The following is a 57,671-nucleotide window of genomic DNA, read 5'->3' on the forward strand; positions in this document are numbered from 1 at the left end:
CTCATGCCCGGTGAAAACAGCATGAGCGGGTCAGGCCCGGAGGCGGTAGCGCAGCGTGACCACGCAGGGCCCTCGATCATGCCCAATGTCACAGACCCGGTACTCTCCCCGTGTTCCCATATCCGTCGATTTCGAGGATTTGACCAGGTGGAATCCACCGACGAACTGCGCATTGCCGCCGTTGTCCCGTGTCACAACGAAGAGGCGTCGGTCGCCAAGGTCGTCACAGACCTCAAGGCCGCGGTGCCCGGAATTGTCGTCTACGTGTACGACAATCTCAGCACCGATGCCACCGCAGAGAAGGCCCGGGCCGCCGGCGCGATCGTGCGCGCGGAGCGGGCCAAGGGCAAAGGCAATGTGGTGCGCCGCGCTTTCGCCGATATCGAGGCCGATATCTATCTCATGATCGACGGCGACGACACCTACGAGGCGTCCGCGGCGCCGGCGATGATCGAAACCCTGCTGTCGGGCCCGTACGACCATGTCCTCGGCGTACGGAAACAGGACGAGAGTGGATCGGCCTACCGGGCGGGCCACGAAACCGGGAACAAAGTCCTCAATGGTGTGGTGGGCAAGGTTTTCGGCGAGAACGTCGAGGATATGCTCAGCGGCTTCCGGGTCTTCTCCCGGCGCTTCGTGAAAAGCTTCCCCGCGGTCTCGCGCGAATTCGAGATCGAAACCGAACTCACCGTGCACTCACTGCACCTGCGGGTCCCGCAGACCGCGGTGCCGGTGGGTTTCCGGGACCGGCCGGCCGGCAGCGAGAGCAAACTGCGCACCTACCACGACGGTTTCAAGATCCTGGCCCTCATCGTCGGACTGGCCCGGCACGAGCGCCCGGTCGCCTTCTACGGCCTGCTCGGAACCGTCAGCTGGCTCGTCTCGGTGGTGCTCACCGTCCCGATCATCGTCGAGTACTACGACACCCACACCGTCCCCCGCTTCCCGACCCTGTTCCTGGCCTGCACTCTGCTGCTGGTCGGCTTCCTGGCCTGGACCGCCGGTCTGATCCTGGACGGTATCCGCCGTTCCCGGCACGAGGCGGCGCGGCTGATCTATCTCCGCTACGAGGCCCCCGGCGCGGGCAGCGTCCCGGCGCCGGCCGGTGCCGGCCGCAGTGATCGGGTGGCCGGGGACATCCGGTGACCGCCGAGACCGAGACCCGCCCTGCCGGGAGCGAGCAGGCCGCGGGTCGTTCTGTCCTGTCCGGTCCCCGCCGCACCGGCGAGGCCCTGCTGCGCCGGGTGGGCCCGGCGACCGTCGCGTTCACTCTGCTGGCCGGGATCTTCGGTCTCGTGTTCGCGGTGATGAGCCCGCCGTTCTGGGGTCACGACGAAATCACCCAGTTCGGGCGCGCCTATCAGGTGACCCACGGCGGCCTGAACCCCACCCCCATCGACGACGACCGCGGCGTCGCCTACGGCGGTGAGGTACCGGCGGCGATCGAAGCGCTGATGGGTTACGCGCTGGACGACTACACCCACAACCCGGGCGAACCCTATCCCGATGTGGCCGATCCCGCCGCCTACCAGCGGCTCGGCGATGCCCCGGTCACCGATGAACGCAAGATCGTCTGGTTCACCAATACCGCCGCCTACTCCGCGGTTCCCTACGTGCCCAGTGCGATCGGTATCGGATTCGCCGAACTGATCGACGCCGATGCCGGCACCATGGTGCGCCTCACCCGCTTGTCCGGGCTGGCCGCCTACCTGCTCGTGGTCGGCTTCGCGCTGTGGACGCTGCGCGCGCACCGCATCCAGTGGCTGGCCTTCACGGTGGCCGTACTGCCCATCGCGGTGTTCCAGGCCGGAACGGTCACCGCCGACACCCTCACCAACGCGCTGGCCGTCCTGGTGTCGGCGCTCCTGGTGAAGGGCCTGTTTCTCGGGGATCGGCTGGGCCGGATGGAAACCACCGCGGTGCTGGGCACCGCGATCCTGCTGCCACTGTGCAAACCCACCTATGTACTGCTGGCCATGCTGGTGGTGCTGATTCCGGCCCAGCGGATGGGCCTGACCGGTTGGCGCCGGTGGCTCACCTGGGTATGCGCCGCGATCGGCGCGATCGGATTCGCGGTATGGATGAAGATCGCCGCGCCCACCGGCGAGGGCACCGGCCTGATGCGGCCCCCACATCAGTGGTACACCGTGGACACCGGCGAGCAGTTGATCGGCATCCTCACCGATCCGTTCGGCTTCCTGCGGACCTTCTGGGAGAGCATTCTGCGGCGTGACCAGGAGTGGTTCCCCGAATTCTTCGGGGAACTCGGTTTTGCCTATATCAACGTGCCGGCCACCGCGATCGTGGCCTGCCTGCTGGCTTTCGCGGTGAGCGTGGGCATGGCGGAACGCTTCGACCGCCCGGATTTCCGGCGCACGCTGGTGGTCGCGCTGACCATGGCGGCCAGTGTCGCGATGATCTATGTGACCCTCTACATGTCCTTCACCCCGGTCGGCTACTACATCATCGACGGTGTCCAGGGCCGCTACTTCGTTCCGCTGGCGATCGTGTCGTTCGCGGTACTGCTGCGCTGGATGCCCTTCCGCCTCCGCGGACCCGGCGACCGCGAACCCGGCCGCTACGCCGCGGTGACCATCGTCGTCGCGGCGCTCATCGCGCTGATCGCCTCGGTGGCGAAGTACCACATCTACGTCTGGGCCTGACCGGCGCCGGGCGCCCACCGGATACGCCCGGTCCGCGCTACCGCGGGCCGGGCGTTGTCACGATACGGGGATGGTCCGCTCCCCCGCCTCGGCATAGGCACGCTCGGTAGCCGCTTTGACCGGCCGCCACCAGGATTCGTTCGCGCGGTACCAGGCGACGGTGGCCGACAGACCCGCCCGGAAGTCCGCATAGCGTGGTTGCCAGCCGAGTTCTTCACGAAGCGGGCGCGCGTCTATCGCATAACGCTGATCGTGGCCGGCGCGGTCGGTGACATGGTCGAAATCTCCGGGGTCCCGGCCGAATTCGGCGAGGAGCAGCTCCACCACCGTCCGGTTGTCCAGTTCACCGTCGGCCCCGATCAGGTAGGTGCGGCCGATGCGGCCCCGGTCGAGGACATCCCAGACCGCGCGATTGTGGTCTTCCACATGGATCCAGTCGCGGATCTGATGCCCGCCACCGTAGAGCCGGGGGCGCACACCGTCGATCAGATTGGTGATCTGGCGCGGAATGAACTTCTCCACATGCTGGTACGGCCCGTAGTTGTTGGAGCAGTTCGACAGCGTGGCGCGCAGACCGAAGGAGCGCACCCAGGCGCGCACCAGCATATCGCTGGCGGCCTTGGTCGCCGAGTACGGGCTCGACGGGTTGTAGGCGGTCCGGTCCGAGAACGGGGGGTCGTCGGGGCCCAGGTCCCCGTACACCTCGTCGGTGGAGACGTGGTGGTAGCGCACATCGTGGCGGCGCACCGCCTGCAGCAGCGAATAGGTGCCGACGATATTGGTCTGCACAAACGGCCAGGGTTCGGCCAGCGAGTTGTCGTTGTGTGATTCGGCGGCGAAATGGACCACCGCGTCCACCCCGCTCACCAGCTCGTCGACCAGGTCCAGATCGGCGATATCGCCGTGTACGAAGTCGATCCGATCGGCCACCGGGTCGAGCGAGGCCCGGTTGCCCGCGTAGGTGAGCGCGTCCAGCACGGTCACCGTCGTATCCGGCCGTTCGGCGACCGTGTGCTGGACGAAGTTGGCTCCGATGAACCCGGCTCCACCGGTCACGAGTAGACGCACCCGTTCACTCTACGTCCTGGTCACCGGGCCGGGCAGCGCTCGGTCTCACCGCGGTGCCCGAGGTCGGGCTCCCGGCCCGTTCACCGCGCCGAAGAGCGGCCCCGGGAGACGCCGGGAATCGATCAGGAACACGAGATTTTATGAAATTCGAAGAGCGCGAGCCGCTTTCGTCACCCCCATCGACCGGAGACCGCTCCCGGACATATAGCCTTTTTGTCTGGATCCGGCCGGGCCCACCGGGCAGCCGATTCCGTTCGATTGACACGTATCTGTGCCCGCACTCCCATATGAGGTGAATACATACATGCTCGTCAGGAGTTTGACCACGATGTCGACGCTGCTCATCGCCGCGCTCGGTATCGCATCCGGCAGTGCCCACGCCGCGCCCACCGCCCCGCCGGCGCCGGTCGGCTTCACCGCCGAGGTTGTGGACGGACGTTCCGTCGTCACCACCGATTCGGGATCCATGGTGGTCGAGGACGGAACCTTCAAGATCAAGGCCGCGGACGGCACGGTGGTGGCCGGCACGCCGCTGAAATTCCGGCTCGACGATTTCGAGTTGCCGATCGCGGCGGAGATCTCCGGCCACACCGCGACGCTCACCCCGCAACTCGACCCGGACCGGGCGGTGTATCGACCGGTCGCGCTGCCACACCAGGAAACAGCGCCGTGGAAAACGCCCTACGACCGTGAGGTCGCCGCCTTCACTCGGCTCAAGGACACCATCGCCACCGGGGCGGCGGTCGGCACCGTGGTCGGTGGTCTGGGCGGCGCCGGTCTCGGTTGTGTGCTCGGTGGTATCGCGGGAGCGACCGTGGCCGCGGCGACCATCGTCGGGCTCTTCGGCCCGTTCGTGCCGGCCGCGGTGGTCGGCTGCCTCGGCGGCATCGTCGCGGTCGGAGCCCTGGGCACGCTGGCCGGCCAGCTGTTCGTCACCGCCCCGGTGATCATCGGCGCGGTGATCCAGTACGTCACCACCATCAACGAACCGTTCCCGCCCAATGGATCGGGCCCGGCCCAGTAGGCCACCGCGGATCTCCGGCGTCGTGCCCCTCCGCGAAATATTCGCGCAGGGGTACGGCGTTCGGTCCTGTCATGGAGATCGGCGTCAACACCTTCCTGACCGACGAGGGAATCAGCGGTACCGTGCTCGGGCCGGCACTCGAGGAACGCGGTTTCGAATCGCTGTTCCTCGCCGAGCATTCCCATATCCCGGCGAGCCGCCAGTCCCCCTACCCCGGCGGCGGCGAACTCCCGCGGGTCTATTTCCGCACCCTGGACCCGTTCGTCGTGCTCGGTGCGATCGCCGCGGTCACCGACCGGCTCCTGCTCGGGACCGGGGTGACGCTGCTGGTCCAGCGCGATGTCATCCACACCGCGAAGGAGGTCGCCACCCTCGACCAGATCTCCGGCGGCCGAGCGGTCTTCGGTGTGGGTGTCGGCTGGAACCGCGAGGAGATGGCCGACCACGGCACCGATCCGCGCACCCGCGGCGCCCTGCTGGACGAACAACTCGAGGCGATCGTCGCGATCTGGACCCAGGACCTCGCCGAATACCATGGCCGCTTCATCGATTTCGACCCGATCTTCGCCTGGCCCAAACCGCACCGCCGGCCTCATCCGCCCATCTTCATCGGGGGTGGCGAGGCCGCCGCCCGGCGCGCGCTCCGGCACCGTGTGGGCTGGATCCCCAATGGTGTCCCCGACGCCGCCGCGGTACCGGCGCAACTCGCGGAGTTCACCGGCAGCGGGCTGCCGGTCACGGTCACCCCGGCCCCGGCGGACCCGGCGGTATTGGACGCCTATGCCGAAGCCGGCGTGGAGCGGGTGACGCTGAAATTGGAAACGCAGCCGGAAGCCGATTCGCTGCGCGATCTGGACGAACTCGCGAAACTGGTCGAGCGGTACCGGGCCTGAACGATCACGCGGACAACCGGTCGGCGCCCCAGCTGCGGTGGACATAACCCACCACCCGGTCCAGCTCCTCCCGGTCCACCGAGGCCAGCTCGCCGGGCTCCAGCGGATCGAAATGGAAGATGTAGAGGCGCGAGGCGAACTGTTCGAACGGCAGCGATGCCTCCCCGAACCGTTCGCCGTGCCCGGCGGTGCCGACCACCACGCCGTCTCCCCAGTCCTGCCCGCTGTCATTGTTCGGGTTGTAGAAATAGACCCGCATCCGTTCCTGCGGGTCCAGCGCCACCCGCAACACTGTGATCGCATGCCAACCCACGAATCGAGCGGCGCTGTCGGTCACCGCGACCCCGGCCGGCTGGGGGTGGATCAGCGGCTGGTTGCCGTTGTGGAACGGGTGGTAGCTCGCATAGAAATGCCGCAGGAACTCGTCGAGATCGGTCAGGTTGCCGGTCGCCACGTCGACATTGATCCGGAACCCGCGTCCGGACCACCACCCGTGGAATTCCGGATTGATCCAGCGATGCGGATCGCCCTCCCGGTCCGCACAGCGCCGTCCCATCTCCGCGTAGATCCGATCCAGGTGGGGCACGACCAGTAGCGATACCGGGTCCAGGTCCACCGGTAGCTCGGTGGCGACCCCACCGGCGCTATCGCGCGAGGAGATCTTCTCCCCCTCGAAATGCATGACGACCTCGTCGTCGCGCGCGGCCCAGACCAGCGTCTGCAGCAGATAGTCCGGGTCGTTGTAGGCCCACATGGACAGCGCTCGCGCGGACTGGCAGGTCGGATTGTCGCCCTGGCCGATCCCGAGCGGTAACCCCAGTACCGACAACATGCCCGACAGCAATCGGGCCGGCGGGGCCGGGTCCGGTCCGAAAGCCTGCGTCAGGCGCTGCCGGGAATGCGCCGACAGTTGCAGGGCCAGCTGCCGCCACAGGGCGGGGGCGACCGGGGGCTGGTACAGAATGCCGCGTTCCAGCATCAGCGCCAGCCCGTAGATACACTGCGCCGTCTCGACGTGCACGGCCTCGTCGATCAGCCGCCGCACCAGTTCGTGGTAGCAGAGCAGGCATTCACGACCGGTACTGGACAGTCCGAGCGCCTCACCCAGCAGATATTCGCCCTTGCCCAGCAGGAAGCGCACCAGGACGGCGTGGTACGGCGAGACCAGGCCCGTATCGTGCATCGAGCGCGCGAAACCCGCTGTCTCGTACTGCAGCGCGTTGTCGTCCATGGTCTCCAGCCGGGCGCGGTACACCTCGACCCCGGGATCCTCACGGCAGGAGTCGGTGGTGCCGTACAGGCTGCTGATCAGCCGGTCCGCGCCCAGCCCACCGGCACCCAGATCGATATCGGGATTGCTGCGCGCCACCGCGATCTGGGTGATCATCCGTTTCACCGAGTCGACCTGGACCGGGCGCTGCCGCAGGATCCGCCAGATCTCGTCGACCAGGTTCTCGAGGACCTTCTCGTAGCCCACCTCCTCCACCAGATGGCGCAGCAACTCCCGCGATACCTGGGCCATCCGCCCCTGCTGCGTGCGCTCGGCCTCGGACGGAGGGGTGAACAGCAACGACAGGTTGATGGCGAGCACCTGCGACACATGGTGGTGGGCCTGCTCGGCGGAGATCAGCGGATGCGCGTACGCACCCTTGGCGACCTCCAGCAACCGCAGATTGCTCACCGTCTCCAGGACGACGGTGTCCGGATTGGAGCTGCGCAGCGAGCCGCTGCTCAGCGACGGGACGAGAATCTGCGGGCGCGCCCAGTCGGTACCGAGGAACAGGCCGGCGGTATCCAGCCGCACCGCACGCGATCGCACCGCCGCGCAGCCTCCGGGCAGCAGCAGTACTCGGCGCAGCGCGCCGAATACTCGCGACAACTTCACCTGCTTGCCGAAATCACCGGCCTCCGCGAGTGCCTGAACGGCATCGTCCAATCTGGCCAGATGCCTGTCCATGGACTCGCCACCGCTGCTGAGTGGACTCAATCGCCGAACCTCCCCGACGAACCCGTTGCCGACAACGGATCAAATATAGAAATCGAGATCTTCCTGCCTTTTCAACAGGTCCCGGAGAGTGTACGGGTCCTCTCCGAAGAAGTACAGAAGACCCCAATGGTTTCCGAACGCCGTACGTTTCATCACTTTTTCGGTCAGCGGAGCGGTGAGCTCATGTGATTCGAAATATTCGTGCTCTTCGGTCTCCTCCGGGACCGACAACCGGCTGACCACCCGGCGGCGCGGGTAGACCCCGAAGGTACCCGCATGGCCTTTGGCGTCGACCACCTCCTCCGGGAAGAATTCCGTTATCTCCTCTTCTGTCGTCTTGGGGTCGAATGCGAGTACCAGACCGTGATAGGCATTGAATCCGTACGCCCGCTCCAGCAACTCGAACACTTTGAACCCCGGCGGCCGGTAGGCGACCTCGCCGAAATACATCTCGCCGTCACTGGTCACGAAGTACTCGGGATGGACGAAACCGAACTCGATATCGAACGTTTTGATGAGCCGTTCCACCTGACGGGTTATCTCCGGCCGATATTTCTCGAGTTCCGGGGTCGCCGGGACGAAGACAGAGTAGCCGAGGGTCACATATTCCGAAATATTCAGGAACCGGATCTTGCCGTCGTGGATCCATGCCTCGACCGCGAATTCCCAGCCGTCGAGGTGGGACTCCATGAGAACCGGGAATTCGTCGTCGGGGATGGTCTCGATCTCGTCGGGCGTCCGGATGACCCGGTGACCGAGGCAACCGGCCTTGTCGAACGCCTTGATGTGAATGGGGTCGTTCGGGTCGCCGTCGAGTTTCATCAATGTCTGGTTGACCCGTTTCAGAAAACGGATCACGTCATCTCGCTCGTGCGCTTCCTCGAATATCCCCACTCTGATACCGCCGAGCTGCGCGCGTCTTTTCATCAGAGCTTTATCCCGCAACAACATGGCCTGACCGAACAGCCGCGGGTTGTCCATCAGAACCGAATTGATCGCCCCGGCCCACTCGACGGTCTCCTCGAATATCGGGATGGCGACGTCCACGCCCATATCGCGCAGCGTCTCGGCGATCTCCACCGATCGCTCGTTGAGCCTTTCGAAATTCCACGGAATATAGGGTATATCGTGTACCGCGCAATATTCCTCCGCCCATTCCGGGGCGACCACCACATAACGCCTGTCGAAACGGTCTATCGCCTCGACCGCATTGAGACTCCAACCCAAAAGCGCTACATACCCCTTGTCCGGGTTTCGATTTCTCGTGTTCACAACCGGAACCGACAAAGCCTATCCCCTCTCAATCCTATTTCGCACCTATCAGATCTCGAGGGCGCAATATCACGGCCGCACACGGAAGACCGCACCGGCACGGAATTCGGGCGGATACTCGACCGAATCCTTAACAAAAATATCGAGACGGATCTGGATCGGACCCCTGTATCGCCCTCATTTCGGATGAGTACCCACCACAACCCGTTACCAAACGGTGCCGGGGGCTCGCCGGGCCCGCTCACCACGCGGCAGCCGCGCGCTCGCCCGCCGGACCGTCGGGGCCCACGCGACTCGGCGGCGCGGCGAAGTACCGCCGCACGCAGCCGCACTCACCCGGGCTGGCACACTGACCGAACATGCGCGGAATCATTCTGGCGGGCGGCACCGGGTCGCGTTTGCATCCGATCACGCGCGGGGTGAGCAAACAGCTGGTCCCGGTCTACGACAAGCCGATGGTCTACTACCCGCTGTCCACTCTCATGCTGGCCGGGATCCGGGACATACTGGTGATCACCACACCCGAGGACGCCGAATCCTTCAGGCGCCTACTGGGCGACGGCTCCCAATTCGGGATCACGATCGATTACGTGGTGCAGCCGGTGCCCGACGGCCTCGCCCGGGCCTTCGTACTGGGCGCCGACCATATCGGCAGCGAGCCGGCCGCGCTGGTATTGGGCGACAACATCTTCCACGGACCCCGTCTCGGCACCAGCCTGAGCCGGTTCGCCGAAATCGACGGCGGCGCCATCTTCGCCTACCGCGTATCCGATCCGACCGCCTACGGTGTGGTCGAATTCGCCGACGGCAAAGCGATTTCCATCGAGGAGAAACCCGAGCGGCCGCGGTCCAACTATGCCGTCCCGGGACTGTATTTCTACGACAACGACGTGGTGGAGATCGCGCGCGGACTGCGCCCGTCCGGCCGCGGCGAATACGAGATCAGCGATATCAACCGGGCTTATCTGGAGGCGGGCAAGCTCAGTGTCGACGTGCTGGCCCGCGGTACTGCCTGGCTGGACACCGGGACCTTCGACTCACTGTTGGACGCGGCCAACTACGTCCGCACCATCGAGGAGCGGCAGGGCCTGAAGATCGGGGTACCCGAGGAGGTCGCCTGGCGGATGGGCTATATCGACGACGAGCAACTGTGCCTGCTCGCCGATCCACTCACCCGTTCCGGTTACGGTAAGTACCTGCTCGATCTGCTCGAGCACGGACGAAGTTGGTGAGTGGGTAGATGCGGATCAGTGAGATGTCGGTCCCCGGCGCCTGGATTTTCACCCCGAGAATCCACGGCGACGACCGGGGTGCCTTCGCCGAGACCTTCCGGGCCTCGGAGTTCGAGAAGGCCACCGGCCGGTCGTTCGAGCTGCTGCAGGTCAACACCTCGGTTTCGGCCGCCGGCGTACTGCGCGGCATCCACTACACCGACGATCCGCCGGGTCAGGCCAAATATGTGACCTGCGGGCGCGGCGCGTTCCTCGACGTCGTGGTCGATCTGCGGCCCGGCTCCCCCACCTTCGGCCGCTGGGACAGCGTGGTGCTCGACGATCTCGATCGCCGGTCGGTGTTCCTGTCCGAGGGGCTCGGGCACGCGGTGCTGTCACTACAGGACGACTCGGTCCTCACCTATCTGTGCTCACTCGAGTACAGCCCCGAGCACGACCACGATCTGGACGCCTTCGATCCGGATCTGGCCATCGAGTGGCCCGAGACCGGCCGTGACGGGCAGCGGCTCACCTATGTGCGCTCCCCGAAGGATGCCGCGGCGCCCCGGCTGCGGGGCCGCTGAAATACCGGCCGCCGGGCGGCACAGCGACTCCGGTCGGATCCGCGTGCGTGCGGCCGGATCATGCCGCCGTCGAATAATAGTGATCTTCCGTACTGCCGAACTCCGGCGGTATCACGGGGGTGGCGGTGTTATTTGCGCGACCCGCGGCGGAAACGCCAGAATTGCACCGCCCGCACATCTTCGGAGAGCTGGTTCACGGGTTCGGCCACCTCGGAGAGCACCTGAAAAAGATCATCGGCGAGGTCGCTGATGTGCTCCACCCGGGTCGCCAACCGGGAAGCGTTCACCAGGAATTCCAGGAAGAGCCGGACCGCGGCGGCGATCATCAGCGCCAGAGGTAGCGCCAGCAGGGCTGCCACGACCCCGAGCAATGCCGAGATCCGCCAGGCCAGCACGGTGAGCGCCACCGGCACGGCCACCGCGAAAACCAGCCCGAGCAGGTAGACCAGCGGTAGCAGAGTCCTGGTGGCGGGCCGGCGGAACTGCACATCCAGCAGTCCGCGGACCGTGTCGGCGCCGAGATTCCGGACTGTCCGGGCCCGATCCTGCGACCCGGGACGGGATTGCGCCTCCCCGGCGGCGGCCCCGTCGGCGAAGCGTTGCACGGCCTCGGCTCGCCAACTGAGCTTTCGCCGGATTCGCCGACCAGGCGAATCCGCAGTATCGTCCTCCTCCGGCGGTCTCACTCCCGCGCCGGCTGTGGGAGAAACCGTCGCCTCAGGTGCTCCGGCCGCCGCCGGACCGGTTCTCGGGGATTCGTCCGCTGCCTCGCTGGCCATAACGGAATACTTCCCGGATTGCGTGCGCGAAGCCAACCACGACCCCGATGATCGTCCTGTACCAGTGAATATCGACTGCCGCCACAAATGAGAGGAAGCCGACAGTCGAAAAAAATCGCTGGAACGGCGTAACGCCCCGGGCACCCGGCACCGATACGACCCATGAAAGCCGGAGCTTATCTATACCGGGGAATGGAGATGACAGTGCGTACGACGTTTCCGACTTCCGTCTCGGCGGCCGCCAAGTCCGCTGCCGCGCGGGATTACGCCCAGCGTGGCTGGACGGTCGCCGAAACGACCAACGGCCTGTGCCTGATCACCGACGCAGACCTTTCCGCCGTCGAGGTCACCGGGGAGTTGGCCGCGTCGGTCCGCCGGTATCTGCGCGCGAACAACCTGACCGGTCCGGTGATCGAGATTCCGGGCGCCGAGCGCCGGGAGATCCATCTGGTCACCGGGATGCGTAAGGCCGACCGCGCCGTCGCGGCGCTGCGGGCCGCGGGCGCGGTCGTGCACACCGACGGTGACGGCATCCCGCTGCCGCCCACCCACCTCTCGGCCGGTTCGGCCAGCTGGGGCGTGGACCCGGAAGAGGCCCGCTGGATCCCGCCGGTCGTCGCGATCGGCGCCGCCGTCCGCTCCGTACGCGCCCGCCGGCCGCAGCGGCTGGCCAGCGTCGCCTGCGCCTGAGGCACCGCGCGGCCCCGACCACACTAGAAACCCGACAGCAGTGAGCCCCGGAGGTCTCCGACCACCGGGGCTCATCGCTGTGCGTGGAGCACCTAGCGGATACGGAAGATGACCAGGCGCTGGACGACGAAGTTGATCACCGTGGCCGTACCCTGCGCGATCACATAGGCCAGCGGCACGCGCCACCACAGCCCCTCGTCGAAGGCGTGGTAGAAGACCCAGTTGATACCCACCTGCACGCAGAAGGTCAGTGCGTACAGGATCACGACCGCAATGAAACGGGCCCGGCTCGGGGCCGCGTTGAAGGTCCACCGGCGGTTGATCAGATAGGCGGTCGTGGTGCCGGCGATGAAACCGATCGCCTTGGCCGGGTTCACCGGCAGACCCACCACCTCGAGCAACAGCACATAGAGCCCGAAGTCGACCACGGCCGACAGCGCCCCGGTGACGGCGAACCGCACCAACTGGGTCACCAGACCGATCTGCGCGCTCCCGGATCCGGCATCGTCCGGTTCGCTCACGGCGACGACCGGCTCCTCGGCCGAAACGGAAACATCCCCGGTGCCGCCGGGCGTCACCCGGGGGCTCCGGCTCACTGCGTTGCTTTCAGGGCCCACCGACGGAAATGTACTTGTCCGGAGGCACCCGCGGCCCCGCGGGTGCAGTCGACCGTTCGTAGAGCGGCGACCATTGAGCACCAACAGAGTCGTGAACCTACCCGGGTTGACCATGTCCTAGGTCCCCGCGCCGCTCTATCCACTCCGGACAGTCGGCATCCGAGGTCGGGGCCCGCCCCGGTTCCGGAGCGTGTGCGAGTGCGGTCGACCGCCCACGGGACGGCGACCATTGAGCACTTACAGTGCGTCAACCTACCCAGGTCGACCGAGGCGCACGTGCCCGGACACCTCTCCTCTACTTCGAATGGTCACCTCCATGGTCGGGGCCCGCCCCCGGTTCTGGAGCGACGGAGTGAAGGAGCGCAGCGACTGAACGGAGGAGTGAAGAACCGGGGTCACAGGGCCCCGACCCCGCGGCGCCGAAGGCGCCGCAATCCGATACAGCCTGTAGCCTCTATGCCGATGTCCACGAAAGCTCCGACCTCGACTCAGGCGTCCGGTACCGTGACCCCGCCGGCCGGCGATCCAGTTAGCGCCGGTACGGGGTTCACGCTACCGACGCGAACCCGGACGCTCACCGGGTGGGCCCGTACGGCGGCCACCACCGCCGAAGTGCTCTCGACGAGCGACCCCGAACTCATCGCCCGCGCGGTCGCCATGGTCGCCGAGGACAACGACGGCAAACCAGAGCATCTGCGGCGCGGTGTGATCGCCCGCGGGCTCGGCCGCTCCTACGGCGACAACGCGCAGAACGCCGGCGGGCTGGTCATCGATATGACCGCCCTGAACAAGATCCACCGCATCGATCAGGACACCCGGCTGGTGGATGTCGACGGGGGTGTCACGCTCGACCAGTTGATGAAGGCCGCGCTCCCGTTCGGCCTGTGGGTTCCGGTCCTGCCGGGTACCCGGCAGGTCACCGTCGGCGGCGCCATCGGCTCCGATATCCACGGCAAGAACCATCACAGCGCGGGCAGCTTCGGCAACCACGTGCGGTCCATCCAGCTGCTCACCGCCGACGGCGAAGTACAGACCATCGGCCCCAAGAAGAACGCCAAGCTGTTCTGGGCCACCATCGGCGGCTGCGGCCTCACCGGCATCATCCTGCGTGCCACCATCGAGATGACGCCGACCGAGACCGCGTACTTCATCGCCGACGGCGATGTGACCTCCGGCCTCGACGAGACCATCGCGTTCCACAGCGACGGCTCCGAGGACAACTACACCTACAGCTCGGCCTGGTTCGACGCGCTCAGCCCGATGCCCAAGCTGGGCCGGGCGGTGATCTCGCGGGGTTCGCTGGCCAAGCTGGACCAGCTGCCGAAGAAACTGCGCAAGAATCCGCTGGGCTTCACCGGTAAGACGTTCCTCACGTTCCCCGATGTGTTCCCCAACGGTCTGCTCAACAACAAGACGTTCACCCTCGCCACCGAGATCTGGTATCGCAAGGGCGCCACCTACCGGCAGAAGCCACAGGATCTGACCGCTTTCTACCACCCCCTCGATATGCTCGGCGAATGGAACCGGGCCTACGGGTCGCGGGGCTTCCTGCAGTACCAGTTCGTGGTGCCGCCGGAGGCGGTCGAGGAGTTCAAGCAGATCCTCATCGATATCCAGGCGAGCGGCCACTATTCGTTCCTCAATGTGTTCAAGTACTTCGGCGAGGGCAACCAGGCGCCGCTGAGCTTCCCCATGCCGGGCTGGAACGTCTGCCTGGACTTCCCGATCGCGCCCGGTCTCAACGAGTTCGTCACCGAACTGGACCGGCGGGTACTGGAATTCGGTGGACGGCTCTACACCGGTAAGGACTCGCGCACGACCGCCGAGAACTTCCATCAGATGTATCCCCGGATCGACGAGTGGATCAAGGTCCGCCGCAGCGTCGACCCCACAGGCGTTTTCATGTCCGATATGGCGAGAAGGCTGGAGCTTCAGTGATCAACGCGGTAGGCAATCCGCAGTCCATTCTGCTGTTCGGCGGGACCTCGGAAATCGGCCTCGCGATCGTCGCGGAGTACCTGAAGAAGGGACCGGCCCGGGTGATCCTGGCCACCCTGCCGGGGGATCCGCTGCGCGATACCGCGGTGGCACAGACCAAGGCCGCGGGTGCGAGCCAGGTCGATGTGATCGATTTCGACGCGCTGGACACCGACAGCCATCCGAAGGTCGTCGACCAGGCCTTCGCCGACGGGGACGTCGATGTCGCGATCGTCGCGTTCGGGCTACTCGGCCATGCCGAGGAACTGTGGCAGGACCAGCGCAAAGCGGTACAGATCGCGCAGATCAACTACACCGCCGCGGTCTCGGTCGGCGTGTTGACCGGCGAGAAGATGAAGGCCCAGGGCTTCGGCCGGATCATCGCCATGTCCTCGGCGGCCGGTGAGCGGGTGCGCCGCTCCAACTTCGTCTACGGCTCCACCAAGGCCGGGCTGGACGGTTTCTATCTGGGCCTCGGCGAGGCGCTGCGCCCGCACGGTCCGCGGGTTCTGGTGATCCGGCCGGGTCAGGTACGCACCACCACCACGATCGAGCATTGGAAGGCCACCGGCGCCAAAGAGGCACCGTTCACGGTCGACAAGGAAGAGGTCGCCGCGCTGGCGGTGGAGGCCTCGGAGAAGGGTAAGGAGCTCATCTGGGCACCGGGCGCGTTCCGGTACGTGATGATGATCCTGCGCCATATCCCGCGGGCGATCTTCCGCAGGCTTCCCGTCTAGTCCATCCGAGCCGGCCTGCCCGTATGAGCGGGCAGGACCGGTGAGCCGGCGCACCCGGCACGAATATTCGAGGGCCGTCGCGCACCGATCCGATCCGGTGTGCGACGGCCCTCGCCGTATTCGGTACTTCCGGCGGGCCACCCGTGTCCGGTGGCCGCTACCGCTGTCAAACGCGGGTCATTCGCTGGCCCAGCTCGCGGCGCAGCACCTCCTGGGACGGCAGGCGCCCGAGGACGCGCAGCACCGACGGTCGTAGTTCCTTTTGCTCCTCATCGGTGAGCAAGCCGACGAGATCGCGCAGTTCCATATCGTCGAAGGCCGAAGTCATGCGAACCAGCCTACGGGCCGTGTTGGCGTTCGTCATCCGTTCGGCAATTCCCTCACATGGAAATAAACCGATCTGTGAGCCATACCACTTGATAGACGAGTCTCGATGTAGCGCAACCTCGTTCAACTCACTTTGATCGGATCGTCGGTGCTCGCGCCGCCCCGGTTCTCCTCGGTGACAGTCGTTTCGGCCGGTACCGCGTCGGGACGGTACGGGGTGAAACGCTCGAGCGAACCCCAGTCCCGACCCCAGTCCTCAGACAGATAGCTCGCCACCGAATCGGCTTCCAGCAGTAGCTCGGTCCAGCCGAGCGGGCCACCGCCGATATGGTCCTGCCACGCGTTGGAGGCATCGGAACCGACGCGATCGGGCAGGATCCGCCAGCGCGGCACCTCCGCGACGCCGCGGCTGTGGTCGAACGGCCGCTGGCAGCCGAACGCCAGCCCGACATGCCAATCCAGCAGGACCAGGTCGGTATGTCCCACAACCGTGTCCAGTGTGGCCAGGCGCGGCAGCCGCGGCGGCGTGACGGCCAGCCACTGTCGCGCGGTGATGTCGTTGTCGACGGCCACCAGCCGGACCGCGTTCGCCTCCCGGGGCAACTGGTCCAGGGGTACGCGCAGATTGCGCCAGGACGGATTGGGGCCGATATCCAGCGGTGTCACCGACCCGAGCACCGTCATGGTGCCGTCGGCATCGCGCGTGCCGTACTCCACCGTGAGGTCCTGGCCGTAGGTGAGCACGCCATCGGCGTCCACCGATTTGATCCGGCCCGCGGCGGTCAGGGCGAGCACCCGGTAGGCCGGATCGGCCCGCATCTCATCGGTGAGATCCAGGCGGTACCAGCCGGTGGTCAGCTTCGCCTGCTGCTGGTCGCCGGTCCGGTAGCTACCGAGCACCGGGGTGCGCGCGGGGTCCAGGCCGAAGGGCAGCGCCACCGTGGAACCGTTGATACCGGCCTGCACGGACGTACCGCCGCCGGTCCCGGCACCGGTGGTGTCGGTGGTCTTGTTCTCGGTATCGGATTCGACGGAATTCGCACCGCCGGAGGTGGTCTCCTCGGCGTCGGCGGTGAGGTCCTGCGCTACTCCGTCCGGGGTGAATCCGACGGTCCGCGCCTCGGGGTCGGTGGAGATCAGGCCGTTGGCCGGGTCGCCCGCGTAGGGCAGCAGCAGCGAATCGGCGGTGTTCGTCTCCACCAGCACATCGTCGGCCAGTCCGCACGGATCACCGGCCAGCGCGCGGACATTCGATTTGGCGACAGAATAGGCCGGGTACTGCCCGACGGCGGCCTTGGTCAGCGAGGCGATCTCGAAGAGCACCAGCAACGCCGCGGCCACCGTGAGCGGCGCCGAGGCGTATTGGGCCGACCGCGACGGCGGCCCGCTCCGGTAGGGCGCGCGATAGTGCAGCCACAACGCCACCAGCAGCGCGAGCACGGCGAGTCCGAGGAACAGGGTGGACAGGCCCTTGCCGGCGATCAGTGGCGCCTTGTCCCACCACGGCACTCCGTAACTGGACACGTACCACCAGCCGTTGGAGCCGGTGAAGGTGATCGCCAGCAGGAACAGCACGGCGGCGGCGAACAGGGCGCGATTGCGTGGTGCCCGGATACCGTTGGTGCCCACCGCGACAGCGGCCAGCGCGGCCAGCGAACCCGCCAGACCCGCGTAGACGCCGAAATGATGGGTCCATTTGGTGGGTGTGAACATCATCAGCAGCAGCGAGGCGAACACGATGCCCAGAATGCGCACCGACGGGCCGCGCGAGGTTCCGGGGATCCGGCCCTTGCGCAGCACCTGCAGTACGCACACCAGCAGGCAGAGCAGCATGAGCAGGACCCCGAACCGCCGCGCCAGCGAACCGTCCGGCGACAGCATGAGCAGCGAATCCCAGCGGGTGCGCTCGTCGAACCAGGCCACATTCGGTCCGACGGCGGTCCGGACGCGGGTGGCCTCCAGCACCGTGGACAGCGTCTGATCGGCGAAGATCACCACCAGCACCAGGGTTCCGGCGGCCAGGCCCGGTAGGACGAGGCTCGCGTACCGCCACAGCGCCTGCGCCCGGGAAGCGCCGCCGCGGGCGCGCGCGATGATGATCTGGAGTACCGGGCGGGAACCGGCGATCAGCGCGGCGATGCAGATGAGCCCGGTGGGTCCGGCGGCCAGCGAGAAGGCCGCGATGAGTACCGCGACCGCGGCGGGCAGCAGCCGCGCGGTGGCGATGGCGCGTTCGATCGAACACCAGGTGAGCAGCGCACCGGCCGCGATCAGCGGTTCCGGGCGCAGACCGTTGTCGTAGGGCAGCCAAAACGCCAGGAACACCAGGCCCGCGGTCCACAGGGCGATCCGGTTGCCCCGTACCCGCGCGCCCAGCCGGGGCAGCACCTCCCGGCTGATCACCAGCCAGCACACGACCCCGGCCAGCAGCGTGGGCAGCCGCATCCACGGGCTCGACTCCGAGATCCGGGTCATCCAGGCCAGCACCTCGTAGGACCAGCCGAACGGTGCTTCCGGCACCCCGAACCAGCGGTAGTAGTTCGCCAGATAGCCGGCTTTGTCCGAGACGCGGGCCATGTTCAGGATGTATCCGTCGTCGGAGGTATTGGCCCCGATGATGTGCCAGCCGACGAGTACGCCGAGCACCGCGCCGTCGGCGAGCCGGAAGCGCCACCAGTGCGCGGGCAGGAAACGACGGGCCCGGCGGCCATCGGTGGTGTCGAGCAGATGCAGCGCGATCAGGGCGAGCACCGTGCACACCACCGCGCCGGCGATCGCGGCCAGCTTGAGCGGAGTCGGGGACGAGGTGAAGCGGGAGTCGATATCGGCGTGCAACCGGATACCGTCGAGTCGCTCCTGGGGCAGGTCGGTGAACACTCCGACCATTTGCGGGCGGATGTCCCGGTTCACCTCCGCGCGGAACGGTGTTCCGTCGGCCCGGGCGGCACCGGTCAGTTCCGCGGTGGTCACAGCGGCCGACGAAGTGACGGTCAGGGCCTGACAGCCGCCCAGTTCGGCGCGCTCGGCGGACAGCAGCGGCACATCGCGCAGCACAACCGACAATGTGTCGCCGGTCACCGTGACCCGTAGCCCGCGCGCCGACGACTGGCCCGAACCGTCGGGAACCGTCTCCACCACAATGCCCTCGGCGGTGTTCAGCACCGGGCACGGCACGGTGAGGTCCAGCCGCAACGGCTGATAACTCACCAGCGGCGCCTCGACACTGGCCGCGCCGGCCTGCGGCCAGTCCAGGGCGGTACGGTCCTGGCGCACCGGCAGCAGCGGCGCCGCGACAGCCAGCACGAACCCGAGTAGCCCGGATACCAGAGCCAGCAGGCGGATACGGTTCAACGCTCGAGGAGATCGGTCCGGTCGCACGGGGCTCGACTCTAATAGGCGCTGCGCAGCGGAGCTCACCCGCAGACCGCGCGCGGCCGGACGCAGCGGCAACCGGGCGGCCGACGCCGGGCGGTTTCGCTCAGCGGTTCACGACGACCAGGGTGAACGGGCCGATATCGGTCACCGTGAATCGCGGGTCGTCGAACAACGCCACGGGGAACGCGACGGTGTAACGGCGGACGTTCGGATCATTGGGGTACACATCGGCGGCCAGCCGCAGGGTGTACTCGTCACCGCTGCGACGGAACAGGAAGGCGTCCGGCGCGCGCCACGGCGCCGCGGCCAGCGCATCGAGAAGTTCGTCCGGTGTGTCCTTTTCGCTCCACTGCTCGATCGCCGCGGACCGATCCGCGTAATCGGCCAGTGGATTGGCGTAGTGCGAGGTCATGCTCTGGAAACCGAAGTACGGGTAGTAGGCGAGGAAGGTGGTGTCGCCGGTGAGTACCACCGTTTCCGAGGGTTCGCGGCCGGTCTGGGCGCGCAGTGCGTCGTCGATGTTGTGATAGTGCCGGACCGCGGACGGGTCGCGCTGGTCGGCCCGCCGGCCGTCCCCATCGGTATCGGTGTAGGCGGTGGTGATCTCGGGAGCCAGGACATGGGGAATGTCCTGGCAGTAGGCGAGCGCGCCGACTGTCGCCAGCACGATGACCACCCAGCGGAACCGCGCCGGTTCGTTGAGCGCCTGGTATACCGCCCGCGCACCCTCCACGAAACCGAACCCGCCCGCCGCCGCCAGCAGTACCAGCAGCACCGGTTCCAGCCGGAACGACAGCAGCGTGGACCCGGCCGCGGTGGCCAGCATCGACAGCAGCGACCACAGGTACACCGCGATCACGCCGAGACCGAGCGACTGGGCGCGCCGCGAGGAACTCGCGCGCATCACCAGCCAGATGGTTCCGATCAGGCACAGCGCGCCGAGCAGCGAGAAATGCGCCATCGGCAACGGCAGTTCGGATCCGGCCTCGGGCAGATAGTGGAACGCGCCGCCGGACTGCAGTTTCGGCCGATCCAGCATCCGGGCCAGGAAGGGCAGGAAAACCGGTAGCGCGATCAGTGCGGCGATCACACCCATCACGATCAGCCGCAGCAGCGGGGCGCCGATCGCCCGTCCGGCGCTACCGACCGGCGCGTGCGACGCGCCGGTATGCGCCGCGATCCGGCGCGGTGTCCGAGCGGCGTAACGCGCCCGCACATTGAATCCCGCGGCAACCACCGCCATGAGTACGACGGTGAATACGGCGAAGGCGAAATACAGCGTGTAGCAAGCGGCGGCGAATCCCAGGAACAACCCGGTACCCAGTACCGCACCCCAGCCGCCCGCGGTACGGCCGCCGGATTCCGAGTCGCCGCCGCCGGTCTTCGCCGCGCCACCGGTGAGCTCGGCGGGCCGATACAGCGCCCCCCAGGCCATCACCAGGACCGGCGGTAGCAGGATCGCGATCACCGCGCCGTACGCCTCGGGCGCCGCGTAGGTCACGGCGACGGCCGTCACCGCGCTGGTGACCCCCACCGCCCAATCCGCGCGGATCAGCTGGGTCCACAGCACCAGCGACACCACCGCGGCCACCGCGATCGACCCGATCGCGTACGGCTTGAACACCTCCCAGCCGTCCATACCGAGCACATTCGCCACCCGGCCGCCGACCCAGAACCAGCCGGCCGGATAGAACGGCGGCAGATCGGCGTAGGTCATATCGCGCAACGCGGCGCTGTCGGTGAGCCGGGTCAGGTATTCGGTCCGGAACTCCTGGTCCACCGAGATCCCGAACAGGTACAGCTTGGTGGCCGCCAGCGGCATCCCGAGAGTGACCGTGACGAACGCCGAGATACCAGCCCAGGAAAGCGGTTTCGCGAGCCATCGGGAACGCCGCAGTCGCAGCAGGGCGATCGACCCCGCGATGAGCGCCGCGGCCCCCACCTGACCGACAGTGGTCAGCGCCCGCACGACATTGGAGGAGTTGAACGCGGGCCACTGCACCAGGGAGAACGCGACCAGCCCGACGGCGACCACCACCACCGCGACCACCGTCGCGAGCACCGCCTCGCCGACTCCGGCCCCGACCTGACGCACCAACCGCGCGCCGCGACTCGTCGTCATCGGCGTACTTACCTCCGGCTCCCGATCCACCTACTGGGCGTCGGTCAGCCTAGTGCAGGGTCGCCACCCGGCCCGCGTGCACACAGAACGTGCCCCGACGCGGTGAACCGACGGCGTCGAGGGCAATGGGCTCAGCGGCCGGGATCGATCGGACCATCGTGCACATTGAGCTGCTGGAGTTCTACCGAGAGTCGAGCGGCAGTGACGAAGTCCGCGTCGTCGTGCACAATCACCAACCCATGGTGTGCGGCAGTTGCGCAGACCAGCAGATCTACCGCGGACAGGCAGCGGTGGTTCCCCCGCTCGGCGGCGTAGTACTGCAACTTGCCTATCCATTGACCTGCCGACTTCGGAACGGTGACCTCGGGATACAGCTCCTCGTACATACGGCAGAAGGTCGTGTATTCCTTCAGATTGCGCGCCGACTTCAAGAATTCGGCGCGCTGCGGGTAGCAGGACCGGAATTCGCCTTCGGCGGCCGCTGGGAGCCAGCGGTCCACCAGCGCCGGGTTCCTGAGAAACCGCCACATAGCCGAGGAGTCCACAAGATAACCGATCACCCGCCGAAAGCCTTCTTCTCGGCCGCGTGGGCTGCCTCGGCTCCCTCGATATCCCAGTCCCGCGCAAGTTCGAAGTAGCGTTGGAACGCTTCTGCGCGAGACCGGCGCTGGTTGTACTCACGCAGAGCTTCCGCGACCGCTGCCGTCTTGGTCTTGTGGCCACCCAGCTTCTTCGCGGTCTCCAGTTCCTCGTCGTCGATCTCGATGTGGGTTAGCGACACAGCAACCTCCTGTACAAAATACGACGACCGGACACCAGAAATTGTACATTCCGGTGCCCGGTCGTCGCAGTCGTCAGCAGATCAGAAAACCCGCAGCTTGCCCGGATCCCACAACCCGTTGCGGGTCTCGGTACCCGTCGCCAGTTCCGCCGGTACCGCGTCGTAGTACTGGTCGTAGCGTTCCAGCGTGCCCCAGTCCCGGCCCCAGTCGTTCTTCAGGTAGGTCGGGATAGTGGTCGACTTCGCCAGCATCTGGGAGAACCCGAGCGGACCGCCGAACTCCTGGGCCTGCCAGGTGTTCGTGGAGCTCACCGCGAGCGGGCGGTCCGGCAGGATGCGGAACTTCGGTACCTCGGCGACCCCGTTCACGTGCCGGAACGGGCGCTGACACGGGAACTGCAGGCCGACCGCCCAGTCGAGCAGGATCGGCTGCTGCGAACCGAGGTAGTCGTTGGCCGATTCCAGTTTCGGTACCCGCGGCGGGGTGAACGCCAGCCACTGGTCGCCGATGAGGATCGGATCGTTGGCGACTACCCGAACCGCGTCGGCCTCGGGGGCGATCTCGTCCAGCGGCACCCGCAGGTTGCGCCAGGACGGGAAGGGGCCGATATCGCGGGGCAGGTAGGTACCGAGCGGGGTGACCGAACCGTCGGCCTGCCGTTTGCCGTAGTCGACGGTCAGCGACTGGCCGTACTGCATGGCGCCGGTGTCGTCGTAGGACAGGATGCGACCGGCCGCGGTGATCACCACCAGCGGATGGTCGGGCGAGCGTTCGGGCAGTTCGTACCAGCTCGACGAGACGAACGCGGGCTGCTGCACACCCTCCTGGTAGCTGCCCAGGATGGGAGTGGTGGCCGGGTCCAGACCGAAGGGCAGGGCCACAGTACTGCCGTTGACCCCCTGCGCGCCCTGACCGCCGCCGGTGCCGGCGTTCTGCCCCTCGGCGAACGCGGCGCCCACGGATTGACTGGAGGTGTTGCCGGTACCGGGTTTCACCTCGACCGCGTCGGCGGACAGATCGTCGGGGACGCCGTTGGGATCGAAACCGACCGGGTCCACCCCGGCCAGCGGATCGTTCGGGTTGGTGGGCGGGTTCGCCGGATCGATGATCGGGTTCAGCCGCCCGGCGTTCGCGTTCGATTCGACCAGGACATCGTTGGCCAGACCGCAACTCTGCCCGCTCAGCGCGTCGATATTGCCGCGGGCCAGCGAATACCCCGGGTACTGCGAGTAGGCGCCCTTGGCCAGGGAGAGCACCTCGAACAGCACCATGGCCGCGGCCACCAGCGTGAGTGGGATCGCCGCGAACTTGCGGATCCGGCGGCCCCGGGCGGTGCGCGTGGAGTTCGGCGGTTTGGCGTAACCCTCACGCAGCGTGTGCCAGCCGACGAGCAGCAGGGCCGCGGCGAAGAGCACCAGCAGCACGGTGTTGGAGGAGATACCGGCCAGCACCACCCGCTTGTCGAACCAGGGCACCCCGTAACTGGACACGTACCAGTAGCCGTTGATCCCGGAGAACGCCAGGGCAAGCGTGAAGAGCAAACCGGCCAGGAAGATCGCCCGGTTCTTGTGCGCCCGCAGCGCCGAGGCCGATACCGCGACGGCGGTCACCGCGGCCAGCGATCCCGCGATTCCGGCATAGGCGCCGAAATGGTGGGTCCACTTGGTCGGGTTGAACATCATGAAGAAGATCGTGCCGAACACCACACCCATCAACCGCCAGGTCGGTGCCGCGGCGATACCCGGCACCCGGCGCCGGCGCAGCAGCACCAGCATGGTGGTGAACAGGCACAGCAGCATGACCAGGAAGGCGAAGCGGCGCGACAACGACCCATCGACGGTCTCGACGAACAGGTAGTAATACCGCAGGTAGTCCTCGTACCAGGCCAGGTTGGGTCCGGCCAGCTGCCGGACCCGGTTCGCCTCCTGGATACCGGCGAAGGTCTGGTCGCCGTAGACCACGGTGAGCACCAGGAATCCGGCGGCGGCCAGCGGCGCCAGCAGCGCGACCGTGCCGTGTTCCCGGTGCCGCCGTACGACGATGCGGGTGAGGGGGCGGATACCGGCCAGCAGCGCGGCCACACACATCAGGCCGGTCGGCGCGGCGGCGAGCGTGAACGCCGCGACCACCACCGCCACCGCGGCCGGCAGCAACCGCGCGGTCGCGATGGCGCGCTCGATGGAAACCCAGGTGAGCAGTGCGCCGAGGGCGACGATCGGCTCCGACCGCAGACCGTTGTCGTAGGGCAGCCAGAACGCCAGGAAGACCAGCCCGCCGGTCCACAGCGGAACACTGCCGAACCAGGCGCGCCCGCGGGCGCCGCGCAGGCCGTTGCCCAGCCGCGGCACCACCTCGCGACTGATCAGCATCCAGCACAGGATCCCGCAGGCCAGCGCGGGCAGGCGGACCCAGGGGCTGGCCGTGGAGACCTCGGCGAACAGCTGGATCACGTAGTAGTACCAGCCGAACGGCGCCTCGGGTACGCCGTACCAGCGGAAGTAGTTGGCCATATAGCCCGCGTCCGGCGCCACCCGGACCATGCTCAGGATGTACCCGTCGTCGGAGGTGTTGGCGCCGAGGAAGTGCCAGATCAGCAGCGTGCCGATGACACCGCCGTCGGCGAGGGTGGGCTTGAGCCAGTGTGCCGGCAGGAAACGCCGGTGGCCGCGCCTGTCACTGGTGTCCAGTCGCGCCAGTGCCACCAGCGAAAGCACCGTGCACAGCACCGCGGCGACCATCGCGACGAGTTTGATCCAGGTGGGGCTGGAGCTGAACCGGGTGTCGATCGTGGATTCCAGGTTCAGCCCGGCCGGGATACCGCCGGTCATATCGGTGAACACACCGACCAGCTGCGGACGCAGATCACCGACCAGCCGGCCCGCGTTGGGTTCGCCGTTCTCCATGGTGAGCCCGACGAAGGCCGCGCTGGTGGCTTCGATGTCGGAGCGGATGGTGATGGCCGAGCAGTTCGCCATCGCCGCCCGGTCGGCGCTCGCCACGACCGCATTGCGGTCCACCACGTCCACCGAGGTCTCCGAAACCCGGACGAACAATGCCTCCAGCGCCGCGCGGTCGCCCTGCGGGGGTGCGGTGGCCAGCAGCATGCCGCCCTGCGGGGGCAGCTGGTTCACCGCCGCGCACGGGATGGTCGCGGTGAGGTCGATCGGCACCTGCGACATCAGCGGCGCCTGCACATTGGCCAGGCTGTCGTGCTGCGGCCAGCTCAGCGTCGCCGTGGTCTGGGTGACCGGCAGAAAGGGTGTGGCGATCGCGAACAGCGCCCCCAGCACACCGGTGATGATCGCGACGAGACGCGCGATCCGGAAATCCTGCGGCGCGACCTTCGGCTCCGGCTCCGGTGGCGTCTTCGTCAGTACTGCGGTGGCGACTTCTGGCACGCTGGCATGCTACTTGGGCGCGGCGCGCAAGGTCCGGTGGTGCCCCGGCGCGTACCCGATCCGAGTGGAAACACACCCGGCATTCGAGGCATACAAACCACCCGGACGGGGTAAAGACGGGCGGCTGGCACAATCGGCCGGGAAACACCCCCTTAAGCGCGGGGTCGAGCGGCGGTAATGGAAAGGTAGAGGCATGACCAAGGTGAATCTCGAGACGAACTACGGAACCATCGGCCTCCAACTGGACGAGGCGAAGGCGCCGGACACCGTCCGCAACTTCGTCGAATACGTCAAGTCGGGACACTATGACGGCACGATCTTCCATCGCGTTATCCCGGGTTTCATGATCCAGGGCGGTGGTTTCGACGGCCAGATGCAGCAGAAGCCCACGCAGGCGCCGATTCAGAACGAGGCGGCCAACGGCCTGAAGAACAACAAGTACACGGTCGCCATGGCACGTACCAACGATCCGCACTCGGCGACCGCGCAGTTCTTCATCAATGTCGCCGACAACGAGTTCCTCAATCACACCCAGCCGGCGGGCCAGGGCTGGGGCTACGCCGTCTTCGGCGAGGTCACCGAAGGCACCGATGTGGTCGACAAGATCGCGGGTGTGTCCACCTCGTCGCAGGGCATGCACCAGGACGTACCGGTGGAGAACGTGGTCATCGAATCCGCGGCCATCACCGGCTGATCCGAATCGGTTTGTGACGGTTCGGGTTGTTCCCTCGGAACAACCCGAACCGCGAGCGGCTACAGCGGCAGCAGGTGATGTTTGCGCGGGTTGCGGATCACGGTCTTGTCCCGCAACAGATGTAGCGCCCGCCGTAGTTCCAGCCGGGTCTGCGCCGGTTCGATCACCGCGTCGATGAAGCCGCGTTCGGCAGCCACCCACGGCGTGGCCATGGTGGCGTTGTAGAAGTCGATCATCTGCTGCCTTACGGCCGCTTTCTGATCCTCGGGCGCGGCGGCGATCTGCGCGGCCCCGATGAGGCTCACCGCGCTCTCCGCACCCATCACCGCGATCCGGGCGGTGGGCCACGCCAGGTTGATATCGGCGCCCAACTGCTTGGATCCCATCACCGCGTAACCGCCGCCGTAGGATTTGCGGACCACCACGGTCACCTTCGGCACAGTCGCCTCCACGAAGGCGAACAGGAACCGGCCGCCGCGTTTGATCACGCCGACCTTCTCCTGTTCCACGCCGGGCAGGAAGCCCGGGGTGTCGACCACGAAGACCAGCGGGATCTCGTAGGCGTCGCAGAGCCGGACGAAATGCGAGGCCTTGTCCGAGGCCCGGGCGTCGAGGGCGCCCGCATACACCATCGGCTGGTTGGCCACCACGCCGACGCTGCGGCCGTCCACCCGGGCGAACCCGGTGATGATGTTGCGACCGGCCTCGGCACCGTACTCGTGGAAGTGGCCGTCGTCGAAGATCCGCAGCAGCACCTCGTGCATGTCGTAGCCGGCATTATCCGAATCCGGCACGAGCGAGTTCAGTTCCCGGTCCGAATCGGTGATCTCCGGTTCGAGGCCGGGATTCACGATCGGCGGCTTCTCCTGGCAGCTGGTCGGCATATACGACAGGTATTCCCGAACCCATGCGAAGGCCGCCTGCTCGTCCTTGGCGACATGGTGGATATTGCCGTACTGGGCCTGGCTGTGCGCTCCGCCCAGCTCTTCCAGGCTGACGTCTTCGCCGGTGACCTCGCGGATCACCTTGGGACCGGTCACGAACATATAGGCCGCCTCGGTGGCGACCACGACATCGGTGTTGATGGGCGAGTACACCGCGCCACCGGCGCATTTGCCGAGAATGAGCGAAATGGTGGGCACCATCCCCGACAGCAGCTCCTGCCGGGTCGCCAGCTCGGCGTACCAGGCCAGCGAGGACACCGCCTCCTGCACCCGGGCACCACCGGAGTCGTTGATACCGACCAGCGGGCAGCCCACCTTGGCCGCGTACTCCATGACCGCGGCCACCTTGCGGCCGAACATCTCACCGACCGAACCGCCGTACACGGTTTGATCGTGGGAGAACACCGCGACCGGGCGGCCGTCGACCAGGCCGTGGCCGGTGACCACACCGTCGCCGTAGAGCGCGTCCGGATCACCCGGGCGCCGGACCAGAGCACCGATCTCGACGAACGAACCCGGATCGAGCAGCATCTTGATCCGGTCGCGGGCGCTGGGAATCCCCTTGCGCGCCCGCTTCGCGACAGCGGCCTCTCCCGCCGGTTCCTGCGCCAATTCCAACCGTTTACGCAGATCGGCGAGTTTCTCGGCAGTCGTGCTCACTAGCTCCCTTTCCCGGCCGCGCTCGAGGTGATCCGGTCGAGTTTAGCGGTCAGGTCCGCACCGATTCGGCCGATCCTCGGTTCATCGATGATCTGGAGGTGGTCGCCGGGGATGTGCACGATCTCCAGATTGGGCAGGTACTCGTCCCAGCCGCCGTTGGGCCGGCGCTCGGCATAGCGAGGCTCGAGCTCGATCGCGCCGTCGTGATAGCGGTCGGCCAGATAGAGCACCACATCGCCCTCGTAGTGCGTGGGCTGGACCCGCTGCAGTGCGCGGTTCTCGATCCACGAGGTCTTCTGGTGTTCGAGCACTCCGCCCGGGATCTTGGCTCCGGTCATCTTGATCAGATCCGTGATCATCTTGAACTGCTCCTCCTCGGAGGAGTCGGCCAATTCGCGGAGCTGGTCGTCGTCGAGTTCACCGGCGATATTGAAGGTCTTCTTGGCGAAGGCCTGGTAGCGCCGCATCCGTTCCAAACGCTCCTGCGGGCTGTTGTCCTCCGATTCGGCGGGGATGGCGAGGTCGATCAGGCCCACCAGGCGCACATCGGCGCCCTCGGCACGCAGAATCTGCGCGACCGCCATCGCGAGCACCGCGCCGAGCGACCAGCCGTAGAGGACATAGGGGCCTTCGCCCTGCAGTTTGCGCAGTTCGGGCACATACTCCCGGGCCCGTTCCTCGATCGCACCGTCGACCCGCTCGAACCCGTACATCGGCGTCCCCTCGGGCAGCCGCTTCAGCAAGGGCTCGTAGACCAGAGTGTTTCCGCCGGCGGGATGGAAGACGAAGACCGGTATCGCATCGGAGTTCTCGCCCCGTGCCCGGATGGGACGGACGAAGCCGTCGACATCGGCACCGCTGTCCTGCAGGGTGCGGACGACATCGGCGAGCTGTTCGATGGTCTCCGAATCCAGCACGTCGTCGACGGTGACCTCCGCACCGACCCGCTCGGTGAGCCGGGCGGCGAGCTTCTCGGCGGTGTCCTCGTCCAGGATCGGCAGGGTATTGAAGATACCCCCGGCCGATTCACCGGTGATGGTGGCCCAGGCCGCGTAGGTGAGGCGTTCGGCAGCGTCACGTGGCGGAACGTTGTCCTCGTCCGACCCCGCGGCCCCACCGCCGAACAGTGCGGCGCCCGCGGCCGGTTCGGCCTGCGGCGCGGCGGGGGTCGCCGGGGCGGCCGGCTCCGGCTCGGCGGCTGCCGACGTGTCCGCGGCGGCACCCGTCCCCTGGTCCAATGCGGCGACCGGATCTGCCCCGGCCTCCATCGCGGCCTTGGCGGCGTTCACGAAATCGTCGTCCACGCTGAGCGCGCCCGATTCCCCGCTGGCCTGCTGATCGGCCATCGCCTGGACCTGGTCGCGGTGCTCGATCGCATAGCGCAGCACTTTGCCGACCTCGTGCAGGCTGGCGTCACGAACCGCGGACACCTGCAGCTGCGGGATATCGAATTCGTATTCGACGCGGTTCTTGATCCGCATGGCCATCAGGGAGTCCAGCCCGAGCTCCATGAGGGGGATCTCCATCGGCAGATCCTCGACCGCGTAACCCATGGATTCGGCGACGATCAGCGCCAGCCGGTCCTCGACCGTCTGGCCGCTGTCCGGATCCCAGCGGTCGCCGAACCCGGCGGTGTCGACGGTCTCCGCGACCACGGGTTCGGTGAGCGCGGGCGCGGCCGGGCTCGCGGCCGGCTCGGCGGGCACCGGCAGCGCGGCGCCGGAGGTGACCACCGCGTCGAACAGCAGCCGGAACTGCGCACCGTCGCGGGCGTGCACCTGGATGGACGCGCCGCCCGGATGCGGGGTCAGCGTCGTGACCAGTGTGCCGGTCGCGGGCAGCGGTGCATGCGCGATACTCGCGCCCGGATTCACATCCGCGAGTACCTGCGTCGCGGCCGAACGCACCAGCGTGGGCAGATCGTCCACCGATGCGGCCTGGACCTCCCAGACATGCCGACCGTCCGGAAGCGCGACCGACGCACCCGGTACCCGGGTGTTCCCACCGGCCGAGAAACCACTCATCTTGGGCCAGTACGGCTTCCGCAGGAAGGCGGTCCGCGGGATATCGGCGTACGGTCCGGCCGGCATCAGTGAGCCCAGGTCCACGGCATGGCCGTGGACATACAGCTGCGCCAGCGCGGCGATCACACCGGCCGATTCGTCTTCCTTGCGCTTGAGCGTCGGAATCAGCTGCGCGTCGGGGAGCCCGGCGGCGAAGGTGGTGCCCAGCACCTGCATCAGCGCCACCGAGTTCGGCGCCAGCTCCAGGAAGGTGGTGATCCCGGAATCGACCGCGAGTCGTACCGCGTTGGTGAAGTACACGCTGTGCCGCATGTTCTTCACCCAGTAGTCCTCGGTGTGCACCGGGTCGTGGCCGGGCGCGTAGTACTGCTCTTTGTCGACCGTGGAGTACAGGCCGACCTTCGGCTTCGTGGGCTCGATCCCGGCCAGTTCGGCGGCCAGTTCGCCCAGCAGCGGATCCATCTGGGAGGTATGTCCGGCACCCTTGGTCTGCAGGACGCGGGCGAACTTCCCGGCCTCCTCCACCCGGCCCACGATCGCCGAGACCTGATCCACCGGGCCACCGATCACCGTATTGGTCGGCGCGGCGTAGACCGCGACCTCGACATCGGGGAATTCCGGCAGCAGCGCGGCGACCTCGTCGGCGCTCATCTCGACCAGTGCCATATTGCGCACATCGGCGTCGGAGAGCATCTGCTCGCCCTCGCCCATCAACCGCGACCGCGCGCAGATGACGCGGACCGCGTCCTCCAGCGCCAACCCACCACAGATGTAGGCGCCGGCCACCTCACCCATGGAATGCCCGACCACGGCGGCGGGTTCCGCGCCGTGCGCCCGCAGCAGGGCGGCCAGACCGAGCTGGATGGTGAAGATGCCGACCTGGGAGGTGCCCACGTCGTAGTCCTGGCCGTCATCGAGGATCATCTCGCGCACCGAGTACCCGGCCTCGTCCTGCACGAGTTCGTCGACCTCGTCGACGGTGCGCCGGAAGATCGAGTTCTCCTGGTAGAGCTGTTTGCCCATCTTCCGGTGCTGGGCGCCGAACCCGGCCATCACCCACATGGGCCCCTGCGCGGCGGGGGCGTCGGCGGTGAAAACACCGGGACCGGGTTTACCGGCGGCGATCGCCCGCAGTCCGGCCACGGCACCGGCGTGATCGGAGGCCAGCACCACGCCGCGCGAACGCCAGTGACTGCGCCGGGCCAGCGACCGGGCCACGTCAACGAGCGGAGTCCGTTGTCCCGCTTCGGTTTCCAGCCAGTCGGCCAGGTCCGCGGCGGCACGCCGGCGACGCGACGGCAGGTAGGCGGATACGGCCAGGATCACCGGCAGCGGCTCGGCGCGGTCGGCCGACCACTCGGGCTCGGGAGCGGCGTCGGCGGCGACCGCCTCGGCTTCGGCGACCACGTCGGTGCTCGCCACGTCCAGCGCGTCGCTGTCCGTGTCCGGTACGAAGGGCTCGGAGACCTCGACCGGCGCGGCGGGCACGTACTCCTGTACCACCACGTGCGCGTTGGTTCCGCCGAAACCGAAGCCGGAGATACCGACCGTGGCGGTACCGCTGTAGCGCGGGAACGGGGTCGGCTCGTCGACGACCTTCAACCGGGCCTGCTCGAACGGGATGTAGGGGTTCGGGCCCGCGTAGTTGATGGTGGCGGGCAGCACATTGTGCTGGAACGCCAGGAGCACCTTCGCCAGGCTCGCCGCGCCCGCTCCGGATTCCAGATGCCCGAAATTGGTTTTCGCCGAACCCAGCAGCACGGGCGCGTCGGCGGCGCGACCGGCGCCGACCACCTGGCCCAGCGCCTGGGCTTCGAGCGGATCGCCGACCAGGGTGCCGGTGCCGTGGGCCTCGATGTAGTCGACGGTGGAGGGCACGATACCGGCGTCACGGTAGGCGCGGCGCAGTACATCGGCCTGGGCGTCGGGATTCGGCGCGAGAAGCCCGTTGGACCGGCCGTCGCTGTTCACCGCCGAACCCTTGATCACCGCGAGGATGTTGTCGTTGTCGCGTTCGGCGTCGGCGAGCCGTTTGAGCACTACCAGCCCGGCGCCCTCGGAGCGGACCATCCCGTCCGCGTCGGAAGAGAACGCCTTGATCCGGCCGTCCTTGGCCACCGCGCCGATCTTGTCGAAACCGAGCGTGGTCATCGGCATGAGCAGCATGTTCACCCCGCCGGCCAGCGCGACATCGGCGTCACCGGCGCGCAGCGCCTGCACGGCCTGGTGCACCGCGACCAGGGTCGAGGAGCAGGCGGTATCCACCGCGACCGAAGGACCGCGGAAATCGTAGAAGTAGGACACGCGGTTGGCGATGATGCTGCTGGCACTGCCGGTGATCTTGTAGCCCTCCGCCGAAGCCGGGACATTCGGATCGGTCTCACCCAGGCTCATCGCGGCGACCAACTGGAAGTCGGTGGTGGAGGTACCGATATACACACCCACCGATTCACCGCGCAGCTCACTGGCCGGGATTCGAGCGTGCTCGAGCGCCTCCCAGGTGAGTTCCATGATGAGCCGTTGCTGCGGGTCGATCCGCTCGACCTCGACCGGCGACATGGCGAAGAACTCGGCGTCGAATCCGGTGACGACATCCTGGTCCAGATAGCCGCCACGGGTATTGCCCTCGGCGACGGCCTGCGCCAACTGCGGTTCGCTCAGGAACTCCGCCCACCGCCCCTCGGGCAGGTCACGAATGGCGTCACCGCCGTTGATCAGGAATTCCCATGTCGATTCCGGGGTGTCACCCGCGCCGGGCAGCCGGGTCGACAGACCCACGATGGCGATATCGTGCGCATCCCCCGGTGCGTACCCGGCGGTGTAGAACTGGTCGTCGGTGGCCTCGGCGCTGATCTCCGGCGGACCGTTGACGATGACATCGGCCAGCGAGGCGATGGTCGGATGCTGGTAGACCACGGTCGCGTTCAGCACCACGCCGGTGAGTTCCTCGATCTCACCACCCAGCGCCAGCGCGTCCCGGGAAGCCAGCCCGAACTCCTCCATCGGACGGTCCACCGTGATCTTGTCGATCGACTGCCCGGTGGCCTCGGCCACCCAGCGCCGCAACCATTCCCGCAGCTCGGCGACCGAGAGTTCGGTGCCCGGTGTGGTATCGCCGGTCGAGGGCGCGTCGCCGGTCCCGGCGGCGCGATCCTTCTCGGCAGCGGGAAGGTTCTCGGTCGTCTCCGGCGACATGCCCTCGTTATCAGCCATCAGTCCTCAAGCTACCTGTCTGTACGCGGTGCCCGGCAACAGCCTGCGCATCGCTGTGGTGGATGGGCGCTTCGCTTCGCTCACTCGAGGCCGCGACCCGGCTCGGTTGTCGGTCTATTCCTCGGGTGCGTCCGGGAATGCCTGCTGGGTGTAACCGCCCCGCAGAGTGCCCTCGATATACGCGGCCTTGCAGGCACGCCGGGCGATCTTGCCGCTGGACGTACGCGGGATGGAGCCCGCCGGGACCAGCAGCAGGTCCCGCACCGTCACGCCGTGACGCTGGGAGATCGAGGCACGCACCGCGTCGGCGATCGGCAGCGGATCCGCCTTACCGGCGCCCGGACCGCGCTCGGCCACGATCACCAGCTGCTCGGAGGCGTCGTCGGCGTCGAACTTCAGACCCGAGTGGCTTCCCTGTGCGAACACCTCGGCCGGCAACTGGTTGGCCGGTACCGAGAACGCCGCGATGAACCCCGGCCGCAGCGCACTGCTGGCCTCCTGCGCGGAGAACTCCAGGTCCTGCGGGTAATGGTTACGCCCGTCCACGATCACCAGATCCTTGACCCGGCCGGTGATGTAGAGCTCGCCGTCGAAGTACACACCGTAATCGCCGGTACGCATCCAATTCGCGTCGGGCGCGGTGCCCGCGGCATGGCTGCCCTCCGCCAGCGGGGTGACGATCTTGTTATGGAACGTCGCCGCGGTCTCGGCCTCCCGGCCCCAGTACCCGATGCCCATATTGTTGCCGTGCAGCCAGATCTCGCCGACGTGGCCGTCGGGCTGTTCGCGGGCGTCACCGTCGACCGACTCCGGATCGACGATCACCGCCCACTGGGATTTCGCCACATAACCGCAGCTCACCTGTGCGATCGCGTTTTCGGTGCCCGGCTCGACCCGCACCATGCGCCCGGCATTGAGCTCGGTGCGGTCCACATAGGTGACCTTGGCCTCGTCCTCTGCCTTGGTCGCGGAGACGAACAGGGTGGCCTCGGCCATGCCGTAGCAGGGTTTGATGGCCGTTTTCGGCAGCCCGTAGGGCGCGAACGCGTCGTTGAACTTCTTCATCGACGAGGTGGTCACCGGTTCGCTGCCGTTGATCAGGCCGATCACGTTGGACAGATCCAGCGATTCACCGGACTTGGGCAGACCACGCACGGCCGCGTGCTCGAAGGCGAAGTTGGGGGCGGCGGCGAAGGTGCCCGCACCGTCGGAGGCGGCGGCCAGCTCCTTGATCCATCGGTAGGGTCGCCGCACGAACGAGGCCGGCGACATGATGGTGATGAACTTGCCGCCCACGGCCGGCAGGATCACCGTCAGCAGACCCATATCGTGGAACAGCGGCAGCCAGGTGACGCCGCGGGAGTTCCAGTCGAGATTGATGGCGTCGACCATCTGCAGCAGGTTGGTGCCCACGGCACGGTGGGTGATCTCCACACCGGCGGGAGTCCTGGTGGAACCCGAGGTGTACTGCAGGTAGGCGATATCGTCCACCGCGATATCCGGGCGCGCCCAGCTGTCGCCGACACTGTCGGGAATCGCGTCCACGGCGATGATGCGCGGCCGCTGGGCGGCGGGCAGCCCACGGAAGAACTGGCGCACCCCGGCCGCCGCCGAACTGGCGGTGAGAATGGCCGAGGGCTTGCAGTCACCCAGGACGGCGTGCAGCCGGTCGGTATGACCCGGTTCGTCCGGATCGAACAGCGGCACCGCGATCGTGCCCGCATAGATGGCGGCAAAGAATGAGATCACATAGTCGAGTCCCTGCGGCGCGAGGACCGCCACTCGGTCACCGGGCTTGGTGACCTGCTGCAGGCGACCGGCCACCGCGCGCAGCCGGACCCCGAATTGTTGCCACGTCAGCTCGTGTACCTCACCATCGCGCTCGCGCGAGTAGTCGATGTAGCGGTACGCCAAGGTGTTCGCGTCGTTACGGGTGTGCTTCTCGACGTGGTCGACCAGGGTGCGATCATCGGGAATGGTGATATTCCCGTTCTCGTCCAGGTAGTCGTCGAAAGTCTCGTCCATTCCTTCTCCTCCGAGGCGCACGCGGCAACGGCACGATTGCCGTTATTTACTGTGTGGCCCCGACTCGCTTTCGCCGCGGGTGCTCTCCATTCGAGAACCGACCCTGCGGGTTCTGGGTGCGGTCTGCGCGGTGACCGCTATCGGCTAGATGTTCTCAAACCAGAGACATGTTACAGAGACGAGCTTCTCACTCCTCCCGGAGCAAAGGAATCACCGGCGCGAATGCGTCCATCTGGGTGGGGAATATCCCCACGTAGGACATCCCGGTGAGCTGCCGCACACGGCGCATCTGATCGGCGATCTCCTCGAACGTGCCGATCGCCACATACGGCGAGCTCAAGATCTCCTCGACCGACAGCTTCACGTCGACTTCCAGATCGGGATGCAACCCGCGCTCGATGGCCGACAGCGCCATTTCGGCGGTCTTCTCCCGGTCGTCGGTGATGACGATGGCCGTGATCGCCCAGTTCAGCTCGATCTGCTCGAACCGGTCCCCGGCGGCCTCCTTGATCAGGTTCACCTTCTCGATGGTCTTCTCGAGCGTGATGCCCGACAGCAGGCCTTTACCGTTCGACGTGGTGACCGGAACGATGGAAATGATGTCGGCGTGCTTCGCGGCGAGTTTCAGCATCCTGGGACCGCCGCCGCCAGTGCACAGCGGCGGCCGCGGGCCCTGCCGCGGCCGTGGGGTCCCCTTGACACCCCGCACCTGGTAGTACTTGCCTTCGAAAGTGCACTCCTGACCGCGCAACAGCGTGTCGAGAATGGTCAGTGTTTCGTCGAGCTTGGCCAGGCGCACCCCGGGCCGGTCGTAGTCCAGCCCGGCGGCCTCGAACTCGTCGGCCTTCCAGCCGGCGCCGATCCCCACCTCGAGCCGGCCCTTCGACAGCACATCGATGGTGGCCAGATCCTTGGCCAGCACCACGGGATGCCGAAAACCGTTGGCCAGCACGGAGGTACCGAGGCGGATCCGGTCGGTGGCCTGGGTGAGCGCGCCCAATGCCGCGATCGGGCCGATTTGGTCACCGAGATGATCGGGCACCACGAAAGTGTCGTAGCCGTACTCCTCGGCCTGCTGCGCCGTCTGGATGAACTTGCGGGCGCCGCCCTCCTGCTTGTTTCCCTCACCCGCTGCCGCGAAGCGGAACTTACGCAGCGGGGTGCCCAGCGCGCTCAACTCATCCACCGGTGCGGCGGCTTCTGTCATGAACTCATGCTCCTGGATATCGGAAGTCTGCGAACCCCGTGCCGGCGCAGGGCCCGGGATGCGCGATCACCAGCGCACTTTACAGCCTGCCAGGCAGCGGGGAACACGCTGACTGCGGTGAATTGTCACAAGACGTCCGCTACGGCGACGTCTGGGCCGGATACGCGGATCACGAGTGCGGTGGAGACGGCGCGCTGCCGACGAGGCCGACCGCCCAGTCGGCCGCCCACTGGGTGGCGGTTGTGCCGTCCGGGTCGACCACGAAGTTGTGGTAGAGGCTGTGCACCGGGTTGCCCACGGCCTGCGCGAGGGTACCGATACTGCCGAGAATATTGGCCGGACTCAGCGCGTTGCGGGGCGCGTCGCAGATCAGGTCGCCGGGCGCGCAGATCGTGTACACCCGGTCGGCCAATTCGCCGAATCCCTCTTTACGGACACCGGTCATGGTGATTCCCGGAACGGTCAACCCGGCCAGCGCCACTTCCGCGCCTACGCCGGGCGGCGGGGTGCCGACCTGGATCGGCTGACCGTCACCGGTCTCGCCGGACCGCCGCCCATCGGCGATCAAGGTGACCCCGAGCACTCGCTGCGCGGGCACCGGACCGTTGCCCTTGCCGATCTGTTCGGCGATATCACCGACGATCACCGCACCCTGCGAGAACCCGGCCAGCACATAGGTGGTGAGCGGGCACTCCTGGTGGCGCTGGGTCAGGAAATCGAAGGTCCGCCGGCTGCCCTCGGTGCGGCTGGCGTTGTAGGAGGCCTGCCCGTCCGGCGGAATGGCGATCGGATTGGAGAACTGCGCGATGTAGGGGACGGTGTAGACGTCGACCCGGCCCTTGGGGAACTGTTCCCGGACCGGATTGCTCACATTGAGCATGAGCGAGGCCGGGTTGGCCGTCGGGTTGTACGGGTCGTCGGTGCTGCTGGACTCCCAGGTGCCCGGCACCGAGATCATCTGCACATCCGGGCAGCTCGCGGGCTGGCTGGTCGGCTCCTCCGGCCCCGGCTTGGGGCCCGGGCCGGGGCCGGGTTCCCGCAGGCAGCCGGCCAGCAGGTACCAGAGCAGGATCACGATGACGAGCCCGACGACTCCCACCGCGAGCAATGTCAGACAACCCTTGGGCCGGGACCGACGAGACCCGGTACGTCCTCTACTCATCGGCTATCACTGGCAGTAATGCGCTTTGGCGGTGCTGATGTAGATCTGGCCCGCCTGCTCCACCGGCATCTTGGCGGGGTCGAACGACGGATCCGAACCGGCCATCGCGTTCACGAAGGTGGCCATATCGGCATCGGAGGTCCCGGCGGCCACACCCTGGCAGACGTAGTTGCCGATGCTCAGCGCGATATCCGGGGAAGACGGGGTGACACCCTGTTTGGCCAGCTCGTCGACGAAAGTCTGCTCCTTGGCACCGAGATTCCCGGTGTCGGTTTCCTGCGGCGGGACCGGGGCGGGACGCTCCGGCTCCTCGGCCGGAGCCTCGGGTTCGGCCGGCTGCTCGGGCGCGGGCGTTTCACCTTCCGGCGCCGGCGCGGGGGCCTGGCTCTCGCTCGAAGGCACCGGGGCCGCACTCGCGGACGTCGTGCGGGCCGAAGTCGACAGCGTCGGGGTGCCGGTGGCGGTCGAGTCGTCGCTGCCGCAGCCGGCGAGCAATCCGGCGGCCGCCACCGCCGCCACCACTGCCAGCAGTGTGCCTCGGGTCCGATACATACATTCCATCCTGTGTTCCGGCGCACGGATGCGCCCGGGTTCACGGCCGCTCGAGTCAGGGCCGCCGAACCACTGGGTTGACGGTCGGGTGTGCGTCCGGCCCGGCGGGTTACCCCGGGCCGCGACCCCCGAGGGTAGTAGCTGTGTTTTCTGCGCGCTGGCGCGCGGGGGTCGAGGCCCCCTCGGTCTCGCCGTTTCGGCCTCGGGACCCGAGCTTCGCTCATGCGATGTGCGGTCGGCCGTTCGCGGGAGGCGGGCAATTGGGCACCTTCGGCGAAGGGTCGAGGCGGGCCTCAATCCGTGGAGGTGTCGCCCAAACTCGACTCATGGAGGTTGTGTGGGCATCGGGCGTCCATGTCGGCATGCGAGTCCGCTCTGACGGCCGACGGCTGCTGCGCTCTCGACCACGGTGAGGCACCACCGTGGTCGCATCGAGTGACGCGTCTCACTTCCGCGCGGCGATCAACCGTGGACTTCGGCGCGGTTGTCCCGGACGGTGATGAAACCGCGCTGGAAGTTCTGCTGAACCCCACCCGGGATCGGGAATTCGTCGCTGATGGGGAAGCCGAGCCGCCCGTTCTCGTAACCCGCGTCACGCCAGGCGTCCATGATGGGCCCGTCGCGGACCGCCCACGCGCCGGACAGGGGGCTCCAATAGATGGAGCCACCCTCGAAGCGGGTGAACTGGCCGAGGTCTTTCAGCGGGGCCTGGGCGGCGGCCGGGAAGCCGAGCCGGCTGTTCTCGAAGCCGAGTTCGGCGTACTTGGCCAGGATCATCCCCTCGACACGATGTGCACCGGTGGCAGGGCTGAAGTAGAAGGGCCCGCCTTCGAAGGACTGGACCGCGCCATCGCGGTTCGGCGTCTTCACTTCGGGGCCGACGGGGTAGCGCGCGGGGCCGCCCTCGAAACCCTGCCTGCCCCATTCCTCGAGAATCGCTCCGCGCACCATCTGCGCGCCGGTTTCCGGAGTCCAGTAGAGCGAGCCGTGTCGGAACGGCTGGAAACGGCCGCGGCCGTCCGGTAGCGGCTGTTCGGCGCCGGTCGGCAGACCGAGGCCGCCCTGGGGCCCGGCCGCCGCCTGGTAGCCCCCGCCGATCCGGCCCGCCACCGGATACGCGCCGCCGTCCGGGGAGTAGAAGACGCGGCCGTGGCGGAAATCCTGTGCCAGCCCGCCGGGCACCTGGTATTCGCCGGTGAGACAGTCGCCGAGCCAGCCGTTGCCGCCGGCGACCGCGCCGATGGCGCCGGTGACTGCGCATTCCGGCTTCCCGGCGGGCACTCCGAGCGCTCCGGCGGCCTGGGGCCACGACTGCCGCATTTCGAAATCCCAATACGGCCAGGTGTGGGTGCCCGCGGCCCGGTAGTTCACGGTCGCGGGGATTTCCAGCTCGCCGAGTTTGTCCACGAAGTTCTGTGAGGTCAGCAGGGCGAGTGTCTCCAGGCCCATCCCGAACATATTCGTGCTCACCCCCGGAATTTCGCTGCCCTCGTCGTGTTTGCCGGAGACACCGGTCCCGCTGGAGATGTAGAGCGATTTACCTTTCAGCCGGTCTGCGAGCAGCAGTGGATCGTGTTCTTCCCACTGCGGGCTTCCGGGCGGTCCCCACATGGCATCGGAGTCGAAGCCGCCGGCGTCGACCATTGCCAGCCGAATAGCCTGCGGCATACCGAGGCTGGTGGTGGTGAGAAATCCCGAATAGGAGGCGGCATATTCCACGAACTCGGGATTGCGCGCGGCCAGGAACATTGCGGCCGTTCCGCCCATGGACAGTCCGGCGATTCCCCTGGTCGAGGTGGCGCGCCACTGGCTCTCCAGCAGCGGGGGGAGCTCCTTGGTGAGAAAGGTCTCCCATTTGTAGTTCTTGCCGTTGTCCGGTTGCAGCCAGTCGGAGTAGAAACTCGATTGCCCACCGACCGGCAGCACCACGGTCGTGTTCTTGTCCGCGTAGAAATCCACCGCCCCGGCTTCCCTGATCCAGCCGCTCTCGTCGTCGGTGGCGCGCAGGCCGTCGAGCATGTACAGCACCGGGAATTTCGCGTCGGGCTGGGTGTTCCAATCCCGGGCCAGCAGCAACCGCACCTGGATCGGAGCCCCCATGGCGGGCGAATCGACCCAGACGGCCACATCGCGGTCGGTGTGCCAGACCACATTCCGGATCGCGGCAGGGGACGCGGCGGCGGTCGGCTGGGCGAGGGCGGGCACCTGCGCCGCGGCGAAGGGAAGCACCAGCGCGGCGGCCCAGGCCGTCAGCTGCCGCCGGGCGCGTCCACGGGACCGGCCGACCGTCGTCCCCCCGTTTGCGCGTGTCATCCCTGCCACCCACTGTTTGTACCGCCGTGGCGTGCGGATACCCGGTAGGACGCGCGGACAGCAAACCGGTTCACCACCACGACGAGCACCTACGACAACGGCGCCACCTGCTTCGATACGAAGCGGGTGGCGCCGTTGGGTGGATCTATCGGTTCAGCGGCAACCGGATGGCGTACCTTCGATCACCAGCCGTTGGTGGAATCCAGGAACATCTTGCGCGAGGCGAAGAGCTGGCCCTCCCAGTACTTCCAGGAGTGGGTGCCCACGTTCGGGAAGTCGAAGTGGGCGTTGATGCCCAGCGTCTTCAGACGGGCCTGGAAGGCACGGGTGTTCACCAGCGACAGCGCTTCCAGCGCCATGGCGTTACCGGTGTTGAACGCACCGACCGCACCGGCCGGCTTGTCGTACGGGCCGGGCAGGCCGCTGGCCGCCGAGATGTACATGGGCAGGCCACGCAGCTGCGGGGCGAACACGAACGGGTCCATCCGCAGCCACTGCGGGCTCCACGGCGCGGCCATCGAGTCGACGTTGTAGCGGCCCGCGTCCAGCATGGCGATACGGATGGCCTCACGCATACCCGGCGCCGAGATGTTCAGGTAGCCGGAGTAGGCGGCGGCCGAGCGGAACTGGTCGCGGTGGTAGGCGGCCAGGGCCAGGGCGGCGCTACCACCCATGGACAGGCCCGCGATCGCGTTGTTGGTCCGCGAGACGCCGTGGCCCTCGAGGAAGGCGGGGAGTTCCCGGGTCAGGAAGGTCTCCCACTTGTAGGTGAACTTCTGCCCGTTGGTGTTACTGGGCGAGTACCAGTCGGCGTAGAAGCTCGACTGTCCACCGACCGGCATGATCAGGGAGATGTTGTCGTTGCCGAACTGCTGGAGCGCGTTGGTCTCGAACGACCAGGCGTTGCGATCGTCACGGGCGCGCAGGCCGTCGAGCAGGTAGAGCCCGGCGTTGCCGCCGCGCGCCGCCCACTGGACCTGGACCTTGATCGGGCCCATGCTCGAGGGAACCATCAGTTCTTCGAAGGCGCCGCGCTTGACCGGTGCCGCGGGCGAAGCCAGGGCGGTCGGGGCCGCGATACCTGCCGCGACGGGTAGCGCGAGCACTGCCGCACCGATAGCCAGAATCCGGTTACGCCAACCGCGGGGTGCCCGCGAGGACCCGGTACTTCTCTTCGGGCCGGCTGCCCTGCCGAAACGCATGAATTCTGCTCTCTTTCTGCTGTTGTGGCGTTGTCGCTACCGCTGCGCGGACAACACCCCGTTTCTCCTCGGCGGCGCCGGCGGCCGGGTCCCGACCTACCGCGGGGCCGACAGCGCTACAACGATCTGGTCACAGATGTGCTCGGAGGACTTTATTCGACCTCATCGGGCCTAAGCAAGGCCGTGCTGATCCGATGGCCGAAATCCGCCGCGAGAACCGCTGTGATCGCCCCGTGACGATACCTTGCCGGGGCGTTGATGTCTCGGCGGGCCGGGATATTCGGCTGTTATCGAAATCGCGCTCCGACCTGGCTTGTGTAACGGAATACGAACCGAGGACGAATTCCCATCGACAGTAGTGTGCCCGCCCCGGAGGAATCCTCCGGGGCGGGCACACCGCTGCGGGTTCGGAGTCTCTCGCACGAGACCCCGAACTGCCGTTATCCGATATTCGCCGACAAATCGGGAAGCATCCGATACACCTCGGCCTCCCAGTAGGTCCAGGAGTGAATACCGGTCGCCGGGAACGAGTAGGTGACATTGTTCGCGCCGAGCGTCATCATCCGCACCTGGAACGCCCGGGTGTTGGCCAATGCGAGCGCCTCGAGTCCCATACCGGTGATCGTGTTGCCGGTGAACCCGTCGGCGTCCCCGGGCAGCGCGCTGCCGGCGGAGATCCACAACCGGGTGTTGTGGTCGCGAAGCAGTGGCGCGAAGACGAACGGATCCATCCGCAGCCACTGCGGGCCCCAGGGCGGCGCCATGGAATCCACGTTGTAGCCGCCTGCGTCGATCATGGCGGCCCGCAGGGCCTCGCGCATACCGGGCGCGGAGACATTGAGGTAGCCGGAGTAGGACCCGGCGAAGCTGAACTGGTCCGAGTGGTAGGCGGCCAGGGCGAGGGCGCCGCTGCCACCCATCGACAGACCGAATACGCCGTTGCGGTTCGGGTTGAAGCCGAGCCGGTCGCGCAGAGCCCATCGCAGATGCTGGTTGATGAAGGTCTCCCAGGCGTAGCGGTAGCTCTTGCCCGGGCCCTCGGAGATGACGTTCATGGCCCCGGAACCCGAGGACGAACCCGTCGGCGGGAGCCCGAAGAAGGAACTCGGCGCGTTCCAGTCCGCGTAGAAGCTGGACATACCGCCGATCGGCATGACGACGTTGATATTCCAGTCGGTCAGCGCGTTGGCGACATCGGTGTCGTTCTCCCAGCCGCTGTGCGTTTCGGGGGCCCGCATACCGTCGAGGGCGTAGACCACCCGGTTGGTGTTGCCGTCCTTGGCGCGGAAGACCCGCGACCTGATCGGACCCATCTCCGGGGAGTCGACCCAGAAATCGAAACCGGCCGGGTTGGGGGCCGCCTCGACCCGGGGCGCGATATCGGAAAGAGCCACCGCGAGGGGAGCGAGCAGCGCCACCGCCATCCCCATCGCCCAACGCTGTACCCACCGCCGGATACGCACCGATCCGGGCCTGCGCGCACTTCGCATTCGACTAGACCTTTCGCCTGGACAGCCGGACAGCAAGTACCTAGCTACGTTACCGGCCCCATCTCGGATACATAGACCACTGCTCCCATCGGGAGACGGAAGCCGTTATCTGGATACATGTTCCTGGTGCACCAAGCGGCTATACCCGGGTTCATGTTGCACAAATGGTGTCGTAGGTCACACTCTTGTGGGAGGTGGCGCGCGCAATCATCGCCCGACCCGCCGGCAACTCCCCTTGGCAACGATTGCGCAAAGAAGCCGGCCGGGTTGTCCGACGCGCGCCCCGGTCAGCCGATGTTCGCCGACAGATCCGGGATCATCCGGTAGACCTCGGTCGCCCAGTACCGCCAGTTGTGCACGCCGACCGCGGGGAAGTCGTAGGTGGCGTTGTTCGCCCCCAGCGACATCATCCGCACCTGGAACGCTCGCGTGTTGGCCAGCGCCAGCGCCTCCAGACCCATCGCGTTGACCGTGTCGAAGCTCAGCCCGTCGGTGGCGGCCGGGAGTCCGCTGCCGGCCGAAATCCACAGGCGGGTGTTGTGTTGGCGCAACTGCGGCGCGAACACGAACGGATCCATCCGCAGCCACTGCGGGCTCCACGGCGGCGCCATGGCGTCGATATTGAAGCCGCCGGCATCGAGCATGGCCACCCGCAGCGCCTCCCGCATGCCGGGTGCGGACACATTGAGGTATCCGGAATAGGAACCCGCGTAGCGGAACTGATCGGGATGGTAGGCCGCCAGCGCCAGGGCCGCACTGCCACCCATGGACAGCCCGAACACGCCGTTGCCGTGCGGGTTGAAGCCGAGCCGATCGCGCAGCGCCCAGCGCAGGTCGCGGGTCAGGAAGGTCTCCCACTTGTAGGTGGTCGTCCGCCCGACTCCGGCCGCCGAACCCGAGGCCAGGCCCGAACCCGAATCGGCCGCCGAACCGGTGGCACCGCCGGCGCTACCGGAGCTGCCCAGTCCGAAGAAATCGCTCGGGGCGTTCCAGTCCGCGTAGAAACTCGAGCGGCCGCCCACCGGCATGACCACGTTGATATTCCACTTGGTCAGTTCCCGGGCGACATCGGTATCGATCTCCCAGCCGCTCAGATCGTCGCGGGCACGCATCCCGTCCAGGGCGTACACGACCCGGCCGGTGTTGCCGTCGGCGGCGCGGAACACGCGCGACTTGATCGGTCCCATCTCCGAATCGACCCAGAAATCGATACCGCTGGGGTCGAACTGCGCCGATGCCGGAGCCGCGGGACCGGCCACCGAGGCACCGACCGGGAGCAGGGCGGCCAGGGACAGCAGCACCGTGCGCTTCAGCCGACCGCCCCACCGCCGTTCCGGATGTGCGCTCCGGACACCACGGCCGATAACCCCTCGCATGTTTTCCCGCCCTCCGTCGTGCGACCCACGGCCGCGCAGTACGACTACCGCTCCCCGGCCCGGACGAGCCGGGGCCGGACGCCAGCACTTTAACCCGACCGCGGTTCACCCGCCCACCAGGAATGCGAAGATGCGGCGAACAGCCGAACTACTGTCGGGGAAACAGCAGTTCAGCGTACCGGTGGTATCGGATCGACGAGACCACAGCGCTGAATTTCATATTTCGGCACCCGGTCTATGCGGTACGACGCGAAATCCAGAGCGTGCAGCAGATTGTGCTTGAACCGTTCGAATGTCAGCGGGCCCTTGTACGAGAGTTCCAGCGCGTAGGTGTCCGGGCACGACATCGCCACCCGGGCCTGTTTCACCCAGTCCTCGTCCATGTACCAGGGCAGCCAGGGCTTGATGTCCACCATGCCGGTCTCCACGATCACCCAGTCCGCATACAGGCTCTTGTCGTGTCCGATCCGCCCGTCGGTGAGCCGATCGGTGTGCGCGGCCAAGGGGAACGCCAGGCCCATCGGATCGATGACCCGGACATCCAGGGGGACATTCATGCTGGTCATGCCGAGGTTCAGAAAGTAGACCGTATGCCCGTACCCGCCCGGCGGGATGGGCAGCGGCGGCGGGGCGATGTACCACATCATGAACGACGGGGAATTGAGCAGTAGACCGCCGTCGGGGGTGTTCTCGATCGCCTCCACCATGGGGCGCATCCGGGCGTAGTCGAGGTAGTCCTCGGCGCGGATGGGGTGATCGTGACCGGTGTTGAGGACGTAGTAGATCCGCTCGTCCACGATCCCGGACTTGTTGATATGGGTGCCGGTCTTGATCGCCGTGGTACCCGAGGCCAGCAGCGCCCACGCCACCGTGCCCACCACCGCGACGACCAGCACCGCGAAAGTCGGGGCCTCGCGGCGGGACAGCGACCGCAGACCGCCCTCGGGCAGTCGCACCGGAAGCACCGCGACCGGCAGCAGGAACAGGAACAGCTGCGGCAGCAGCATCCGCCCGTGCATGAAATCGCCGCCGACACGCAGCGCGTAGATCGTCAGCAGCACCGCGGCGCCGAGCACCAGCGCCACCACCGCCGTCGGTGAATGCAACCGCTCCCGGAACTGCCGCAGCCGACCGGCCTCCGGGTCCACCACGGTGCCGGTATCCGGGCGCACGTAATGCGCCCGCGCGGCCACCAGGCCCGCGACCAGCAGGACGACAAGCGGTACGTAGAGATAGTACGGACCGGCCAGATCCCACAGGTAGGTGAAACCCTGGCCCCATTTCGCCCCGCCCGCGTCCTTGGCGACCGCGGTGTTGGGGTAGGGCAGGCCGTAGTAGCCCATCCGCCAGACCTGGTAGAGCAGCGGGACCGCGCCGGCGACCGCCACCACCAGGCCTCGCAGCAACCACGGACGCAGCCGCGACCGCGGCATGGGCGCGAAGAAGATCAGCAGCAGGGCCAGGCCGCCCACCACGGTCATCTCGGGCCGGATCAACGGTGCCAGACCGGCCAGGAAGGCCAGGCCCAGCAGCCCGGGCACGGTCGGCTGGTCGGCCTTGCTCCACCGCACCAGCAGCAGCCACAGCAGGGCGATCCAGCAGATGACCAGGCAATTCTCCAGACCGGAGGTCACATAGTCGCGAGCGGGCGGCACGGAGATATAGGCCAGCGCGCCGGCGGGCAGCAGCAGCGTCGACGACGCCGGGCCCCAGAGTTTGCCGGTGCCGAGCATCGCGAACAGCACCGCCAGCAGCGAAAGTGTCAGCGCGACACCGAGCACCACGTATTCCAGCCGACCCTGGGTGAGCCAGCTGAAGAACCAGACGACATAGGTCCAGGCCGTGCTGGTATTGGTCTCGACCCGTTCGCCCGCGTTGAAGACCGGACCGTTGCCGGCCAGCAGGTTGCGCACGGTACGCAACACGATGAGCCCGTCGTCGGCGATCCAGCGCCGCTCCCAGCCGCCGAACGCGAACAGGGCGACGGTCACCAGGATGCCGCCCGCGAACACCGCCCGCGAGACGGGACGACCCGGCGAGCGCCGCCGCTCGGTGGCGGCGCGCTCGTCGGGCTGTTCTGTTTCGGCTACCGCAATCTCGTCAGAAGAGATAGACAGCGACACCTACCGCTCCGATCCAGGCGATGGCGAGCAACTGCAGGACGCGATCGCCGAACGCGATCTCCTCGGGTTCACCGGCTTCACCACCGTCGACGTCCACGGCGTAGCGCAGGATCGCGATGGTGAACGGGATCATCGAGAGGGCGAACCATTCGGTGTCCTTGGCCGCGCCCTGTTCGAAGGCCCACAGACCGTAGAAGACCACCACCGCGGTCGCGGCCAGGCTCCAGATGAACCGTAGGTAGGTCGGGGTGTAGTACTCCAGCGATTTACGGATCTTCGCACCGGTGGACACCGCCAGCTGTAGCTCGGCGTAGCGCTTACCGGCCGCCATGAACAACGACCCGAACGCCATGATCAGCAGGAACCACTGGGACAGCGGGATCCCCGCCGCCACCCCGCCGGCGATCGCACGCAACAGGAAGCCCGAGGACACGATGCAGATGTCCAGGACCGCCTGGTGTTTGAGACCGAAGCAGTAGGCGAGCTGCACCCCGATGTACACGGCCATCGTCACGGCCAACTGCCAGGACGCCAGGAACGACAGCGCCAGCGAACCGAGCAGCAGCACGGCCGACAACGCGAAAGCGAGATTCACCGGGACCACACCGGCGGCGATCGGACGGAACCGCTTGGTGGGATGGGCCCGGTCGGCCTCGACATCCATCGCGTCGTTGGTCAGGTAGACACCGGACGCGGCCATGCAGAAGACGACGAAGGCGATGGCGACATTGGCCAGCACATCGAGATCGGTCACCGAACCCGCCGCCATCGGGGCGGCCAGCACGAGGACGTTCTTCACCCACTGGCGCGGACGAGCTGCCTTGACCAGGCCACCGACCAGCGTTTTGGGAGGCCCTTTGACTTCGGCTTCGGCCAGATCAGCGCCGGTGGGCTCTTCACTCATGGCGGGCAGCGCCTTTTCGTCTTGTGCGGTCACTGTCGAGTCTCTTTTCGGCGGCGAGCAGGGCGGCGGCGGACGCGGCACCGAGCGCGGAACCGGCGAGCACATCGGAGGGGTAATGCACCCCGAGCACGACTCTGGACAGCAACATCGGCGGTACGAGCACCGCAGGCAAGGGTAGCCCGGTCAGTTTTCCGAGCAGCACCGCCGCCGCGGTTGTCGAGGTCGCGTGCGAGGAGGGGAAGCTCAGCTTGCTCGGCGTCGATACGTTGACCTGCACCGATGGCGCGTGCGGGCGGGGCCGGCGGACGATCCGCTTGATCACGATGGAGGCCGCGTGCGCCCCCACGGCGCCGACCGCCACCCCGGCCCACTGCCGACGCCTGGGTTTGTCGACCAGCGCGCCCACCGCGGCGATACCGACCCAGCCGAGTGCGTGCTCGCCGAAATGCGACATACCGCGTGCCGCCGAGATCACCGGTGGGGTCGCGATGGCGCCCTGGACCGCTTCGAGGATCTTGACTTCCGCCGGTGACCGGCCGGTACCCGAATCCTGCAGGCTCGGGTTCATGGCGTTCACCGCTGGCTCTCCTCGCTGCTGTCGATCCCGAAAACCTTCTCCCACGCGGCCGTACCGGTGAGCTCCGCGTGCGCGGCCCGGTAGCGCTGCCGCATCTCCGGCAGGCGCGCGGCGAGTTCCTTGCGCAGCCGCAGCGCCTCCCGGAGCAGGCCGTAGGCCTGGCGGGGATCGCGCTTGCGGTACACCACCCCGCGTCCGTCCGCGGTGGTGACGGTGACCCCGTCGACCTGCGAGAGCAGGAACCAGCGCGCGTCCAGCGTGGGCACGTTCAACTGGGGCCGGTCGTGGTGCTCCTCGTGCGCCGGACGCAGGTTGTGCAGCAGGCCCTTACCGAGCCGCACGATCTTGGCGATCGGGTTGGCGGGCTCACCGACCGCGCCGACCCCGATTCCGCTGGCCAGCGGGAGTTCGGTGGACGAGGGCAGGATCACCGCGTCGGGATACTGTTTGCGCAGTTCGTGTACCGCGCCCAGCGCGCTCGGCAACAGTTCGAACAGGCGTTGCGGACCGGCCAGGAAATCGCGGATCGCCAGATTCTGGATGGCGACCGTCGAATATTCCAGGCAGAGCAGGTGTTTGAGGGTCGCCTTGACCGTGTTTGCGATCATGGCGCGGCCGTTGCCCGATTGGTGCAGCGCGGCGACGACCAGGCGATTGCGCAGATGGAAATACGCCTGCCAGTCGATCGCGTCGTCCTTGTCGCTCCACGCCATATGCCAGACCGCGGCACCGGGCAGAGTGACCGTCGGATAGCCGGCCTCCCGGGCGCGCAATCCGTATTCGGCGTCGTCCCATTTCAGGAACAGCGGCAGCGGCTGGCCGAGTTGTTCGGCCACCTGACGGGGTATGACGCAGGTCCACCAGCCGTTGAAATCCACATCGATACGCCGGTGCAGCAGTTTGGAATTGTCGCGGTCGCGCAGCGGGTATTTGGCGAAATCGTGGTCGTATTCGACATTCGGCGCCGCCGACCACATGAATATATTGCGATCGACGACCTCACCCATCACATGCAGATGGGAACGTTCCTGCAGGTTGAGCATCTGGCCGCCCACCAGCACCGGTGATTTCGCGAAGCGGGCGAAGGCCAGCGCGCGCAGGATCGAATCCGGTTCGATCTCGATATCGTCGTCCATGTAGACGATGAATTCGGCGCTGGTGGTTTTCAACGCCTCGTACATCACCCGGCTGTATCCGCCCGACCCGCCGAGATTCGGCTGATCGTGAATGGCGAGCCGGTCGCCGAGGACGGCGGCGGCTTCGTCGAATCCGGGCTCGTCGACGACTTTGCGGGTGCCCTGGTCGGGGATGATCACCGCGTCGATCTGCGCCAGCACCAGCGGATCGGCGCCGAGCGCCTTCAGTGTGGTGACCGCGTCGGTGGGGCGGTTGAAGGTCGGCATACCGACCGCGATCCGGCCCTGGCCCGGCGCCTCGACCGGCGCGTACCAGCCTCCGGACACCAGGGTGACCGCGGTGTCGGTGGTGATGTCGAACCAGAGCCAGCCGCCGTCCTCGAACGGGCCAAAATCGGCCTCCATCTCGACCGACACCGTCTCCGCGCCGGAGGCCACCGCGAACTCACGGCCCTGGACGTGGATACGGGAACCGTCGGCCTTGGAGCGGTACAGGTCGACGCGGCCGTGCCCCGCCAGCTCCAGCCGCAGCACCACCGAGTCGAGCATGCTCCAGCGCCGCCAGTAGCTGGCCGGCAGCGCGTTGAAGTAGGTGCAGAACGACACCTCGGACTCCGCACCGATCGACAGCGAGGTCCGGGTGGTGGCGTGGGCGCGCCGCGCGTTGGTCGCCGACTCCTCCAGGTAGAGGGTGCGCACATCGAGCGGTTCGCCCGGCCGGGGCAGGATCACCCGTTGCAGCAGCGATTTCGCTCGGGTCGCGGACGCGCTGGGCGCCAATGATGCAGAGGTCATACGTCGTTGTTCTCCTCGGCCAGCGGCGCACCCGTCTCCAGGTGCGGGCGCAGCACATTGTCGAACATGTTCAGCGCACTCGCGATGGCCATGTGCATGTCCAGGTACTGATAGGTACCGAGGCGGCCACCGAACAGGACCGACGCGTTCGCGGTCTCCTTCTTGGCCAGCTCGCGATACGCGGTCAGTTTGGCCCGGTCCTCGGGGGTGTTGATCGGATAGTACGGTTCGTCGCCGGTCTTGGCGAAACGCGAGTACTCGCGCATGATGACCGTCTTGTCCGTCGGGTAGTCCCGCTCCGGATGGAAATGCCGCGGCTCGATGATCCGGGTGTAGGGCGCATCCGCGTCGTTGTAGTTCATCACCGACGTGCCCTGGAAGTCGCCGGTGGGCAGCACCTCGGTCTCGAAGTCGATGGTGCGCCAGCCCAGCTCGCCCTCGGTGTAGTCGAAGTAGCGGTCCAGCGGGCCGGTGTAGACCACCGGAGCGTCCGGGTTCTGCGCGCGCAGCTCGTCACGGACGTCGAACCAATCGGTGTCCACCCGGACCTCGATCAACTCGCTCGCGGCCATGTTCTCCAGCCACTTCGTGTACCCCTCTTTGGGCAGGCCCTCGTAGGTGTCGTTGAAGTAGCGGTTGTCGAAGGTGTAGCGGACCGGGAGCCGGGTGATATTGCCGGCGGGCAGTTCCTTGGGGTCGGTCTGCCACTGTTTGGCGGTGTAGTCGCGGACGAACGCCTCGTACAGCGGACGGCCGATCAGCGAAATGGCCTTTTCCTCGAGGTTCTGCGCGTCGGAGGTCTCGATCTCGGCGGCCTGCTCGGCGATCAGCGCGCGCGCCTCCTCCGGGGTGAAATACCGGCCGAAGAATTGTGACACCAGGCCCAGCCCCATCGGGAACTGGTACGCCTGACCTTTGTGCAGGGCGAAAACGCGGTGCTGATAGCCGGTGAACTCGGTGAACTGCGTGACATAGTCCCAGACCCGTTTGTTCGAGGTGTGGAACAGATGCGCGCCATATTTGTGGATCTCGATACCGGTTTCCGGTTCGGGTTCCGAATAGGCATTACCGCCGATATGCGGGCGGCGATCCAGCACGAGGACTCTCTTGCCCAGTAAGTTCGCGCTGCGCTCGGCGACGGTCAGCCCGAAGAAGCCGGAGCCGACGACGATCAAGTCGAACTGTGCGGTGTTATCTGAGTTACCCGGAGACGATGCGGCGGTCACGGGAGCCCAGCGTATCGGAAGCGCTTCCCGGCGCCAGTCGGAGTCGGGAGGTCAGGGGTATTGCCAGGTGAGCGGCTCTCCGCACCGTTTGCCGGGGGAAACGAGAGCCGGGGCCGGCGCGGTCCGGCCCCGGCGCGGGGAAAGTGCGTTCTACCGGCACTGTCAGCGGTAGCCGTACGGGGCGACCCCGTAGGCACCGACCGCAACGGGCGCGCGGGCGGCCTCGATCCACCGCTTGGTGGGGGCGATGGCGGCCAGTACCAGGGTGAGGATCGCGAAGAGTGGAGCGCCGAGCACGCTGATACCGCCGCCGACAGCGACCACACCGACCACGACGACGGTCAGCACGATCGAGAGCACACAACCGAGGATGACCATCACCCGCCCGGTATTGCTGCGACGCAGCAGCAGGGTGCCGCCGATCAGGAGCAGCAGAGCCACGATGCTGTAGGCGATGCCGAGCACCACACCGGTACCTGCGAGGTCGAAATCGAAATCGATATCGGGCCCGCCGGAACTCGAACTGGAACTGGTGCGGCGGCGGGCGCCGGTGGCCAGGACGGCGCCATTGGTGAGCGAACTCTCCGACGTGGCCGAGGCGAGCACGAACATTCCACAGGCGGACAACGCGCCGGCGACTCCACCCAGCAGGGCCAGGATCCCGGCGGTGATACCGGTGCCCCCGCTGGGCGGCGCCTGATATCCATAGGCGCCGGCGAACTGCGGACCCGGCGCGTAGCCCATCTGGTGGGCGGGCGGGGCCGGGTAGGCGGGCGGCGGCGAATACGGCGCCGCCGGAATTTGCGGCGCCGGAAATGGCGAAGCCGGCTGCTGCGGTCGACCATACGGATAATTCACGGGACCTCCCCCTCGTCACGGTTTCCGGCACTGTACCGCGCGTCGCCGGCGACCGTCGGTGCGCCGATTCCCGGCAAATGTGAAACACAAGTACCCGCACACGTATTCGTGTGCGGGTACCCCGACGACGCCGTCACTATTCGAGATTGTTCTCGGCGTAGATACGCATCGCGTCCCGGATCAGCTCCGCCGTGCCTTCCGCGTGCACGTCGTAGTTGGCCCCGAAACGCTCGTCGGCGACATACATTTCACCCAGACCCGTGAATTCTTGTGCGCCGGGACGGTGGCCCTGCCGGCCGCCGGTCACCCATTCGTAATGCCGCGCGGTGATCTCCTGGACCTCGGCACTGTCCGGGGTGAGCCCGGCTTCACGCGCCCGCCCGAAGGCCGCGGCGATATCGAGCTGCGCCTGCTGGAACGCCTGTTTCTCCGCGGCACTCAGCGAACGCCACCAGCGGTCGCCGTTCTCGTAGGCGTCCCTGCCCCAGCGCTCGACGACCTCGTCCTTGTACTGCGTGTGATCGAATTCCTCGAAAACTTCTGCCGCCACGAGTCGTTCACCTCTTTCCAACTTGTCCAATATGGTGTGCACCGACACGATCCGGCGGCCGATCCGGTCCTGTTCCTGCCGCAGCAGGTCCAACTGGGCACGCAGCGCGGTGATCGCGTCGCGCTCCCCGGCGAGGATCTCGCCGATCACCGGCAGGCCCACGCCGAGCTCACGCAACAGCAGGATCCGTTGCAGCCGGACCAGCGAACTCTCGTCGTAGTAGCGGTATCCGTTCACGCCGATCCGGCTGGGCGGCAACAACCCCAGCTGCCCGTAGTGGCGCAGGGTGCGGCTGGTGGTTCCGGCCGCCTTCGCCAGATCCTGGATAGACCATTCGTCGTTGCGGGAGCCCGCGCCCACGACCTTCACCTCTTCCGTCCGCGTCGGTGTCTTCGGGCATGACCGGGGCCCCGCGTGGTTACGCTCCGCTGCCGCCTCCGGGCCTTACCCGCTCATGCTGTGCCACCAGACTGCAAGTTGACGCTACGTAAAGGTCAAGCCGTACGGCGACGGCGACGGCTAGAACACCTCGGTGGTCTCCATCCTCGTCGGAATCCGCTGGGCGCCGGGCACCGGCGCGGGGCGGTCGCCCTCGACCGTGCCGGACCCGGCCGGACGGGTTCCGGATTCCGGCGCGACACGACCGGCCGGCATCCGGCCCGGAATCGTCGCCGCCTCGGACTCGGCCGCGCCCGGCCCGGAATTGCCGGATTCGGTATCGGCGGGCCCTGTGCCGTCGGCTTCGGCGCTACCCGCCCCGTCGGTGAGACCGGGTACCAACTGCATCAGCGTGTCGAAGTCGACGACCTGTGCGCCCAGGTCAGGGGTGTAGACGATGACACCGTTCTCGAACAGCCGGTACTTGCCCGCGTCCTCGGGCAGGGGTAGTTCCGGAGTGACGGGCAACCCGAGTGCACCCTGCATACCGCCCGTCTCCGCGTAGGCGGTGTCGATCGGCGAGGGGGTCGCGCCCGGTGCGACACCCGGAATGGCGGGGACTGTGCCATCGGGGGATACCGGGAGCGAGCCTTCCGGAGTGCGCGGTGCCGGCGCACCCGATTTACTTCCCTCCGGTGAGACCTCGTCCCACGGTTCGGTGGCGCCCGGGGCGGCACCTTCCGGGGGTCCGGTGGGCGGGTTCACCGGCGGCGGCAGCGGCATCGGTGTGGTGACGGTGAGTTCGGCGGGTGTCGGTCCCACCTCGAAAGTCCGGATATCGGCCGGCGACCCGCCGTCGGGCGCGGCGGAATACTCGGCGCGCAGGATCCGCCCGTCGCGCAGCAGTACCCGGCCTGCCGTGGCTTCCACCGCGGCGGTGGTGCGCGGGTCCTCCTGGGCGGTGCCGCTGTAGGCCTGGCAGTCGGTGGTATCGCAGGTCTGCGCATAGGGCCAGCGGGTTTCGGCGAGCGCGTAGGACCGGGCGGCCACCGCCTGGGCTTCCAGTGCGGCCGGCGCCCAGTCCGGCGGCATCTCCGCCGGGACCACCCCGAGCAGATAGTCCTGGATGTCCACCCGGTTGACAGTGCGGGTCTCCCCGTTCTCGGCGGCCACGCCCAGCGACCCGCGGTACGCCCCGCCGCCACACAGTGTCAGATGCTCCGCTGCCGGGCGGTTCGGATTCGGATCGATCGGATAGACCCACGGATCCTGGATCGGGTTCTCCCAGAGAACCGGTCCGTCACAGCCCTGGGTGACCACCGCGTGCGCGCCGCCGTCGGGCAGCGGAGTGAGCCGGACAGCCTCGCCCGCCGACAGCTCCTGCCCGGCGAGCCGCATACCGGTGGCGGAAGTGACGACCAGGTCGGCGCCGTCCTGATCCTGCAGCCGGACCGATACCGACGCCGGTCCGATGGTGCCGATTTCGGCGCCCGGATAGTAGTAGGCGAGGATCTGATCGACGTTCTGCCCGTTGTCGGCGTTCTGCAGCGCACCGTGCTGACTCAGGCCGCGCCCGTGCCCCGGACCGGCCTCGGCAAGCATCCGGTATACCTCTCCGCCGCCGGGCCACAGGAGCGATCCGCCGATGGCCAGAGCGGTGACGCCACAGACGAGTAATGGGCCTGGACGGACCCGCCGGCCTCTCATCGACTGCGAAATACCGGGCACCACCAGCGGGTTCCTCAGACGCCCTGAGGCTTTCGGCCCGGTCATGTTGTTTCGGTATGACATACGAGCACTCCCATCGTCAGCCCGGACGCTTTCGACTCGGTACGACGTCGGCATGTCGTTTCGACCGGCCACGCTCCGGGAGCTACATTCGAGCGAACAGGAAAGCCTCAACCTCAGGTTTAGATTTGTGACGAATGTGGCTAGTGTGGTCCGTGGGACTGAAGTTCGCAAGCATGACTTGCTCACCGATCACTGGTTGCAACCCTGATTGGAGAAGCTCGTGCCCTACCGCAAACCGAAGCGTTCCTGTGTACTGCCGGTTGTCGCGTTAGTAGCGGTAGCGGGCCCGATCCTGTTGCCCATGGTCGCCGACCCGGCCGAATCGACCGATCAGATCGAACTCACGGCGGTGCCGCCCCAGCTCACCGAACTCGCGCTGCGCGACGCCCCCGATACTGTGCTGCCACTGGGTGAGCTGACCGGCCTGGATCTGCCGGACCTGCGCCTGGGCAATCTGCAGGCACTGGGCGTACCCGGCCTCACGCCGAACGGTACGACCACCCCCACCGACCCGGGCCGCCGGTTGCCCGGACGGCAGCCCGGGGTGGGTTTCGTGGCCGAGGGCGGGACACCGGCCGCGGACACCCCCGCCCTCACCCCCGGCGTCATTCCGCCGGAGTTCATGGACGCGGTAGGCGCGCAGGTCAAGGAATTGAACCGGGAACAGCCCTTCAGCATGGTCGCCCTGACCGCTCCGGACCTGGCGGACACCACCGTCATGATCCGGGCGAAACAGCCCGACGGCGGCTGGGGCCAGTGGTACGAGGCGAACCCGATCGACGGCGCCGACGGCGTGACGGCCGGCGGGCACACCGGCACCGATCCCATCTATGTCGGCAACACCACTTCGGTGCAGGTACTCGTCACCCGCAAACCGCAGCAGCAAGGGAATGATCCGCTCGGACGGACCCCCGCCGCGGCGGGGGGTGGGCCGCAGCAGCCGCCCGACCTGACCGCCGTCCTCATCGATCCCGGCCGCGGCGCGGTCGACGATCAACTCCAGGACATCGCCGCCGCACTCCCCGGCGGCGGCCCCCGGGTGATCACCCGCAACCAGTGGGGCGCCGACGAATCGATCCGCTGCCAAGAGCCCACCTACGACGACGGGCTGGGCGGGATCACCGTGCACCACACGGCCGGCCGCAACGACTACAGCAGATCCGAATCGGCCGGGATCGTCCGCGCCATCTACGCGTACCACTCGCAGACCCTGGGCTGGTGCGATATGGGGTACAACGCACTGGTCGACAAGTACGGGCAGATCTTCGAGGGTCGCTACGGGGGTCTGGACAAACCGGTGCAGGGTGCGCACGCGGGCGGGTTCAACGAAAACACTTCCGGAGTCGCGATCATGGGCGACTACCAGGTCGAACAGCCCACCGACGCCTCGATCGAAGCCACCGGCGAATTCATCGGCTGGCGCGCCCGGGTCGCCGATCTGGATCCCGAGGGCCAGACGATCATGTATTCGGAGGGCACCGAGTTCACCCCTTATGCGCAGGGTGAGGAAGTACATCTTCCGGTCGTATTCGCGCACCGCGACGTGGGCAACACCAGCTGCCCCGGCGATGCCGCCTACGCGCAGATGGACCGGATCCGCACCATAGCCGCCGGCGAAGCGGGCGCGACCCGGTCGTCGACACCGCGCAGCCAGGCCTCCCGCTCGGATCTGGCCGCGCTGGCCGATCTCACCGCCAAGCTGCTGACCATGGTGAACGACAATGTGATCGCGCAGTACTGGGTCTCCAAGGGTGGACCGGACGGGCCGCTCGGCCAGGCCGCGTCCGAGCCGATGCCCGCGAGCCAGGGACAGCAGTACGCGAAATTCGTGAACGGGTACGTCTATACCGCACCGGACGGGCGGGTGCACGAGGTCGCCGGCAAGGTCCTGGACCGGTTCCTGGAGCTCGGCGCCGATGCCGGTGCGCTCGGACTCCCGCTCAGCGACGCCTACCCGATACCCGAGGGGCTGCGCACCGACTTCCAGAACGGCTCGCTGATCCTGAACCAGGCGGCCGATATCGTCACCACCGTCTGGAAGACCTACAACGACACCTACCAGCAGCAGTCACAGGGGCAGGACGCGCAGCCCGGCGCCGCACCGCACGCGGTACCCGGCGCAGGTCCGGTGCCGCAGGTCGCGGACCACGGGCCCCAGGTCGCGGGGCCGGTTCCCCAGGTCGCGGGACCGGTTCCCCATCCCCGGATCACAGACCCGGTCCCGGAGGTCGCAGGCCCGGTCCCCGACGTCGCGACACCGCCCGCACCCGCCGCCGCCCCGGCCGAAGGACAGTCACCGGTACCGCAGTACTCGCCGGCACCCGCGGCCCAGGTCGGCCCCGCGCCTGCCGCTCAGGTCGGCCCCGCGCCTGCCGCTCAGGTCGGCCCCGCGCCGCCCGCTGCCCAAGCCGGTCCGGGCCGCACCGCCGAGGCCGGGCGGGCACCTCCGCCGGAACCGGCGGCGTCTCCGCCGGAGCCCGCGGCACCGCCCCCGCCACCCGCCTGATCTTCATACCGGCCGCGCCGGATCGTGTCACACACGATCCGGCGCGGTCGTCTTCCATGGGTGATCCGCCGCACGGCGGCACCCCGCCTACCCCTCCCCCGGCCACCACCGTTCCAGGACCTGCGCGACCCCGTCCTCGCTGTTGGTCCCGGTGATCTCGTCGGCAGCCGCGAGCGCCTCCGGATGAGCGTGCCCCATCGCGACCCCCAGCCCGACCAGGCGCAGCATCGGGATGTCGTTGGGCATATCGCCGAACGCGACCATATCGGCGGGGTCGACTCCGAGCCGCTCCCCGAGAGTCCGCAGCCCCGACGCCTTGGTGACCCCCGGCGCGGAGATCTCGATCAGGCCGTGTTCGGTGGAGTAGGTGATATCCGCGCGGTCGCCGATATGGGCGGCCAGGGTCACCGCCATATCGCCGCTGCGGGCCCCGGGTAACCGGATCAGCATTTTGATCGC

Annotated in this window: 41 protein-coding genes (1 of these 41 running past the window's edge); 11 read left to right on the forward strand and 30 right to left on the reverse strand. The window is 67.4% G+C overall.

From position 1 onward, the window contains the following. The first annotated feature begins 147 nt into the window (after positions 1–147). Together NS4_RS10470 and NS4_RS10475 are read left to right on the forward strand one after the other, a co-directional pair. Positions 148–1,146 carry a glycosyltransferase gene (locus NS4_RS10470; protein WP_063059335.1) on the forward strand — a complete coding sequence of 333 codons (999 nt, stop codon included), beginning with the start codon at positions 148–150 and terminating at the stop codon, positions 1,144–1,146. Beyond that, a complete protein-coding gene (locus NS4_RS10475) occupies positions 1,143–2,663 on the forward strand; it encodes a DUF2142 domain-containing protein (protein WP_063059336.1) in 1,521 nt (506 codons plus the stop codon). Before NS4_RS10470 ends, NS4_RS10475 begins: the two co-directional genes overlap by 4 nt. 57 nt (positions 2,664–2,720) lie before the next feature. Here the strand turns inward: NS4_RS10475 and rfbB are convergent, their stop codons facing one another. Beyond that, positions 2,721–3,731, reverse strand: a complete 1,011-nt coding sequence (gene rfbB / locus NS4_RS10480; protein WP_063059337.1) for a dTDP-glucose 4,6-dehydratase — start codon at positions 3,729–3,731, stop codon at positions 2,721–2,723. A 304-nt stretch (positions 3,732–4,035) separates the two neighbouring features. Here rfbB and NS4_RS10485 point away from each other — a divergent pair, with 304 nt between their 5' ends. Both NS4_RS10485 and NS4_RS10490 read left to right on the forward strand, forming a co-directional pair. Continuing rightward, positions 4,036–4,755: a DUF8020 domain-containing protein gene (locus tag NS4_RS10485; protein WP_063059372.1), complete on the forward strand. Its 720-nt coding sequence runs from the start codon at positions 4,036–4,038 to the stop codon at positions 4,753–4,755. A gap of 71 nt (positions 4,756–4,826) precedes the next feature. Further along, positions 4,827–5,648: a TIGR03619 family F420-dependent LLM class oxidoreductase gene (locus NS4_RS10490; protein WP_063059338.1), complete on the forward strand. Its 822-nt coding sequence runs from the start codon at positions 4,827–4,829 to the stop codon at positions 5,646–5,648. Positions 5,649–5,652: 4 nt separating this feature from the next. Here NS4_RS10490 and NS4_RS10495 read toward each other — a convergent pair whose 3' ends face one another. Both NS4_RS10495 and NS4_RS10500 read right to left on the reverse strand, forming a co-directional pair. Further along, on the reverse strand, positions 5,653–7,605 hold the full coding sequence (locus NS4_RS10495; protein WP_063059339.1) for a hypothetical protein: 1,953 nt from the start codon (positions 7,603–7,605) through the stop codon (positions 5,653–5,655). A gap of 69 nt (positions 7,606–7,674) precedes the next feature. Beyond that, positions 7,675–8,715, reverse strand: a complete 1,041-nt coding sequence (locus tag NS4_RS10500) for an ATP-grasp domain-containing protein (protein ID WP_245665270.1) — start codon at positions 8,713–8,715, stop codon at positions 7,675–7,677. 551 nt (positions 8,716–9,266) lie between these two features. Here NS4_RS10500 and rfbA point away from each other — a divergent pair. Together rfbA and NS4_RS10510 are read left to right on the forward strand one after the other, a co-directional pair. Then, a complete protein-coding gene (gene rfbA / locus NS4_RS10505) occupies positions 9,267–10,139 on the forward strand; it encodes a glucose-1-phosphate thymidylyltransferase RfbA (protein WP_063059341.1) in 873 nt (290 codons plus the stop codon). An 8-nt stretch (positions 10,140–10,147) separates the two neighbouring features. Next, entirely contained in the window at positions 10,148–10,702 is a 555-nt protein-coding gene (locus NS4_RS10510; RefSeq protein WP_063059342.1) for a dTDP-4-dehydrorhamnose 3,5-epimerase family protein, read from the forward strand. Between the two features lie 128 nt (positions 10,703–10,830). Here NS4_RS10510 and NS4_RS10515 read toward each other — a convergent pair whose 3' ends face one another. Beyond that, the gene (locus NS4_RS10515; protein WP_245665262.1) at positions 10,831–11,307 is read right to left on the reverse strand and encodes a DUF4282 domain-containing protein; all 477 of its coding nucleotides are present in this window, start codon (positions 11,305–11,307) and stop codon (positions 10,831–10,833) included. A 366-nt stretch (positions 11,308–11,673) separates the two neighbouring features. Here NS4_RS10515 and NS4_RS10520 point away from each other — a divergent pair, with 366 nt between their 5' ends. After that, entirely contained in the window at positions 11,674–12,171 is a 498-nt protein-coding gene (locus tag NS4_RS10520; RefSeq protein WP_174552084.1) for a hypothetical protein, read from the forward strand. Positions 12,172–12,263: 92 nt separating this feature from the next. Here the strand turns inward: NS4_RS10520 and NS4_RS10525 are convergent, their stop codons facing one another. Beyond that, positions 12,264–12,692 carry a GtrA family protein gene (locus NS4_RS10525; protein ID WP_063059374.1) on the reverse strand — a complete coding sequence of 143 codons (429 nt, stop codon included), beginning with the start codon at positions 12,690–12,692 and terminating at the stop codon, positions 12,264–12,266. Between the two features lie 552 nt (positions 12,693–13,244). Here NS4_RS10525 and dprE1 point away from each other — a divergent pair. Then, positions 13,245–14,726 (forward strand): decaprenylphosphoryl-beta-D-ribose oxidase, encoded by a 1,482-nt coding sequence (gene dprE1 / locus NS4_RS10530; RefSeq protein WP_174552085.1) that lies wholly within the window; start codon positions 13,245–13,247, stop codon positions 14,724–14,726. Next, the gene (dprE2, locus tag NS4_RS10535) at positions 14,723–15,502 is read left to right on the forward strand and encodes a decaprenylphospho-beta-D-erythro-pentofuranosid-2-ulose 2-reductase (protein WP_063059344.1); all 780 of its coding nucleotides are present in this window, start codon (positions 14,723–14,725) and stop codon (positions 15,500–15,502) included. The genes dprE1 and dprE2 overlap by 4 nt, the downstream gene beginning before the upstream one ends. A 166-nt stretch (positions 15,503–15,668) precedes the next feature. On the opposite strand, the gene NS4_RS32630 is transcribed toward dprE2, so the two are convergent. The 6 genes from NS4_RS32630 to NS4_RS10565 all read right to left on the reverse strand — a co-directional run bounded on the left by NS4_RS32630 (position 15,669) and on the right by NS4_RS10565 (position 25,506). Then, complete coding sequence (locus NS4_RS32630) at positions 15,669–15,830, reverse strand: hypothetical protein (protein ID WP_169333235.1); 162 nt, start codon at positions 15,828–15,830, stop codon at positions 15,669–15,671. 122 nt (positions 15,831–15,952) lie between these two features. Next, positions 15,953–19,246 carry an arabinosyltransferase domain-containing protein gene (locus NS4_RS10545; RefSeq protein WP_439955773.1) on the reverse strand — a complete coding sequence of 1,098 codons (3,294 nt, stop codon included), beginning with the start codon at positions 19,244–19,246 and terminating at the stop codon, positions 15,953–15,955. Between the two features lie 61 nt (positions 19,247–19,307). After that, positions 19,308–21,326 carry a galactan 5-O-arabinofuranosyltransferase gene (locus tag NS4_RS10550; protein WP_063059347.1) on the reverse strand — a complete coding sequence of 673 codons (2,019 nt, stop codon included), beginning with the start codon at positions 21,324–21,326 and terminating at the stop codon, positions 19,308–19,310. A gap of 131 nt (positions 21,327–21,457) precedes the next feature. Beyond that, positions 21,458–21,886, reverse strand: coding sequence for a PIN domain-containing protein (locus NS4_RS10555; protein WP_084487094.1), 429 nt, complete (start codon positions 21,884–21,886; stop codon positions 21,458–21,460). Then, positions 21,883–22,107, reverse strand: coding sequence for a type II toxin-antitoxin system VapB family antitoxin (locus NS4_RS10560; RefSeq protein ID WP_063059348.1), 225 nt, complete (start codon positions 22,105–22,107; stop codon positions 21,883–21,885). Before NS4_RS10560 ends, NS4_RS10555 begins: the two co-directional genes overlap by 4 nt. A gap of 81 nt (positions 22,108–22,188) precedes the next feature. Beyond that, on the reverse strand, positions 22,189–25,506 hold the full coding sequence (locus NS4_RS10565; protein ID WP_084487095.1) for an arabinosyltransferase domain-containing protein: 3,318 nt from the start codon (positions 25,504–25,506) through the stop codon (positions 22,189–22,191). Positions 25,507–25,699: 193 nt separating this feature from the next. Here NS4_RS10565 and NS4_RS10570 point away from each other — a divergent pair, with 193 nt between their 5' ends. After that, entirely contained in the window at positions 25,700–26,200 is a 501-nt protein-coding gene (locus tag NS4_RS10570; RefSeq protein WP_063059349.1) for a peptidylprolyl isomerase, read from the forward strand. A gap of 59 nt (positions 26,201–26,259) precedes the next feature. Here the strand turns inward: NS4_RS10570 and NS4_RS10575 are convergent, their stop codons facing one another. From NS4_RS10575 to NS4_RS10660, 18 genes are all read right to left on the reverse strand, one after another. Next, positions 26,260–27,804: an acyl-CoA carboxylase subunit beta gene (locus NS4_RS10575; protein ID WP_063059350.1), complete on the reverse strand. Its 1,545-nt coding sequence runs from the start codon at positions 27,802–27,804 to the stop codon at positions 26,260–26,262. Then, on the reverse strand, positions 27,804–33,041 hold the full coding sequence (gene pks13 / locus NS4_RS10580; RefSeq protein WP_063059351.1) for a polyketide synthase Pks13: 5,238 nt from the start codon (positions 33,039–33,041) through the stop codon (positions 27,804–27,806). The genes NS4_RS10575 and pks13 overlap by 1 nt, the downstream gene beginning before the upstream one ends. Positions 33,042–33,155: 114 nt before the next feature. Next, positions 33,156–35,066 (reverse strand): long-chain-fatty-acid--AMP ligase FadD32, encoded by a 1,911-nt coding sequence (gene fadD32 / locus NS4_RS10585; RefSeq protein WP_063059352.1) that lies wholly within the window; start codon positions 35,064–35,066, stop codon positions 33,156–33,158. A 187-nt stretch (positions 35,067–35,253) separates the two neighbouring features. Then, on the reverse strand, positions 35,254–36,273 hold the full coding sequence (locus NS4_RS10590) for an LLM class F420-dependent oxidoreductase (protein ID WP_063059353.1): 1,020 nt from the start codon (positions 36,271–36,273) through the stop codon (positions 35,254–35,256). A 169-nt stretch (positions 36,274–36,442) separates the two neighbouring features. After that, positions 36,443–37,435, reverse strand: coding sequence for a cutinase family protein (locus NS4_RS10595; RefSeq protein WP_063059354.1), 993 nt, complete (start codon positions 37,433–37,435; stop codon positions 36,443–36,445). Positions 37,436–37,441: 6 nt separating this feature from the next. Then, positions 37,442–37,987: a DUF732 domain-containing protein gene (locus NS4_RS10600; RefSeq protein ID WP_063059355.1), complete on the reverse strand. Its 546-nt coding sequence runs from the start codon at positions 37,985–37,987 to the stop codon at positions 37,442–37,444. 462 nt (positions 37,988–38,449) lie between these two features. Continuing rightward, positions 38,450–40,300, reverse strand: coding sequence for an alpha/beta hydrolase-fold protein (locus NS4_RS10605; protein ID WP_063059356.1), 1,851 nt, complete (start codon positions 40,298–40,300; stop codon positions 38,450–38,452). A gap of 182 nt (positions 40,301–40,482) precedes the next feature. After that, entirely contained in the window at positions 40,483–41,502 is a 1,020-nt protein-coding gene (locus tag NS4_RS10610; protein ID WP_084487096.1) for an alpha/beta hydrolase, read from the reverse strand. Between the two features lie 440 nt (positions 41,503–41,942). Then, positions 41,943–42,932, reverse strand: a complete 990-nt coding sequence (locus NS4_RS10615; protein WP_245665266.1) for an alpha/beta hydrolase — start codon at positions 42,930–42,932, stop codon at positions 41,943–41,945. Between the two features lie 347 nt (positions 42,933–43,279). Next, a complete protein-coding gene (locus NS4_RS10620; RefSeq protein WP_084487097.1) occupies positions 43,280–44,368 on the reverse strand; it encodes an alpha/beta hydrolase in 1,089 nt (362 codons plus the stop codon). 170 nt (positions 44,369–44,538) lie between these two features. Further along, positions 44,539–46,491: an arabinofuranosyltransferase AftB family protein gene (locus NS4_RS10625; protein ID WP_084487098.1), complete on the reverse strand. Its 1,953-nt coding sequence runs from the start codon at positions 46,489–46,491 to the stop codon at positions 44,539–44,541. After that, positions 46,469–47,395: a decaprenyl-phosphate phosphoribosyltransferase gene (locus tag NS4_RS10630; protein ID WP_063059359.1), complete on the reverse strand. Its 927-nt coding sequence runs from the start codon at positions 47,393–47,395 to the stop codon at positions 46,469–46,471. Before NS4_RS10630 ends, NS4_RS10625 begins: the two co-directional genes overlap by 23 nt. Continuing rightward, the gene (locus NS4_RS10635) at positions 47,388–47,963 is read right to left on the reverse strand and encodes a phosphatase PAP2 family protein (RefSeq protein ID WP_051164230.1); all 576 of its coding nucleotides are present in this window, start codon (positions 47,961–47,963) and stop codon (positions 47,388–47,390) included. Before NS4_RS10635 ends, NS4_RS10630 begins: the two co-directional genes overlap by 8 nt. A gap of 5 nt (positions 47,964–47,968) precedes the next feature. Beyond that, positions 47,969–49,903 carry a glycosyltransferase gene (locus NS4_RS10640; protein ID WP_063059360.1) on the reverse strand — a complete coding sequence of 645 codons (1,935 nt, stop codon included), beginning with the start codon at positions 49,901–49,903 and terminating at the stop codon, positions 47,969–47,971. Further along, a complete protein-coding gene (gene glf / locus NS4_RS10645; protein ID WP_063059361.1) occupies positions 49,900–51,129 on the reverse strand; it encodes a UDP-galactopyranose mutase in 1,230 nt (409 codons plus the stop codon). Before glf ends, NS4_RS10640 begins: the two co-directional genes overlap by 4 nt. Before the next feature lie 162 nt (positions 51,130–51,291). Continuing rightward, positions 51,292–51,987 (reverse strand): hypothetical protein, encoded by a 696-nt coding sequence (locus NS4_RS10650; RefSeq protein ID WP_157105991.1) that lies wholly within the window; start codon positions 51,985–51,987, stop codon positions 51,292–51,294. A 136-nt stretch (positions 51,988–52,123) separates the two neighbouring features. After that, positions 52,124–52,897, reverse strand: a complete 774-nt coding sequence (locus NS4_RS10655) for a MerR family transcriptional regulator (protein ID WP_063059379.1) — start codon at positions 52,895–52,897, stop codon at positions 52,124–52,126. A gap of 159 nt (positions 52,898–53,056) precedes the next feature. Then, entirely contained in the window at positions 53,057–54,517 is a 1,461-nt protein-coding gene (locus NS4_RS10660; RefSeq protein WP_063059363.1) for a SpoIID/LytB domain-containing protein, read from the reverse strand. Between the two features lie 409 nt (positions 54,518–54,926). Here NS4_RS10660 and NS4_RS10665 point away from each other — a divergent pair, with 409 nt between their 5' ends. After that, on the forward strand, positions 54,927–57,212 hold the full coding sequence (locus NS4_RS10665; protein ID WP_084487101.1) for an N-acetylmuramoyl-L-alanine amidase: 2,286 nt from the start codon (positions 54,927–54,929) through the stop codon (positions 57,210–57,212). An 87-nt stretch (positions 57,213–57,299) separates the two neighbouring features. On the opposite strand, the gene NS4_RS10670 is transcribed toward NS4_RS10665, so the two are convergent. Continuing rightward, positions 57,300–57,671, reverse strand: partial view of a Cof-type HAD-IIB family hydrolase gene (locus NS4_RS10670; protein WP_063059364.1) — the final stretch only. 477 nt of this gene lie beyond the right edge of the window; the window shows 372 of its 849 coding nt (coding positions 478–849); the start codon falls outside the window, past its right edge; its stop codon occupies positions 57,300–57,302.

Origin of the sequence: Nocardia sienata NBRC 100364, assembly GCF_001613205.1 — a bacterium.
Taxonomy (GTDB): domain Bacteria; phylum Actinomycetota; class Actinomycetes; order Mycobacteriales; family Mycobacteriaceae; genus Nocardia; species Nocardia sienata.

What these genes read in the sequence shown, in the direction of transcription:
- NS4_RS10490 (WP_063059338.1), top strand. Translation starts at nt 4,827, where the DNA reads ATGGAGATCGGCGTCAACACCTTCCTGACCGACGAGGGAATCAGCGGT.
- rfbA (WP_063059341.1), top strand. Translation starts at nt 9,267, where the DNA reads ATGCGCGGAATCATTCTGGCGGGCGGCACCGGGTCGCGTTTGCATCCG.
- NS4_RS32630 (WP_169333235.1), bottom strand. Translation starts at nt 15,830, where the DNA reads ATGACTTCGGCCTTCGACGATATGGAACTGCGCGATCTCGTCGGCTTG.
- NS4_RS10550 (WP_063059347.1), bottom strand. Translation starts at nt 21,326, where the DNA reads ATGACGACGAGTCGCGGCGCGCGGTTGGTGCGTCAGGTCGGGGCCGGA.
- NS4_RS10605 (WP_063059356.1), bottom strand. Translation starts at nt 40,300, where the DNA reads ATGACACGCGCAAACGGGGGGACGACGGTCGGCCGGTCCCGTGGACGC.
- NS4_RS10510 (WP_063059342.1), top strand. Translation starts at nt 10,148, where the DNA reads ATGCGGATCAGTGAGATGTCGGTCCCCGGCGCCTGGATTTTCACCCCG.
- NS4_RS10520 (WP_174552084.1), top strand. Translation starts at nt 11,674, where the DNA reads ATGGAGATGACAGTGCGTACGACGTTTCCGACTTCCGTCTCGGCGGCC.
- NS4_RS10635 (WP_051164230.1), bottom strand. Translation starts at nt 47,963, where the DNA reads ATGAACCCGAGCCTGCAGGATTCGGGTACCGGCCGGTCACCGGCGGAA.
- NS4_RS10630 (WP_063059359.1), bottom strand. Translation starts at nt 47,395, where the DNA reads ATGAGTGAAGAGCCCACCGGCGCTGATCTGGCCGAAGCCGAAGTCAAA.
- NS4_RS10485 (WP_063059372.1), top strand. Translation starts at nt 4,036, where the DNA reads ATGCTCGTCAGGAGTTTGACCACGATGTCGACGCTGCTCATCGCCGCG.
- NS4_RS10660 (WP_063059363.1), bottom strand. Translation starts at nt 54,517, where the DNA reads ATGCTTGCCGAGGCCGGTCCGGGGCACGGGCGCGGCCTGAGTCAGCAC.
- fadD32 (WP_063059352.1), bottom strand. Translation starts at nt 35,066, where the DNA reads ATGGACGAGACTTTCGACGACTACCTGGACGAGAACGGGAATATCACC.
- NS4_RS10495 (WP_063059339.1), bottom strand. Translation starts at nt 7,605, where the DNA reads ATGGACAGGCATCTGGCCAGATTGGACGATGCCGTTCAGGCACTCGCG.
- NS4_RS10610 (WP_084487096.1), bottom strand. Translation starts at nt 41,502, where the DNA reads ATGCGTTTCGGCAGGGCAGCCGGCCCGAAGAGAAGTACCGGGTCCTCG.
- NS4_RS10615 (WP_245665266.1), bottom strand. Translation starts at nt 42,932, where the DNA reads ATGGGGATGGCGGTGGCGCTGCTCGCTCCCCTCGCGGTGGCTCTTTCC.
- NS4_RS10570 (WP_063059349.1), top strand. Translation starts at nt 25,700, where the DNA reads ATGACCAAGGTGAATCTCGAGACGAACTACGGAACCATCGGCCTCCAA.
- NS4_RS10600 (WP_063059355.1), bottom strand. Translation starts at nt 37,987, where the DNA reads ATGTATCGGACCCGAGGCACACTGCTGGCAGTGGTGGCGGCGGTGGCG.
- NS4_RS10590 (WP_063059353.1), bottom strand. Translation starts at nt 36,273, where the DNA reads ATGACAGAAGCCGCCGCACCGGTGGATGAGTTGAGCGCGCTGGGCACC.
- NS4_RS10595 (WP_063059354.1), bottom strand. Translation starts at nt 37,435, where the DNA reads ATGAGTAGAGGACGTACCGGGTCTCGTCGGTCCCGGCCCAAGGGTTGT.
- NS4_RS10640 (WP_063059360.1), bottom strand. Translation starts at nt 49,903, where the DNA reads ATGACCTCTGCATCATTGGCGCCCAGCGCGTCCGCGACCCGAGCGAAA.
- NS4_RS10620 (WP_084487097.1), bottom strand. Translation starts at nt 44,368, where the DNA reads ATGCGAGGGGTTATCGGCCGTGGTGTCCGGAGCGCACATCCGGAACGG.
- pks13 (WP_063059351.1), bottom strand. Translation starts at nt 33,041, where the DNA reads ATGGCTGATAACGAGGGCATGTCGCCGGAGACGACCGAGAACCTTCCC.
- dprE1 (WP_174552085.1), top strand. Translation starts at nt 13,245, where the DNA reads ATGCCGATGTCCACGAAAGCTCCGACCTCGACTCAGGCGTCCGGTACC.